General features: G+C 61.8%; 54 protein-coding genes (2 of these 54 cut by a window edge). 32 read left to right on the top strand and 22 right to left on the bottom strand.

The window, feature by feature from the left end:
* From aguA to PSAKL28_RS01490, 3 genes are all read right to left on the bottom strand, one after another.
* Nucleotides 1–542: the 5' end (the start) of an agmatine deiminase gene (aguA, locus tag PSAKL28_RS01500; protein ID WP_038605688.1), read on the bottom strand. 565 nt of this gene lie to the left of the window's left edge; the window shows 542 of its 1,107 coding nt (coding positions 1–542); it begins with the start codon at nt 540–542; the stop codon falls past the left edge of the window.
* 60 nt (nt 543–602) lie between these two features.
* Nucleotides 603–1,481 (bottom strand): N-carbamoylputrescine amidase, encoded by an 879-nt coding sequence (aguB, locus tag PSAKL28_RS01495; protein WP_038605686.1) that lies wholly within the window; start codon nt 1,479–1,481, stop codon nt 603–605.
* 184 nt (nt 1,482–1,665) lie between these two features.
* The gene (locus PSAKL28_RS01490) at nt 1,666–4,572 is read right to left on the bottom strand and encodes an aminotransferase (RefSeq protein WP_038605684.1); all 2,907 of its coding nucleotides are present in this window, start codon (nt 4,570–4,572) and stop codon (nt 1,666–1,668) included.
* A 190-nt stretch (nt 4,573–4,762) separates the two neighbouring features.
* Here PSAKL28_RS01490 and rfbB point away from each other — a divergent pair, with 190 nt between their 5' ends.
* Genes rfbB through PSAKL28_RS01455 form a run of 7 tightly spaced genes read left to right on the top strand, consistent with a single transcriptional unit; the run spans nt 4,763 to nt 11,842 of the window.
* Nucleotides 4,763–5,845: a dTDP-glucose 4,6-dehydratase gene (rfbB, locus tag PSAKL28_RS01485; RefSeq protein WP_038605682.1), complete on the top strand. Its 1,083-nt coding sequence runs from the start codon at nt 4,763–4,765 to the stop codon at nt 5,843–5,845.
* Nucleotides 5,842–6,714 (top strand): glucose-1-phosphate thymidylyltransferase RfbA, encoded by an 873-nt coding sequence (gene rfbA, locus PSAKL28_RS01480; RefSeq protein ID WP_038605679.1) that lies wholly within the window; start codon nt 5,842–5,844, stop codon nt 6,712–6,714. Before rfbB ends, rfbA begins: the two co-directional genes overlap by 4 nt.
* Nucleotides 6,714–7,259 carry a dTDP-4-dehydrorhamnose 3,5-epimerase gene (gene rfbC / locus PSAKL28_RS01475; protein ID WP_038605677.1) on the top strand — a complete coding sequence of 182 codons (546 nt, stop codon included), beginning with the start codon at nt 6,714–6,716 and terminating at the stop codon, nt 7,257–7,259. Before rfbA ends, rfbC begins: the two co-directional genes overlap by 1 nt.
* Complete coding sequence (gene rfbD / locus PSAKL28_RS01470) at nt 7,256–8,131, top strand: dTDP-4-dehydrorhamnose reductase (RefSeq protein WP_038605675.1); 876 nt, start codon at nt 7,256–7,258, stop codon at nt 8,129–8,131. Before rfbC ends, rfbD begins: the two co-directional genes overlap by 4 nt.
* Before the next feature lie 35 nt (nt 8,132–8,166).
* Nucleotides 8,167–9,981, top strand: coding sequence for a sensor histidine kinase (locus PSAKL28_RS01465; RefSeq protein WP_038605672.1), 1,815 nt, complete (start codon nt 8,167–8,169; stop codon nt 9,979–9,981).
* Complete coding sequence (locus PSAKL28_RS01460; protein WP_038605669.1) at nt 9,978–11,390, top strand: sigma-54-dependent transcriptional regulator; 1,413 nt, start codon at nt 9,978–9,980, stop codon at nt 11,388–11,390. The genes PSAKL28_RS01465 and PSAKL28_RS01460 overlap by 4 nt, the downstream gene beginning before the upstream one ends.
* The gene (locus tag PSAKL28_RS01455) at nt 11,387–11,842 is read left to right on the top strand and encodes a YiiD C-terminal domain-containing protein (RefSeq protein WP_038605666.1); all 456 of its coding nucleotides are present in this window, start codon (nt 11,387–11,389) and stop codon (nt 11,840–11,842) included. Before PSAKL28_RS01460 ends, PSAKL28_RS01455 begins: the two co-directional genes overlap by 4 nt.
* Here PSAKL28_RS01455 and cysQ read toward each other — a convergent pair.
* Both cysQ and nudE read right to left on the bottom strand, forming a co-directional pair.
* Nucleotides 11,831–12,658, bottom strand: coding sequence for a 3'(2'),5'-bisphosphate nucleotidase CysQ (gene cysQ, locus PSAKL28_RS01450; protein ID WP_038605663.1), 828 nt, complete (start codon nt 12,656–12,658; stop codon nt 11,831–11,833). The genes PSAKL28_RS01455 and cysQ overlap by 12 nt on opposite strands.
* Entirely contained in the window at nt 12,655–13,221 is a 567-nt protein-coding gene (gene nudE / locus PSAKL28_RS01445) for an ADP compounds hydrolase NudE (protein WP_038605661.1), read from the bottom strand. The genes cysQ and nudE overlap by 4 nt, the downstream gene beginning before the upstream one ends.
* A gap of 80 nt (nt 13,222–13,301) precedes the next feature.
* Between nudE and yrfG the strand changes: the two genes are divergently transcribed.
* On the top strand, nt 13,302–13,964 hold the full coding sequence (gene yrfG, locus PSAKL28_RS01440; protein WP_038605659.1) for a GMP/IMP nucleotidase: 663 nt from the start codon (nt 13,302–13,304) through the stop codon (nt 13,962–13,964).
* On the opposite strand, the gene lysM is transcribed toward yrfG, so the two are convergent.
* On the bottom strand, nt 13,965–14,405 hold the full coding sequence (gene lysM, locus PSAKL28_RS01435; protein ID WP_038605656.1) for a peptidoglycan-binding protein LysM: 441 nt from the start codon (nt 14,403–14,405) through the stop codon (nt 13,965–13,967).
* A gap of 84 nt (nt 14,406–14,489) precedes the next feature.
* On the opposite strand from lysM, the gene PSAKL28_RS01430 reads away from it, so the two are divergent.
* The 6 genes from PSAKL28_RS01430 (at nt 14,490) to PSAKL28_RS01405 (ending at nt 21,207) form a co-directional block, all read left to right on the top strand.
* On the top strand, nt 14,490–15,377 hold the full coding sequence (locus tag PSAKL28_RS01430; protein ID WP_038605654.1) for a LysR family transcriptional regulator: 888 nt from the start codon (nt 14,490–14,492) through the stop codon (nt 15,375–15,377).
* Nucleotides 15,378–15,469: 92 nt separating this feature from the next.
* Complete coding sequence (fdhD, locus tag PSAKL28_RS01425; RefSeq protein ID WP_038605652.1) at nt 15,470–16,300, top strand: formate dehydrogenase accessory sulfurtransferase FdhD; 831 nt, start codon at nt 15,470–15,472, stop codon at nt 16,298–16,300.
* Nucleotides 16,301–16,302: 2 nt separating this feature from the next.
* On the top strand, nt 16,303–18,639 hold the full coding sequence (locus PSAKL28_RS01420; protein ID WP_038605649.1) for an FdhF/YdeP family oxidoreductase: 2,337 nt from the start codon (nt 16,303–16,305) through the stop codon (nt 18,637–18,639).
* 211 nt (nt 18,640–18,850) lie between these two features.
* Nucleotides 18,851–19,327, top strand: coding sequence for a glycine zipper domain-containing protein (locus PSAKL28_RS01415; RefSeq protein WP_174446934.1), 477 nt, complete (start codon nt 18,851–18,853; stop codon nt 19,325–19,327).
* 289 nt (nt 19,328–19,616) lie between these two features.
* Entirely contained in the window at nt 19,617–20,432 is an 816-nt protein-coding gene (locus tag PSAKL28_RS01410) for a CheR family methyltransferase (protein ID WP_038605646.1), read from the top strand.
* Nucleotides 20,433–20,550: 118 nt separating this feature from the next.
* The gene (locus PSAKL28_RS01405; protein WP_038605643.1) at nt 20,551–21,207 is read left to right on the top strand and encodes a response regulator; all 657 of its coding nucleotides are present in this window, start codon (nt 20,551–20,553) and stop codon (nt 21,205–21,207) included.
* 9 nt (nt 21,208–21,216) lie between these two features.
* On the opposite strand, the gene PSAKL28_RS01400 is transcribed toward PSAKL28_RS01405, so the two are convergent.
* The 4 genes from PSAKL28_RS01400 to PSAKL28_RS01385 all read right to left on the bottom strand — a co-directional run bounded on the left by PSAKL28_RS01400 (nt 21,217) and on the right by PSAKL28_RS01385 (nt 24,917).
* On the bottom strand, nt 21,217–21,645 hold the full coding sequence (locus PSAKL28_RS01400) for an acyl-CoA thioesterase (RefSeq protein ID WP_038605640.1): 429 nt from the start codon (nt 21,643–21,645) through the stop codon (nt 21,217–21,219).
* Nucleotides 21,646–21,829: 184 nt separating this feature from the next.
* The gene (locus tag PSAKL28_RS01395) at nt 21,830–23,371 is read right to left on the bottom strand and encodes a phosphoenolpyruvate carboxykinase (protein ID WP_038605637.1); all 1,542 of its coding nucleotides are present in this window, start codon (nt 23,369–23,371) and stop codon (nt 21,830–21,832) included.
* 179 nt (nt 23,372–23,550) lie between these two features.
* Nucleotides 23,551–24,453, bottom strand: a complete 903-nt coding sequence (gene hslO / locus PSAKL28_RS01390) for an Hsp33 family molecular chaperone HslO (protein ID WP_038605634.1) — start codon at nt 24,451–24,453, stop codon at nt 23,551–23,553.
* 62 nt (nt 24,454–24,515) lie between these two features.
* Nucleotides 24,516–24,917, bottom strand: coding sequence for an RNA-binding S4 domain-containing protein (locus PSAKL28_RS01385; RefSeq protein WP_038605631.1), 402 nt, complete (start codon nt 24,915–24,917; stop codon nt 24,516–24,518).
* 141 nt (nt 24,918–25,058) lie between these two features.
* Here PSAKL28_RS01385 and rimB point away from each other — a divergent pair, with 141 nt between their 5' ends.
* Together rimB and rimK are read left to right on the top strand one after the other, a co-directional pair.
* A complete protein-coding gene (gene rimB / locus PSAKL28_RS01380; RefSeq protein WP_038605628.1) occupies nt 25,059–25,541 on the top strand; it encodes a retropepsin-like aspartic endopeptidase RimB in 483 nt (160 codons plus the stop codon).
* On the top strand, nt 25,538–26,443 hold the full coding sequence (rimK, locus tag PSAKL28_RS01375; protein WP_038605625.1) for a 30S ribosomal protein S6--L-glutamate ligase: 906 nt from the start codon (nt 25,538–25,540) through the stop codon (nt 26,441–26,443). The genes rimB and rimK overlap by 4 nt, the downstream gene beginning before the upstream one ends.
* 59 nt (nt 26,444–26,502) lie before the next feature.
* Here rimK and PSAKL28_RS01370 read toward each other — a convergent pair whose 3' ends face one another.
* Nucleotides 26,503–27,816: an ATP-binding protein gene (locus PSAKL28_RS01370; protein ID WP_038605623.1), complete on the bottom strand. Its 1,314-nt coding sequence runs from the start codon at nt 27,814–27,816 to the stop codon at nt 26,503–26,505.
* A 127-nt stretch (nt 27,817–27,943) separates the two neighbouring features.
* Nucleotides 27,944–28,684 carry an osmolarity response regulator transcription factor OmpR gene (gene ompR, locus PSAKL28_RS01365; protein ID WP_038605620.1) on the bottom strand — a complete coding sequence of 247 codons (741 nt, stop codon included), beginning with the start codon at nt 28,682–28,684 and terminating at the stop codon, nt 27,944–27,946.
* Nucleotides 28,685–28,924: 240 nt separating this feature from the next.
* On the opposite strand from ompR, the gene PSAKL28_RS01360 reads away from it, so the two are divergent.
* From PSAKL28_RS01360 to PSAKL28_RS01345, 4 genes are all read left to right on the top strand, one after another.
* Complete coding sequence (locus PSAKL28_RS01360; protein WP_038605617.1) at nt 28,925–31,243, top strand: Tex family protein; 2,319 nt, start codon at nt 28,925–28,927, stop codon at nt 31,241–31,243.
* A complete protein-coding gene (locus tag PSAKL28_RS01355) occupies nt 31,243–31,626 on the top strand; it encodes a PaaI family thioesterase (protein WP_038605614.1) in 384 nt (127 codons plus the stop codon). Before PSAKL28_RS01360 ends, PSAKL28_RS01355 begins: the two co-directional genes overlap by 1 nt.
* Nucleotides 31,627–31,779: 153 nt before the next feature.
* Nucleotides 31,780–33,366, top strand: coding sequence for a glutamate--cysteine ligase (gene gshA, locus PSAKL28_RS01350; RefSeq protein ID WP_038605612.1), 1,587 nt, complete (start codon nt 31,780–31,782; stop codon nt 33,364–33,366).
* A 1-nt stretch (nt 33,367) separates the two neighbouring features.
* Nucleotides 33,368–33,994, top strand: coding sequence for a TetR/AcrR family transcriptional regulator (locus PSAKL28_RS01345; protein ID WP_038605610.1), 627 nt, complete (start codon nt 33,368–33,370; stop codon nt 33,992–33,994).
* 71 nt (nt 33,995–34,065) lie between these two features.
* Here the strand turns inward: PSAKL28_RS01345 and PSAKL28_RS01340 are convergent, their stop codons facing one another.
* The 8 genes from PSAKL28_RS01340 to PSAKL28_RS01305 form a co-directional block, all read right to left on the bottom strand.
* Complete coding sequence (locus PSAKL28_RS01340; protein ID WP_028942316.1) at nt 34,066–34,281, bottom strand: TOBE domain-containing protein; 216 nt, start codon at nt 34,279–34,281, stop codon at nt 34,066–34,068.
* An 18-nt stretch (nt 34,282–34,299) separates the two neighbouring features.
* Nucleotides 34,300–35,112 carry an aliphatic sulfonates ABC transporter ATP-binding protein gene (ssuB, locus tag PSAKL28_RS01335; protein ID WP_038605604.1) on the bottom strand — a complete coding sequence of 271 codons (813 nt, stop codon included), beginning with the start codon at nt 35,110–35,112 and terminating at the stop codon, nt 34,300–34,302.
* Nucleotides 35,109–35,903, bottom strand: a complete 795-nt coding sequence (ssuC, locus tag PSAKL28_RS01330) for an aliphatic sulfonate ABC transporter permease SsuC (RefSeq protein WP_038605601.1) — start codon at nt 35,901–35,903, stop codon at nt 35,109–35,111. The genes ssuB and ssuC overlap by 4 nt, the downstream gene beginning before the upstream one ends.
* A 10-nt stretch (nt 35,904–35,913) precedes the next feature.
* Nucleotides 35,914–37,062, bottom strand: coding sequence for an FMNH2-dependent alkanesulfonate monooxygenase (gene ssuD, locus PSAKL28_RS01325; RefSeq protein ID WP_038605598.1), 1,149 nt, complete (start codon nt 37,060–37,062; stop codon nt 35,914–35,916).
* Nucleotides 37,063–37,120: 58 nt separating this feature from the next.
* Nucleotides 37,121–38,086: a sulfonate ABC transporter substrate-binding protein gene (locus PSAKL28_RS01320; protein ID WP_038605595.1), complete on the bottom strand. Its 966-nt coding sequence runs from the start codon at nt 38,084–38,086 to the stop codon at nt 37,121–37,123.
* 93 nt (nt 38,087–38,179) lie between these two features.
* Nucleotides 38,180–38,773, bottom strand: coding sequence for an NADPH-dependent FMN reductase (gene ssuE, locus PSAKL28_RS01315; protein ID WP_038605593.1), 594 nt, complete (start codon nt 38,771–38,773; stop codon nt 38,180–38,182).
* Nucleotides 38,774–38,973: 200 nt separating this feature from the next.
* Entirely contained in the window at nt 38,974–39,612 is a 639-nt protein-coding gene (locus PSAKL28_RS01310; RefSeq protein ID WP_038605590.1) for a peroxiredoxin, read from the bottom strand.
* 158 nt (nt 39,613–39,770) lie between these two features.
* A complete protein-coding gene (locus PSAKL28_RS01305; RefSeq protein WP_038605588.1) occupies nt 39,771–41,108 on the bottom strand; it encodes an OprD family porin in 1,338 nt (445 codons plus the stop codon).
* A 508-nt stretch (nt 41,109–41,616) separates the two neighbouring features.
* Between PSAKL28_RS01305 and tauA the strand changes: the two genes are divergently transcribed.
* From tauA to tauD, 4 genes are read left to right on the top strand one after another with little or no spacing between them, the layout of a single operon-like run.
* Complete coding sequence (gene tauA, locus PSAKL28_RS01300; protein WP_038605585.1) at nt 41,617–42,594, top strand: taurine ABC transporter substrate-binding protein; 978 nt, start codon at nt 41,617–41,619, stop codon at nt 42,592–42,594.
* A gap of 12 nt (nt 42,595–42,606) precedes the next feature.
* Entirely contained in the window at nt 42,607–43,401 is a 795-nt protein-coding gene (gene tauB, locus PSAKL28_RS01295) for a taurine ABC transporter ATP-binding subunit (protein ID WP_038605582.1), read from the top strand.
* The gene (gene tauC, locus PSAKL28_RS01290) at nt 43,398–44,237 is read left to right on the top strand and encodes a taurine ABC transporter permease TauC (protein WP_038605579.1); all 840 of its coding nucleotides are present in this window, start codon (nt 43,398–43,400) and stop codon (nt 44,235–44,237) included. The genes tauB and tauC overlap by 4 nt, the downstream gene beginning before the upstream one ends.
* Before the next feature lie 19 nt (nt 44,238–44,256).
* Nucleotides 44,257–45,090 (top strand): taurine dioxygenase, encoded by an 834-nt coding sequence (gene tauD, locus PSAKL28_RS01285; protein ID WP_038605577.1) that lies wholly within the window; start codon nt 44,257–44,259, stop codon nt 45,088–45,090.
* A 75-nt stretch (nt 45,091–45,165) separates the two neighbouring features.
* Here tauD and betT read toward each other — a convergent pair whose 3' ends face one another.
* Both betT and epsC read right to left on the bottom strand, forming a co-directional pair.
* Nucleotides 45,166–47,166 carry a choline transporter BetT gene (betT, locus tag PSAKL28_RS01280; protein ID WP_038605575.1) on the bottom strand — a complete coding sequence of 667 codons (2,001 nt, stop codon included), beginning with the start codon at nt 47,164–47,166 and terminating at the stop codon, nt 45,166–45,168.
* Nucleotides 47,167–47,339: 173 nt separating this feature from the next.
* Nucleotides 47,340–48,272, bottom strand: coding sequence for a serine O-acetyltransferase EpsC (epsC, locus tag PSAKL28_RS01275; RefSeq protein WP_038605573.1), 933 nt, complete (start codon nt 48,270–48,272; stop codon nt 47,340–47,342).
* A 294-nt stretch (nt 48,273–48,566) separates the two neighbouring features.
* On the opposite strand from epsC, the gene PSAKL28_RS01270 reads away from it, so the two are divergent.
* The 8 genes from PSAKL28_RS01270 to PSAKL28_RS01235 all read left to right on the top strand — a co-directional run.
* A complete protein-coding gene (locus tag PSAKL28_RS01270) occupies nt 48,567–49,565 on the top strand; it encodes a D-cysteine desulfhydrase (RefSeq protein WP_038605571.1) in 999 nt (332 codons plus the stop codon).
* 107 nt (nt 49,566–49,672) lie between these two features.
* Nucleotides 49,673–50,467 carry a cystine ABC transporter substrate-binding protein gene (gene tcyJ, locus PSAKL28_RS01265; RefSeq protein ID WP_038605568.1) on the top strand — a complete coding sequence of 265 codons (795 nt, stop codon included), beginning with the start codon at nt 49,673–49,675 and terminating at the stop codon, nt 50,465–50,467.
* Nucleotides 50,464–51,129 (top strand): cystine ABC transporter permease, encoded by a 666-nt coding sequence (gene tcyL, locus PSAKL28_RS01260; protein ID WP_051939131.1) that lies wholly within the window; start codon nt 50,464–50,466, stop codon nt 51,127–51,129. The genes tcyJ and tcyL overlap by 4 nt, the downstream gene beginning before the upstream one ends.
* Before the next feature lie 6 nt (nt 51,130–51,135).
* Nucleotides 51,136–51,897, top strand: coding sequence for an L-cystine ABC transporter ATP-binding protein TcyN (tcyN, locus tag PSAKL28_RS01255; RefSeq protein ID WP_038605566.1), 762 nt, complete (start codon nt 51,136–51,138; stop codon nt 51,895–51,897).
* Between the two features lie 169 nt (nt 51,898–52,066).
* The gene (locus PSAKL28_RS01250; protein WP_038605564.1) at nt 52,067–52,789 is read left to right on the top strand and encodes a hypothetical protein; all 723 of its coding nucleotides are present in this window, start codon (nt 52,067–52,069) and stop codon (nt 52,787–52,789) included.
* A 175-nt stretch (nt 52,790–52,964) separates the two neighbouring features.
* Nucleotides 52,965–54,206, top strand: coding sequence for an SfnB family sulfur acquisition oxidoreductase (locus tag PSAKL28_RS01245; RefSeq protein ID WP_038605562.1), 1,242 nt, complete (start codon nt 52,965–52,967; stop codon nt 54,204–54,206).
* Between the two features lie 21 nt (nt 54,207–54,227).
* Nucleotides 54,228–55,433, top strand: a complete 1,206-nt coding sequence (locus tag PSAKL28_RS01240) for an SfnB family sulfur acquisition oxidoreductase (protein WP_038605559.1) — start codon at nt 54,228–54,230, stop codon at nt 55,431–55,433.
* Nucleotides 55,433–56,330: the 5' portion of an LLM class flavin-dependent oxidoreductase gene (locus PSAKL28_RS01235; RefSeq protein WP_038605556.1), read on the top strand. It continues 488 nt past the right edge of the window; only the first 898 of its 1,386 coding nucleotides appear in the window; its start codon is at nt 55,433–55,435; its stop codon lies off the right edge, out of view. The genes PSAKL28_RS01240 and PSAKL28_RS01235 overlap by 1 nt, the downstream gene beginning before the upstream one ends.

Raw genomic sequence — 56,330 nt, 5'->3', positions numbered from 1 at the left:
TTGCGGTTGTGGTTGAGCAGGCATTCTTCGGTGGTGATCAGGGTGCCTTCACCATCGACGTGAATCGAACCGCCCTCAAGCACGAAGCCTTCGGTGTGGTAGCGCTGGCAGCGTTCCATCTCGAGGACTTTACTGGCCACTTGCTCGTCACGGTTCCATGGCGCGTACAGCCCGCCTTCGAAGCCGCCCCAGGCATTGAAGCCCCAGTCAACGCCGCGCACTTCGCCGCTGTTGTTGATGACAAAGGTCGGCCCGGTGTCACGCACCCAGGCATCGTCGTTGCTGATTTCCACCACACGGATGTTCGGCCCGTCCAGACGGGCACGGGCGTTGTCGTACTGGGCGGCAGAAACGGCCACAGTTACTGGCTCGAAACGGGCAATGGCCTGGGCCAGGGTCACGTGTGCGGCCTGTACCGGTTTGCCGCCCAGGCGCCAGTTGTCCGGACGCTCGGGCCAGACCATCCATACCTGGGTTTGCGGCGCCCATTCGGCTGGCATGTAGAAGCCGTCGGCGCGTGGGGTGCTGGTCAGGGTCTTCATGAGTAAACCTTTGAAGTGTCCGACGCAGGCATCGAGGCCTGCGTCGAGGTCATTGAATGATCAGGATTCCAGCGCGCCATCGAGGGTCTTGACCGGGCCGTACAGGTTTGGACGGCGGTCACGGAAGGTGCCCCAGGCGCTGCGGATGTGCTCCAGTCTGTCGAGGTCGAAAGTATGCACCAGCACGCCCTCTTCGGTCTCGTTGAGCTCCTGCACTTTCTCACCAAACTGGTTGGCGATGAACGACGAGCCGTAGAAGGTGATGTCGTAGCCGTCCTGTTCTTCGGTGCCGATACGGTTGCTGGCGATCAGCGGCATCAGGTTGGCACCGGCGTGGCCCTGCTGCACACGCTGCCAGTGGTCACGCGAGGAAATAGTCTTGTCATGCGGCTCGCTGCCGATGGCGGTCGGGTAGAACAGTACTTCGGCGCCGAGCAACGCCATGCTGCGCGCGCACTCCGGGAACCACTGGTCCCAGCAGATGCCGACGCCGATCTTGGCGTAGCGGGTCTGCCAGACCTTGAAGCCGGTGTCGCCCGGGTTGAAGTAGTACTTTTCGTGGTAACCAGGGCCATCCGGGATGTGGGTCTTGCGGTACACACCGAGGTTGCTGCCGTCGGCATCGATGATCGCGATGCTGTTGAAACGTGCACGCCCGGCCAGTTCGAAGAAACTGATCGGCAGCACAACCTGCAGCTCTTTGGCCAATGCCTGGAAATGCTCGATTGCGGCGTTGGTTTCAACCGGGGTCGCCAGCTGCAGGTAGTCCGGGTTCGGCTTCTGGCAGAAGTACGGGGTTTCGAACAGTTCCTGGATCAGGATGATCTGCGCGCCCTTGGCCGCGGCTTCGCGGACCAGCTTTTCGGCGGTGGCCAGGTTGTCCTGGCGATCCCAGGAGCACGCCATCTGGGTGGCGGCGACGGTAACGGTGCGGCTCATGAAAACCTCCTCGAAGGATGACTGGGCCGGCTGACCGTGCAGACGACCGATGACAGATTGCTGGGTGATGGTCGACTTTATATCCGATAAATATCGACTTTAAAAGCCGACAATCAAAATATTCAGTCGTAAAAAAGCCGCTTAAGCCGATAACAATCGACTTAAGCGGCTATCAGCCCGCGGGCTAGAGCTCTTCTGACAGGACCCTGTCGATGCTGTCGACGAAGAAGTCCACGCTTTCACGGGTCGTGCACATCGGCGGCTTGATCTTGAGGATGTTCAGGTAGTCGCCGGTAGGCTGCATGAAGATCCCCAGGTCGCGCAGGCGGTTGCACAGGGTGGTGGTTTCTGCGCTGGCCGGCTCCAGTGTGCTGCGGTCGCGTATCAACTCCAGGCCCAGGTAGAAGCCCGAGCCATGCACGGCACCGGCAAGCGGATGTTTATCGACCAATGCCTGCAGGCGCGCCTTGAAATACCTGCCAACGTCGCGGGCGTTGTCCCACAAGCCCTCTTCCTTCATGACATCGAGTACGGCGATGCCGATCCGGCAACTGACCGGGCTGCCGCCAGCAGAGGAGAAGAAGTAACCCTCGGCTTCCAGCGCTTCGGCAATCTCCCGACGGGTGATCACCGCCCCCAGGGGCTGGCCATTGCCCATGCCCTTGGCCATGGTGATGATGTCCGGCACCACGCCCTGCTGCTCGAAGCCCCAGAAATACTCACCCAGCCGCCCGTAGCCGACCTGTACTTCGTCGGCGATGCATACACCACCCGCGGCCCGGACTTTGGCATACGCCTGCTGCAGGTAACCCGTTGGCAGGGAGATGCCGCCGGCGTTGCCGTACACCGGCTCACAGATGAATCCGGCCAATTGACGCTGCTCGGCAGCCAAAGCCTGCAGCTTGGCATCGACATCGCGCAAATACTCGGCGCTGCTGTCTTCGCCGCGATAGGCGCCGCGGTAAGTGTTCGGTGCAATGACCGGATGCACCCAGTCAGGCCGGGTGCTCAGGGCTTGAGGGTTGTCGGCAATCGAGGTGGAAATCGCATCGGTGGCCACCGACCAGCCATGATAGGCCTCCAGCACACTGAGCATGTCGCGGCCACCGCTGTAGGCCCACGCCAGGCGAATCGCCAGGTCGTTGGCTTCGGTGCCGCTGTTGACCAGGAACACCCGGTCCATGGAGTCAGGCGCCAGCTCCAGCAACCGCTCGGAGAACTCGGCGATGGCCGCGTAATGGAAGCGTGAGTTGGTGTTGACCAGCGACCACTGCCGTGCCGATTCGCTGGCCATGCGTGGATGACCGTGGCCGAGTACCGCGACATTGTTGAGCATGTCCAGGTACGAGCGCCCCTGCATGTCGATCAGGTAGTTGCGCCAGCCGCGTTCGATGTGCGGCGGCTGCTCGTAATAGTGCTTCTGCGAGCGGGCAAAGCTGGCGTCGCGGCGTTCCAGCAATTGTTGCGCATCGACCAGCGGCTCGGCCTCACAGGCGAACCCCAGCAATGCTTGCGGCGACGGACACAGCGCCTGCCAGGCGGCAGCTCGCGACGGCACAACGAAAGATGGCGGATACAGATCCGCGACCCGGCACAGCTGGATCCGCAAGACTCCGTCGGTCTGCCCCAGGCGCTGCCCTGGGTTCAATTGCGTCCCCGAGTCAGGCGCATCCTCCAGGCCACGCAACCACAGGCTGCACTGCTCGCCTTTGAGGCAGCCCTGCCCCTCTGCCGTTTGCACCCAGACCCCCGCCCAAGGCGCTTGCACCTCGGTAGTCGCCGCCACCTGCAGCTCGACATGCAAAGCAAAGGTACGCGGCTCTTGCGGGTTGTCGATATGGGTTTGCGACAGACGATACTGACCGTAGAGCGAACAGGCTGCACCTTGTGTTCCGGCCTGTTCGCGCAACAGCTGCTGATCGATACCGGGCTGTTCCCAGTTGCCAGCCTGGAAGTGACCGCTCAATACACCCAGGTCCACGGGGGTGACGGTGCTGGCCTGCAAGCCAGGCAGTAGTTGGCCTGCTTGCAGCGGCAATGCGGGCAGATCGAAACCGGCAACCTGCACAATCGCCGCTTCCATAAGTTCGAACGGTACGCTGGTGGCGACGTCAAAGATTTCCCATTCGTGACTGAGATTGTCACGAATGTAGCCGTTGCCCGGATCGACGCTCAACTGCTGCTCACTGCTGAGCACCAACACCGCAGCGCGTGCAACGATCAACGGCCAAAGGGCTTTGAGCTCGGCTTCGGTCAGCGGATTGAGCGCATGGTAGGCCTGGACGGCAGGCAGGATGCGCAGCGGATCGCCCTCGGCATGATGGAGCAAGGCCGCGCAGGTTACCGACAGGTCGGCGATTCGCCAGGTGTGCAGCAGATCACCGAAATCGATGACCCCTTGCAACTGCCATTGCCGCTGCTCGTCACGTTGCCAGACAGCGTTGTCATCGGTGATGTCCAGATGCACGGCCTGCATCGGCAGTTGCTCGATCAATGGTTGCAGGCACTGCTCGGCCTTGGCGGTGGCGGCTAGCAGCTGCGCCTTGCGCGGCCCATCGGAGAGTACTGGCGACAGATGAGCGATAAGGGCCGGGGCATGGCGTGGGTCCCATTGCAGCGTGCGCTCAAGTCCTGGATGGGTGAATCCGGCCAGCGCCTGGTCGATGCGCGCGCACAACCTGCCCAACTCAGCGACCAATTGCGGGGCCATGTACTTCAGGCGGGTCAACGACTGCCCTTCGATGTAGTCGAGCAGGCGTACACGCAGGGGCTGACCGTCCAGGTCCAGCGCCAGCAGTTGCTCCCCGGAACCTGCAGCGATTACGGCGGGCACCGGTAAACCACGTTCGAGCAAGTAGCTCAGCGCCGCGTGCTGGGCTTCCAGTTCAGCAACGGTATAATCGCCGTGGCAGATTTTCAGCACATAGCGTCCCTGGGCGCTATCGACACGAAAGTTCAGGTCTTGCTGACTACCTAAAGGTTGCAAAGAACCACTGAGCCCATAGTGCTCCTGCAATACCTGCAGCGCCTGCTGCTCGCTGACGTCGGGACAAGGCTGGCTGGAGCGGTGGAGCAAGGTACTGAGCGGCATGGTGAGACCTCATTTTTTTGTTGCTTATATCGCCACCGCTTTTGCCGATAAGCAAGTACGGCCAGGAAAAAGCGATGAACAACGAGGTGTACCGCAGCACCCTGCCGTAGCGGCGTAACTGCCTTGCACGGGTTTGCCCGCAAGCTAGGCTTGAGCAGATCATCTTAAGATTCATCAAAGGTCACTGGATATGCGCATACTCATAACCGGCGGAGCCGGTTTTATTGGCTCAGCCCTGATTCGCCACCTGATCAGCGCCACCGAGCACGAGGTTCTCAACCTCGACAAACTGACCTATGCCGGCAATCTGGAATCGCTCACCAGCATCGCGACCAATACCCGCTATGAATTCGTCCGCGCCGATATTGCTGATCAGGCAACCGTCAGTACGGTGCTTGAGCGATTCAAGCCCCATGCAATCATGCATCTGGCGGCGGAGTCGCACGTCGACCGCTCGATCGATGGGCCGTCAGACTTCATTCAAACCAACATCGTCGGCACCTACAGCCTGCTGGAAGCGACCCGCGCCTACTGGTTGACACTGCCAGCGCAGGAACGTGCAGCGTTCCGCTTCCATCACATCTCCACCGACGAAGTGTATGGCGACCTGCATGGCGTCGATGACCTGTTCACCGAAACCACGCCTTATGCACCCAGCTCGCCCTATTCTGCGAGCAAGGCGGCATCCGACCATCTGGTCCGCGCCTGGCAACGCACCTATGGCCTGCCTGTACTGATCACCAACTGCTCGAACAATTACGGGCCGTTCCATTTCCCGGAAAAACTGATTCCGCTGGTGATTCTCAATGCGCTGGCCGGCAAGCCCCTGCCTGTTTATGGCAATGGCCTGCAGGTACGCGACTGGTTGTTCGTCGAAGATCATGCCCGTGCCTTGTTCAAGGTGGTTACCGAGGGCAAGGTCGGTGAGACCTATAACATCGGTGGGCACAACGAACAGAAAAACATCGATGTGGTCCGGGGCATCTGCGCCTTGCTCGAAGAGCTCGCGCCACAACGTCCGGCAGGCGTTGCCAACTATGCCGACCTGATTACTTACGTTCAGGATCGCCCTGGCCACGACCAGCGTTACGCCATCGACGCCAGCAAGATCGAGCGCGAACTGGGCTGGGTCCCGGAAGAGACATTCGAAACCGGCCTGCGCAAGACTGTGCAGTGGTACCTGGACAACCTGGAATGGTGCCAGCGGGTTCAAGACGGTAGTTATCAAGGCCAACGCCTGGGCGCCAGCGACTTCAAGGATCTTATTGCATGACCAAAGGTATCGTTCTGGCCGGAGGCTCCGGCACCCGCCTGCACCCCATCACCCTGGGTGTTTCCAAGCAACTGCTGCCGATCTACGACAAGCCGATGATCTACTACCCGATCTCGGTGCTGATGCTCGCCGGTATTCGGGAAATCCTGCTGATTTCCACCCCGTACGACCTGCCCCAATACAAACAACTGCTGGGCGACGGCAGCCAGTTCGGTATCGAACTGAGCTACGCCGAACAGCCTTCTCCGGATGGGCTGGCCCAGGCCTTCCTGATCGGTGAAGAATTCATTGGCAACGATTCGGTCTGCCTGATCCTGGGCGACAACATCTTCCACGGCCAGGGCTTCAGCGAACAACTGTTGCGTGCCATCAAGCAGCCGTCTGGTGCCACGGTGTTCGGCTATCTGGTCAAGGACCCGGAGCGCTTCGGTGTTGTCGACTTCGACCAACACGGCCGCGCGCTGTCGATCGAAGAGAAACCCGCCAAGCCCAAGTCTCCCTATGCGGTGACCGGTCTGTATTTCTACGACAACGATGTGGTGGAAATAGCCAAGAACGTCAAACCGTCGCCACGTGGCGAACTGGAAATCACCGACGTCAACAACGCCTACCTGCAACGCGGCGATCTGCGTGTGGAGCGTTTCGGTCGTGGCTTTGCCTGGCTCGATACCGGTACCCACGACAGCCTGCTGGAAGCCTCGCAGTACGTGCAGACCATCGAACATCGGCAGGGCTTGAAGGTTGCCTGCCTTGAAGAGATCGCGTTCCAGCAAGGCTGGATCGATCGCTCGCATTTGCTGGAACGTGCCAAGGCATTCGGCAAGACCGGCTACGGACAATACCTCTATGCCTTGGCTGAAGAACATTAATGAACGTAATTACTACTGATCTGCCGGGTGTACTGATCCTCGAACCGAAAGTATTCGGCGATGACCGCGGTTTTTTCTACGAGAGTTTCAACGCCGAGGTGTTCAAAGAAAAAACCGGCGTTTGCACAACCTTTGTCCAGGACAACCACTCCAAGTCGCAGAAAGGCGTACTTCGTGGGCTGCACTATCAACTGGAAAATACCCAAGGCAAGCTGGTTCGCGTGACCCACGGTGAAGTGCTGGATGTTGCTGTCGATGTCCGCCGCAGTTCCCCGCACTTCGGGCAGTGGGTCGGAGTAAGGCTGTCTGCCGACAATCGCCGCCAGCTTTGGATACCGGAAGGTTTCGCTCACGGTTTCGTCGTGTTGAGCGACAGCGCCGAATTTCTCTACAAAACCACCGACTACTACAACCCAGCCGCTGAACGCTGCATTCGTTGGGATGATCCAGACCTGGCCATCGACTGGCAACTGACTGAAGCACCGCAGTTGTCCGCCAAGGACCAAGCCGGTAAATCGCTGAAAGAGCTGGACCTGCTCCCATGACCGCACGCCGACTGAATATCCTGATCAGCGGCCAGCACGGCCAGGTATCCCGGGAGCTGCAACAGCACCTGGGCGCCCTTGGCCAGTTGCACGTCCTGGGTCGTAACCAGCTCGACCTGGCCCACCCCGCCTGCATCCGCGAGCGGGTGCAGGCGCTCAAGCCTGACCTGATCATCAATGCTGCCGCTCATACGGCAGTGGATCAAGCCGAGAGCGAGCCGGAACTGGCGTTTGCAATCAATGCCAAGGCACCGGGCATCTTCGCCGAAGAAGCCGCGAAGTTGGGAATTCCGCTGATTCACTATTCCACTGACTACGTGTTCGACGGCAGCAAGGACGCCCCTTACACCGAAGACGATGTGCCCAATCCGCTGGGCGTCTACGGGCGCAGCAAGCTGGCCGGTGAACAGGCCATTGCCGTGGTCGGTGGCGAGCACCTGATCCTGCGGACCAGTTGGGTGTATTCGCGCCATGGGCGTAACTTCCTGCTGACCATGCAGCGCCTGCTGCAGGAAAAGCCGGAGCTGCGCATCGTCGCTGACCAGATCGGCGCACCGACCTGGGCCGGTACCATCGCGCTGAGCACCCGGGCTCTGATCGAACGCTGGCAGGCAGGCCAGGCTGGCGCGTGGGGCACCTACCACCTGACCGCTCAGGGTGAAACCTCCTGGTTTGGCTTTGCCCAGGCCATCGGCGAGCAACTCAAGGCCCAGGGGCTGCCATGCGCCGAGCTGCTCCCGATCTCTTCAAGCGAGTACCCTACCCCGGCCCGTCGTCCGCACAACTCGCGCCTCGATTGCAGCCGCCTGCAACGCGAGTGGCAGGTCAGCCAACCGCACTGGCAGCAAGCGCTGATCGACTGCCTGAAGTAGCGCATAATGCGCCAGATCATTCTGGCGCAGTTACCATGACCAAGATTCCACCTCTTCCCCGCCGCCCTCGATGGCGCAGTCTGGCATTGCTGGCGGTGTGCCTGGCGCCCTTGCTCTGGCCCTTGCAGCACCTGGCCAAACACTATTACCAAGGCGAACTGGCCGGCCAGAACCGCCAGACCCTGGACCTGTACGTCGCCAACCTGCTGGGCACCCTGCATCGCTATGAAACGCTGCCGCAGATCCTTGGCGACCTGCCCGCCCTGCGCGCGGTGCTGGCCGATCCGCTGCGCCTGGAAACTCTGACTAACGCCAACCGTCTGCTCAAGGACATCGCCAGCCAGACCGGCGCCGAAGTCATGTACCTGATGGACGCCCGGGGCAATACCCTGGCGGCGTCTAACTGGGACAAGCACGACAGCTTCGTCGGTCGCAACTTCGCCTTCCGCCCGTACTACACCGAAGCGATTGCCGGCCGCCTGGGGCGCTTCTTCGGCCAGGGCACGACCTCAGCCAAGCGTGGCTATTTCTTCGCCGCCGCGGTACGCGATGGTGAGCAGATCATCGGCGCGCTGGTGGTCAAGGTCGACTTGGATCACACCGAAACCCTGTGGGGCAAAACCCCCGAGCAGTTGCTGCTGACCGACCATAACGGCGTGGTGATCCTCACTTCACGTCCGGACTGGCGCTTTCGAGCCACCCGGCCGCTGAGCGATGCCGAACGCGAAGCGATTACCGCCATCCAGCCCTACCCGACCCAGGCCCCGCAGCCACTGAACCTTGACCAGGCGGCCTGGTTGATCCAGACCCAGGCGATTGAGGAAACCGGCTGGCAGGTCAGCATCCTTGCCCCGCGAACCCTGATCGACCGCTCGGTGAACACCGTGGTCGCCATCGGCGCCGCCGCTCTGCTGGTACTGATGCTGTTGCTGGGCCTGATGATGCAACGCCGACGCCATTACATGGACCGTATCGACTTCGAGGCGCATGCCCGCCAGGAGCTGGAGAAACGCGTGATTGAGCGCACCGCCGACCTCGAAGGGCTCAACAGCCGCCTGAAAGACGAGGTACTGGAGCGCGAGCAAGCCCAGCAGGAACTGGTGCGCGCGCAGGACGAGCTGGTCCAGGCCGGCAAACTGTCGGTGCTGGGGACCATGTCGGCAAGCATCAGCCACGAGCTCAACCAGCCCTTGGCGGCGATCCGCAGCTATGCCGAAAATGCCGAGATCCTGCTCGATCACCAGCGTACCGACGACGCCCGCAGCAACCTCAAACTGATCAGCGAACTGACCGGACGCATGGCTTCGATCATTGCCCACCTGCGCGCCTTCGCCCGCCGCGACAGGCATGCGCCGGAAAGCGTGGCACTGCAACCGGCGCTGGATGACGCCCTGGCCCTGCTGGCCAAGCGCCGCCGTGCCATGGCGGTAGAGCTGGTGCGCGACCTGCCGGATGCGACGCTGTGGGTCCAGGCCGGTGAAACCCGCCTGCGCCAGGTGCTGGGCAACCTGCTGGCCAACGCCCTTGATGCCCTGACCGAAAAAGCCAACCCGCGTAAACTCATGCTCAGTGCCGAACAGCGCGACGGCAACGTCTACCTGTACATTCGCGACAACGGCCCGGGTTTTACCAGCGAAGCGCTGGCCCGTGCGCGCGAACCGTTTTTCACCACCAAGACGCGTACCCAGGGGCTTGGCCTGGGCCTGGCGATCTGCGATACCTTGATGCGCGCGCTGGGCGGCGAGTTGCTGCTCGGCAACCACCCGGAAGGTGGCGCCTTGCTTACCCTGCAGCTGCGCGTCGCCAAGCCCGGTGCCAATCTGCAAACTTCGGAGGACCCATCGGCATGACGACCGAGCCGCTCATCGACAGCCGCGTACAGGTGATTCTGGTCGACGACGACCCACACCTGCGCCAGGCCCTGAGCCAGACCCTGGATCTTGCCGGTCTCAACGTCCTGTCGCTGAGCGATGCGCAGAACCTGGCCGCACGTATCGAACAGGACTGGCCCGGCGTGCTGGTCAGCGATATCCGCATGCCTGGCATTGATGGTCTGCAGCTGTTGCAACAGGTGCACGCTCAGGACCCGGAGCTGCCGGTGCTGCTGATTACCGGGCACGGTGATGTGCCGCTGGCGGTCCAGGCCATGCGTGCGGGCGCCTATGATTTTCTCGAAAAACCCTTCGCCAGCGACGCCCTGCTCGACAGCGTGCGCCGCGCCCTGGCCCTGCGCCGCCTGGTGCTGGACAACCGCAGCCTGCGCCTGGCCCTGAGCGACCGCCAGCAACTGAGTACCCGCCTGGTCGGTCACTCCACCCCCATGCTGCGCCTGCGCGAGCAGATCGGCGCTCTCGCCGGGACCCGCGCCGATGTGCTGATCCTCGGCGAGACCGGTGCCGGCAAGGAAGTGGTCGCCCGCGCCCTGCATGACCTGTCGAGCCGTCGCGACGGCCCGTTCGTGGCGATCAACGCCGGCGCCCTGGCCGAATCGGTGGTCGAAAGCGAACTGTTCGGCCACGAGCCGGGGGCATTCACCGGGGCGCAGAAACGCCGGATCGGCAAATTCGAGTTTGCCAATGGCGGCACGCTGTTCCTCGACGAAATCGAGAGCATGAGCCTGGACGTACAGGTCAAGCTGCTGCGTCTGCTGCAGGAGCGCGTGGTTGAACGTCTGGGCGGTAACCAGCAGATCCCGCTGGACATCCGCATCATCGCCGCCACCAAGGAAGACCTGCGTCAGGCCGCCGACCAGGGGCGTTTCCGCGCCGACCTGTACTACCGCCTGAACGTCGCACCGCTGCGCATTCCGCCGCTGCGTGAACGCGGCGATGACATTCTGGTGTTGTTCCAGCATTTCGCCGATGCCGCGAGCGAACGCCACGGTCTGCCAGCGAACAGCTTGCAGCCGGCACAGCGCGCGCTGTTGCTGCGTCACAACTGGCCAGGCAACGTACGTGAACTGCAGAATGCCGCCGAACGCTTCGCCCTCGGGCTGGAGCTGGCGCTGGACGGTGAGGCGCCTGCGCCGGCCCACGAACAACCGGTCACTGCCACCAGCGGCAACCTCAGCGACCAGGTCGAGCAATTCGAACGCTCGCTGATCGCCGCCGAACTGGCCCAGCCGCACAGCTCCATGCGCAGCCTTGCCGAAGCACTGGGTATTCCACGCAAGACCCTGCACGACAAACTGCGCAAACATGGCCTGAGCTTCGCCGACAGCAATACCAGCCCTGACGAAATGGAGGATAACCGCCCATGACCACGGACAGCCGCTACCTGGAATCTGTGCTGCACGGCGACATTCCGCTGACCCGCGAAATGGGCTTGCAGGTTCTCGACTGGCAGCACCAGCAACTGCGCCTGCAGTTGCCGCTGGCCGCCAATGTCAACCACAAGAGCACCATGTTCGGCGGCAGTCTGTACTGCGCTGCCGTGCTGGTCGGATGGGGCTGGTTGCACCTGCGCTTGCGTGAGGCGGGCATCGACGATGGTCATATCGTCATTCAGGAAGGACAGATCAGCTATCCGCTGCCGGTCACCGGCGCGGCCATCGCCGTGTGCGCAGCGCCGGAGGAGAAAGTCTGGGAACGCTTCGTTGCCACTTACCAGCGTCGCGGCCGGGCGCGCCTTAACCTGCACACCCGGGTCAGCAATGCGGGTAGCGATGAGGCCGCCGTGCTGTTCAGCGGCCAGTACGTGCTACATCGTTGAAGCCAGTTGCAGCAGCTTGCCGCGCCACGGTGCGGCGGCTGGCAAGGCGAGGAAGAAGGGGTTGAGCAGCGACTCGCGCGGCGGGTAGGCAAAGGCCTGGCCATCGAGGTCGAGTACTTCCCCACCAGCCCCCTCCAGCACACCTTGCGCGGCTGCAGTGTCCCACTGGGACGTCGGCGCCAGGCGCGGATAGCAATCGGCAGCCCCTTCAGCCAACAGACAGAACTTCAGCGAGCTGCCGATATTGGCAAGCTCAAGCTCACCGACCGCTGTACTCAAACCGGCCAGCAGGGCTTCCTGCGTTGGGCTGGTATGTCGACGGCTGGCGACCACGGTAAAGCGCTCCCCCGCAGGTGGGCTGGTGCGCACCTTAATGGCTTCAGCCACGCCCTCAGCTTTTTCAAGCCAGGCCCCCATGCCCTGGCCACCGTAGTAGCAACGGCCATTGGTAGGAATCGCCACCACGCCAAACACTACGCGGCCCTGCTCGATCAGGGCGATATTGACGGTGAACTCTTCCGTACCGGCGATGAACTCCTTGGTGCCGTCGAGCGGGTCGACCAGCCACCAGCGCTGCCACTGCTGACGCTCACTCAAGGGGATATTGCAATCTTCCTCAGACAGCACCGGAATCGCCGGGGCCAACGTCTGCAGACCCTTGGCAATCACTTCATGGGCGGCCAGGTCAGCAGCAGTGACTGGCGAATCATCGGCTTTCGCCGTTACCGCGACGTCGGCGCGCCAGAACGGCAGGATGGCCTTGCCCGCCTCGCGTGCCAAGCCGACCACCTGTTGCATCAGTTGCTGGTCGTTCATGCGCTGAACACCCCACGTTGCGTCAGCAGGTCGCGCACCAGGTACAACGCTGCCAGTGCGCGACCTTCGGAGAACTGCGGGTGCTGGGCCAGCGCTGAAAGCTCGCGCAGGTTGATCTTGTCGACGCGCATCGGCTCCGGTTCATCGCCCTCCAGGCGCTCTTCGTACAGGTCAGTGGCCAGTACCACCTGGATCTTCTGGCTCATGTAGCCCGGCGACAACGACAGTTCGGTCAGGTGCTCGAGCTGACGCGCACCAAAGCCCGCTTCTTCCTTGAGTTCACGGTCCGCCGCCGCCAACACATCCTCGCCTGGCTCGATCAGGCCCTTGGGCAAGGACAGCTCGTACTCGTCGGTACCGCCGCAATACTCCTCCACCAGCACCGCGTGCTCGGCATCGAGCATCGCCACAATCATCACCGCACCATAACCGTTGCCGCGCCCCACCAGACGCTCATACGTGCGCTCGTTACCATTGGCAAAACGCAATTGCACAGCTTCGACCCGAAACAGACGGCTGCTGGCGACAATTTCGCGGGAGAGGACGGTGGGTTTCTGGCGCATGGGGCGGCTCCTGGGCGTGAACGGGTTACTATACCGTGGCTTGCCCGGCCACCGCTGCCCTGACTGTCCGAGAATTTCATATGCCCGTTTTAGCCTGGTCCACCATCGACACCGTCCTGCTGGACATGGACGGCACCCTGCTGGACCTGCACTTCGACAACCACTTCTGGCTCGAACACCTGCCCCAGCGCTATGCCGACCTGCACGGTATCAGCCGGGCAATGGCCGAGCTGGAAATGCAGCCCCTGTTCGAGCAGCACGCCGGCTCGCTGAACTGGTACTGCCTGGATTTCTGGAGCCGCGAGCTGAATATTTCAGTGCGCGACCTGAAGCTGGAAACCGCCCACCTGATCGCCCTGCGCCCGGACGCTGACACTTTTCTCCAGGCCATCAAGCAGGCCGGCAAACGGGTGATCCTGATCACCAACGCCCACCGCGACTCGCTGTCGCTGAAACTGGAACGGGTGGAACTTGCGCCCTACTTCGAACGCCTGATCAGCTCTCATGACTACGGTTATCCCAAAGAAAACCCGCAGTTCTGGGAGGCCTTGCAGGCCGATATCAATTTCACGCCTGAGCGCAGCCTGTTTATCGACGACACCTTGTCGATCCTGCGCAGCGCTCGTGATTTCGGCGTGGCACACCTGCTTGCGGTGCGCCAGCCGGATAGCCGCAAAGGGCCACGGAATACCGAGGAGTTCGCCGCGGTCGAAGACTACCGGACGCTACTCGAAGGCTTGTGATTACTCGGGAATGCGCAGCGACTGGCCCGGATAGATCTTGTCCGGGTGCTTGAGCATCGGCTTGTTGGCTTCGAAGATCTTGTTGTACAGATTGGCGTTGCCATACACCGCCAGCGAAATCGCGCTGAGGGTATCGCCCTTCTTCACCACCACAAAGCGCGCAGCGGCGACGACCGGTCCGGTCACGGTGATCTGGTCATCCACGCTAGCCACACCGGCAATGTTGCCCAGCGCCAGAAGAATTTTTTCCTTCTCTTCCTGGCTGGCCACTTCTCCGGTGACGGTCACCTTGTCGCCATCGACCGTGGCCTGGATGTTCGGGTTGCCGAGTCCAACCGCTTCCACGTGCTTCTGCAATTGCTCGCTGGCATTGGCATTACCTGGGGTCAGCAGGTCGATGATTTTCTCACCGGCCTCTTTGATGAAACTGAAAATGCTCATACCGCTCTCCTTGGTGATGAATCTCGGAGCCTGGAGTCTAGGACAGGTTAGAATGCTCCGCCTGCTTTGCGCCACGGAGCGACGATGGACATCAAACAACTCAAATTCCTCATCGCCCTGGATGAAACCCGCCACTTCGGCCAAGCCGCCGCCCGCTGTCATGTAACCCAACCGACCTTGTCCATGCGCCTGCGCAACCTGGAGCAAGAGCTGGACCTGGCCCTGGTCAACCGTGGCCAGCGCTTCGAAGGCTTCACCGCCCAGGGCGAGCGGGTGCTGGCCTGGGCGCGTACAGTGATTGCGGCATACGATGGCCTGCATGCTGAAGCCGCTGCCTGTCGCGGTCACCTGGTCGGTAACCTGCGCCTGGGCGTAGTGCCGCTGTCGAGCTTCGATCCGTTGCCCTTGCTGCAACGCCTGCACCAACACCACCCGGACCTGAACTTCGAACTCAGCGCGCTGAGCTCCGAACAGATTCTTGAGCAGTTGACCAGTAACCGTCTGGATCTGGGGGTGTCCTACCTCGAACGCCTGGACCACGAGCGTTTTCTGTCCCTGCCTCTGGGTGAAACACGCATGGGCCTGTTGTATGACCCAGATCATTTTCGCTTCGACGAGCAGCCCTTAAGCTGGCAGGCATTGACCGAACTGCCGCTGGGCCTGCTGACCGCCGGCATGCACTTTCGCCAGTCGATCGATCACAACTTTCACAGCCGGGGGCTGGAGCCGCGGTTGCTGCTACAGACCGATGCCGTCCATCAGCTGGTCCAGGCGGTCGGCGGCGGTTTGTGTTGCGCGATCATGCCACTGGCAGCGGGCCTGGAAGTCCTCACCGAACGGCTGCGCCTGCAACCGATCGAGCAGGCCAGCACCCTCGCGCCACTGGGCCTGATCATGCGGCGCACGGCGCCACGCTCGGCCCTGGCCGAAGCCTGCCTGGCTGAATTCCAAGCCTTGCAAAGCGGTGCCTGATCGACGCCATCTATCAAGGCATCAGCATTAGCGATTAGACGATACCCGAGCGCAAGCCTAGGCTTAAACCAGACCAGCCGCCGGTATCTCTAATGAGCACAACACCTCCGGCCTGCGCGGCGTCCGCCCCCCTGACTGCGCCCGCGGCCAGCAACCGCTATGACTACAGCCACCTGACCGATGACAGCCAGGCCAGCACACCGCTGGCCGAAGAAGTCGCCCTGGGCATTGCCTACAACGGCATCAACCAGGCGGTAATGCTGGTAAGCCCGACCGACCTTGAAGACTTTATCGTCGGCTTCAGCCTCGGCAGCGGCATTATCACTTCGCCTGACGACATCTATGACCTCAAGCTCACCGGCCGGGGTTCGGCGATCAGCGCGGAAGTGGAAATCGCCAGCCGCGCCTTCTGGAACCTGAAGAACCAACGGCGCCAGTTGGCCGGCACCAGTGGCTGCGGTCTGTGCGGTGTCGAAGCCCTGGAACAAGCGCTGCCGGAACTGAAGGTGTTGCCTGGCGCCCCGCTGCCGCCCGCGCACTGGCTCGATGGCCTGCGCCAGCGCATCGATGCTTTCCAGCCGCTGGGCCAGCACTGCGGTGCGGTACACGCGGCACTGTTCATGAACAACCAGGGTGAACTGCTGCTTGGCCGCGAAGACATTGGCCGGCACAACGCCCTCGACAAGCTGATCGGCGCCCTGTTGCGCCAGCACATCAGCCTCGACGGCGGCCTGGCGATCGTCACCAGCCGCTGCAGCCTGGAGTTGATCCAGAAAGTCCTGCGCGCCGGCATCCAGACCCTGGTCAGCCTGTCGTCGCCGACCGGTCTGGCCCTGCAATGGGCACGTCGCCACAACCTCAACCTGATCCACCTGCCCAAACACAGTGCGCCACGGGTGTTCAGCCCCGTGCTGGAGAATTGACCGTGAGTCTGCACCACCAAGCCGATCAGAAGCCCGTCCCGCGTTACAAGCCCTACCACGGTGCCGCCGGCGGCTGGGGCGCGCTGCGCAGTGTGGCCCAGGCCTGGATCGGCAGCGACAACGCGCTGAAGAATATCCGCGCCCTGCTCAAGACCAACCAGAATGGTGGCTTCGACTGCCCGGGCTGCGCCTGGGGCGACTCGCCGGAAAGCGGCATGGTCAAGTTCTGTGAGAACGGCGCCAAGGCAGTGAACTGGGAAGCCACCAAGCGCCGTGTCGATGCCGCGTTCTTCGCCCGCCACAGTGTCACCTCACTGCTGGCCCAGAGTGATTACTGGCTCGAATACCAGGGGCGGCTGACCGAGCCGATGGTCTATGAGCCGACTACCGATCGCTACCGCCCGATCGACTGGGATGGCGCTTTCGCCCTGATCGCCAGTCACCTGCAAAACCTCGCCAGCCCCGACCAGGCCGAGTTCTACACCTCGGGCCGGGCCAGTAACGAGGCGGCTTATCTGTACCAGCTGTTCGTGCGCGCCTACGGCACCAACAACTTTCCGGATTGCTCGAACATGTGCCACGAAGCCAGTGGCGTGGCGCTGGGCCAGAGTGTCGGGGTCGGCAAAGGCACGGTGACGTTTGACGATTTCGAGCACGCCGATGCAATTTTCGTCTGGGGCCAGAACCCCGGCACCAACCACCCGCGCATGCTCGAACCGCTACGTGAGGCGGTCAAACGCGGCGCCCAGGTGGTGTGTATCAACCCTCTCAAGGAGCGCGGCCTGGAGCGCTTCCAGCACCCGCAGCATCCGCTGGAAATGCTCACCAACGGCGACCGTCCGACCAACACCGCGTACTTCCGTCCGGCGCTGGGCGGCGATATGGCGGTGTTGCGCGGCATGGCCAAGCTCCTGTTGCAGTGGGAGCGCGAAGCGCAGGCCAGCAACGCACCGGCGATCTTCGATCATGACTTCCTCAATCAACACACCCAAGGTGTGTCCGACTATCTGCAAGCGGTGGATAACACCACCTGGGCACAGATCGAGGCCCAGTCCGGCCTGAGCCTGGCCGATATCGAACAAGCCGCGCGGATGTACTGCAAAGCCAGCAAAGTCATCATGTGCTGGGCCATGGGTATCACCCAGCACCGCCACTCGGTGGCGACCATCCAGGAAATCGCCAACCTGATGCTGCTGCGTGGCAATCTCGGCGTTCCCGGTGCCGGCCTGTGCCCGGTGCGTGGCCACAGCAACGTCCAGGGCGACCGGACCATGGGCATCAACGAACGCCCGCCGGTGGCCCTGCTCGATGCCCTGGAGCGTCGTTTCAGCTTCAAGGTGCCGCGCCATAACGGCCACAACACCGTAGAAGCGATCGGCGCCATGCTCGCCGGTCAAGCCAAGGTGTTCATCGGCCTTGGCGGCAACTTTGCCCAGGCAACGCCCGACACCGAACGTACCGCCCAGGCCTTGCGCAGCTGCGAGCTGACCGTGCAGATCAGCACCAAGCTCAACCGCAGCCACCTGATTCACGGTAAACAGGCACTGATCCTGCCCTGCCTGGGCCGCACCGACATCGACCTGCAAAGCGAAGGCCCGCAAGCGGTCACGGTGGAAGACTCGTTCAGCATGGTGCATGCCTCCAACGGCCAGCTGCAGCCACTGTCACGGCAAATGCGTTCGGAGCCTGCGGTGATCGCCGGCATTGCCGCGGCAACGCTCGGCGCCAAACCGGTGGACTGGAACTGGTTGGTGGCCGACTACGGACGTATCCGCGACCTGATTGGCGACACCATCCCCGGCTTCGACAACTTCAACCAGCGCCTGGAGCACCCTGGCGGGTTCTATCTGGGCAACAGCGCCGGGCAGCGGCAGTGGAAGACCGCCAGCGGCCGGGCCAACTTCAAAGCCAACGGACTGCCGGACGACTTGCTGCACGAGTGCATACGCGCGACCGGCCAGGTACCGGACCTGATCATGCAATCGATGCGCTCCCACGATCAGTACAACACCACCATCTATGGGCTCGACGACCGCTACCGGGGGGTCAAGGGCCAGCGCAACGTCCTCTTCGCCAACGAGGCCGACATCATCCGCCTGGGCTTTCACCCAGGGCAGAAGACCGATATCGTGTCGCTCTGGAGCGATGGCCGTGAACGTCGGGTCAAGGGCTTCACTCTGCTGGCTTTCGACATCCCGGCGGGTCAGGCGGCGGCGTATTATCCGGAAGTCAATCCGCTGGTGCCGCTGGAAAGCGTCGGTGACGGCAGCCACACCCCGACCTCGAAGTTCGTCGCGATCAAACTGCTGGCCGCCAGCGACAACGCCCGCATCCTGTGACAGCATTCTCTGTTCGAGAACGAAAAAAAAGGCCCTGGCAGCGATGCCGGGGCCTTGTCTCAAGTAAGCTCAGACAGCGTAAAATCAATAAAGTTTCATAGTTAAAACAGTAACTTAGCGAATTGTGCACAAGTCGTGTTACTCGTCGGATTTCCGTTGCCAGCCCCCTTCGCCAGCCTCAGGATCGCCTCGTCATCCCTATGAGGCTTTCTTGATGAAGTACTCCTCGATTCTGTTGTTGTCTCTCGGCCTGCTCAGTGGCGTTGCCTCGGCAGGTGGCACCACCGAAGCCGGTATTGGCGGCGCATTGGGTGGGGTACTGGGCTCAGTGGTCGGCAACTCGATTGGCGGCAGCACTGGCTCGACAATCGGCGCGGGCCTTGGCGGCGCAGCAGGCAGTGCGGTCGGTGCGAACAAGCACAGCCGTGGTGAAGCGGCCATCGGTGGCGCCTTGGGCGCAGCGGGCGGTAACGCAATCGGCCGCAGCGTGGGCGGCACTACTGGTGGCTACATGGGTGCCGCCGCAGGCGGTGGTGCCGGCGGTGCGCTGGGTAACTACATGGGCAAAGAAGCGGACGAGGACGATTATCGCCATAGCAGACGTGGTTATGACGACCGTCGTTACTACCACGACCGTGGTCACCACTATGGCCATCGCAAGCACAAGAAGCACTGGCGCCACCGCTAAGCGTGCCTGGGCTTAAGCCAATCTCTTAGTCCCTGCCCTCACCGGCAGGGACTTCGAGCGCTCCATCCGCGTTACCGCTCAAGCCGTTCAGGCAAATCCCCCGCTGACTCAGCAAAGCCCTGCAGCGCCCTATTATCCCTACCTTGTTTATGGCCTTAGGGGTCACCCCGATTCTGCCGGTAATAGCCAGTAGCTATCATTGATCATTCCCCAATCAGCCAATGGACGCAGGGAATGCGCATCGATTCTGCAACGCCGACCCGACTGCCCATTGCCCGCAGAGGCTGATATGCCGGCCGGCAAACGCTTACCCGCGCTCAACGAAATACAGTTCCTTGAGCTGCAATCACTGGTCGAACACGCATCGGGCGTGATTCTGCTATCTGACCGCCGTGCGGTCATTGCAGCCCGTCTGGCCAGACGCCTGCGACACTATCAACTAGCGACTTTCGCCGATTACCTGCACCTGCTCACGCTGCCCGAACAGCATGCCGAGCGTCAGCGCGTGGTCGAATTGCTGGTCGCCAAAGAGACCTATTTCTTCCGTGAGCACCGGCATTTCGAGTTCCTTGCCCACTGGCTGGCTGAGCACCCCGGTCCTACACGCCTCTGGAGCGCCGCCTGCGCGTCTGGCGAAGAAGCCTACAGCCTGGCCATGGTCGCCAGCGAACACGCCGTCAACGACAACTGGCGCATCCTCGCCAGCGACATGAGCCCAGGCATGCTCGGACTTGCCCGCGAAGGCATCTACGACATTGCCCAGGCACGTTACTTTCCCCGGGGCTGGTTGCAGCGCTACTGCCAGTGTGGCGTTGGCGAAATGGCCGGGCGCCTGCAAGTACAGCCTGCCCTGCGTGAGCGCGTCAGCTTGCGGCAAATCAATCTGATCCAGGCATTGCCTGATGGTCTCGGCGTATTCGATGCGATATTGCTGCGTAATGTGCTGAGCTGTTTCAGTCAGGATGACAAGCAACGGGTAGTCCAGCGCCTGCTGGCCCGGCTGCGCCCGGGCGGGCTGCTGTTGATCGGCCACAGCGAAAGCATTCACGGGCTTGATCTGCCATTACGGCCGATACTGCCTTCGGTGTTCGAGCGCCTATGTTGACCTGCGCTGCCGACACCGAGAGCAGACCTTCGATACTGATCACGCGCCGTCGCGGCAGCGCTCATACGGACCGAGCAAACCTGCCGCCTCCCAACATTTGCGAAACAGGCTCGAACCCATGCTTTGCCGAATCCTACTTGCCGACGACTCGCCGCTCTTTCGAGCCGGCCTGCGCGCGTTGCTCGAACAAAAAAAACAATACGCCGTAATCGGTGACGCAGGCGATGGCATAACCGCTGTCGCCCTGGCGGAAAGGCTCAAGCCTGATGTCATTGTTCTGGCCATGACTGCCGACACCCTGGACAGTGAGCAGATCCTGCGCGAGTTGTATTTGCGCGCACCGACCTGCCACGTGCTGATGCTCTCGTCACGTTCGGAACTGGACTTCGTCATGCGTTGCCTGCAACTCGGCGCCCATGGCTTTCTGCTCAAAAGTGCCACCGTGCAAGAGCTGGAGCAGGCGTTGCAGGCCTTGAAGAATGGCGGTCAGTACCTGTCCTCGGCGGTTCTGCCAATGGTCATCGGCCAGGCCGTCAAACACAGCCGCAAGCGCACACCCGCAAACAACGCCATGCAGCTGACGACCCGTCAGCTGGAAATCCTGCGGCTCATCGCCCGTGGCGAAAGCACCCGTTCGATTGCCGATGGTCTGGGCCTGAGCGTGAAAACCATCGAGGCGCACCGCTCACAGATCATGCATCGCCTGCAGATTCATGATGTGCCGGGTCTGGTGTTGTTTGCGGTTCGTGAAGGCATCATTTGCCTGAACGACTGAGCGCGCGGCTCAGCTTTGCAAGCTCAGCAGCGCCGCCTGCAACTCGACCGGCAACGGCACAGGCCGTCCCGAGGCACGCTCGACGAACACCTGGACCACCTTGCCCGCCGCGCAGGGTTGCGCCTCGCCGACCCGGAACAGGCCCAACTGGTACTCCACAGAGCTGCCGGCCAGGCGTGCTACCCGCAGACCGACTTCAAGGGTGTCGGGAAATGCCGGCAAGGCGAAAAAGTCCGCCGCCGAGCTGACCACAAAACCGACCACCGCCCCTTCCTGCGGGTCCAGACCGCCCTGCTGCTGGAGGAATGCCTGGATAGTGGTGTCGAAGTAGCTGTACACCGTGGCACCGGCGATATGACCGTTAAGGTCGCTGTCTTGCCAACGGGTGAGGATCGGTTGCAGGTGGGGATAGTCGTGGCGCTGAGGTGATTGCGACATAGCGGGCCCGGGAAGTTGGATGCGATGAAGCTTTCCATAATACCTGTAGGAGCGGGCTCGCCCCGCGATGCGATGTGACTGACACAATACTTCGCGGGGCAAGTCGAGGCGTCGCACCGCCGCTCCCACAGAGACGAAAAAGCCGCCCCTGGGGGCGGCTTTTCGTTTCACACTGGCTTCAGCCTTACAGCTGTGGGCCAGCGGCCTTGATGGCGTCGGACACTTCAAATTTCTTGAAGTTGTCGATGAACAGGTTGGCCAGGGCCTTGGCTGCTTCATCGTAGGCGGCTTGGTCAGCCCAGGTGTTGCGTGGGTTGAGCAGGACGGTATCGACGCCAGGAACGGCTTTTGGCACGTCCAGGTTGATGATGTCCAGGTGCTCGGTCTCGGCACCGACCAGCGCGCCGCTCTGGATCGCTGCGATCACCGCACGGGTGGTCGGGATGTTGAAGCGCTTGCCGACGCCGTAGCCACCACCGGTCCAGCCAGTGTTGACCAGGTAGACCTTGGAGCCGAAGCCCTTGATACGCTTGATCAGCAGTTCAGCGTACTCGCCAGCCGGACGCGGGAAGAACGGCGCGCCGAAGCAGGTGGAGAAGGTCGACTTGATGCCGCTGCCCGAACCCATTTCGGTGGAACCGACCAGCGCGGTGTAACCGGACAGGAAGTGGTAAGCCGCCTGCTCGTTGTTCAGGATCGAAACCGGTGGCAGTACGCCAGTCAGGTCGCAAGTCAGGAAGATAACGGCGTTTGGCTCGCCACCCAGGTTCGCTTCAGAACGCTTGGCAACGTGCTCCAGCGGGTAAGCGGCGCGGCTGTTCTGGGTCAGGCTGACATCGGCGTAGTCGGCGTGTTTGGCGTCGTCGATCACGACGTTTTCCAGCACCGCACCGTGCTTGATGGCTTTCCAGATGACCGGCTCGTTCTTCTCGGACAGGTCGATGCACTTGGCGTAGCAGCCGCCTTCGATGTTGAAGACAACGCCTTCGCCCCAACCGTGCTCGTCGTCACCGATCAGGTAACGGCTTTCGTCAGCCGACAGGGTGGTCTTGCCGGTACCCGACAGACCGAAGAACAGGGTGACGTCACCCTCTTCGCCGATGTTGGCAGCGCAGTGCATTGGCAGCACGTCAGCAGCCGGCAGCAGGAAGTTCTGCACCGAGAACATGGCTTTCTTCATTTCACCGGCATAACGCATGCCAGCGATCAGCACCTTCTTCTGGGCGAAGTTGAGGATCACGCAGCCATCGGAGTTGGTGCCGTCACGCTCTGGCACGCACTCGAAGTTGGCAACGTTGAGGACTTGCCACTCATCACGGCCAGCAGGGTTGTAGTGCTGCGGGTTGATGAACAGGCAACGACCGAACAGGTTCTGCCAGGCAGTCTGGGTGGTCATCTTCACCGGCAGGTAGTGCTCGGCGGCAGCGCCTACGTGAACGTAGGAAACGAAGTGCTCTTGTGCGTTGTTGAACGCCTCAACGCGGTCCCACAGGGCATCGAACTTGTCGGCCGGGAACTTGCGGTTGATCGGACCCCAGGCGATGGCATCCTGAGTGGACGGCTCTTCGACGATGAAACGGTCAACCGGCGAACGACCAGTGCGATGACCAGTTTTCACAACCAGCGCGCCAGTATCGGCCAGCTCGCCTTCACCGCGGTTCAGCGCTTCTTTTACCAGCTCATCGACGCTCAGGTCGGTGTACACGGTGTTGTTGGCTTGCGTCATGAGATTCCCCATCCGGCCTGCGGCCGAGTGCTCCAAACGTTTTGTAGTAGAGCTTTGAAAACTACTACAGCGAAAAAAGTGGCCGGATTATGCCAGAAACGCCCAAAAAAAGTAGGGCCCTCCTGTCAGAACGGCGAGTTTCCGGCGTTAGACAGGAGATTTACCTGTAGTGAAACGTTTTAGTGCCGAGTATCTGACGGCGTGTCTACACCGCCACCGGCGAACAATTGCTCGATATCGGCTGCGTCGAATAGGTAGCTCTGGTTACAGAACTGGCAATCGACTTCGATCTTGCCGCCATGCTCTTCGATCAGCGCCAGCGCATCATGTTTACCGAGGCTGACCAGGGCATTACCGGAGCGCTCGCGCGAGCAGCTGCAGCGGAAATGCAGGGGCTGAATATCGAACAGGCGTACGGCGTCTTCGTGATACAGGCGATGCAGTACGGTCTCGTTGTCCAGACCGAGCAGTTCCTCGGCTTTCACCGTGTTGGCCAGAGCCTTCACGTGGTTCCAGCTTTCCTCACGCTCCTCGATATCCTTCTGGCGATCGGCGGGCAGCTGCTGCACCAGCAGGCCACGGGCACGGATGCCATCGGCGGTAAGGGAAATGCAGGTGTTGATCTGCTGGGACATGACGAAATAGTTGGTAAAACATTCCGACAGGTCCTTGCCGTCCAGCTCCACCGTGCCCTGGTAGCGCTGACCGTTGACCGGAATGATGGTCAGGACCAGATGCCCGCCAGGCATCAGGTCGGCAAGGGTTGCATCATCTTTGATCTGCTCGGCCACATAGCGTGCCAGGCCGCGGATCTCGTGCTCGCTGGTGCATTCGATGGCCAGCAGCGGCACCGGCCCGCTCGACTGTGCCTGAAGGATCAGCAGGCCATCGAACTTCAGCGTGCCAACCAGCAGTGCGGCAGCCGCCATCAGCTCGCCGAGCAACTGCGCGACAGGCTGCGGGTAAGGATGCTTGGCCAGCACTTCGGCGTAGCTGCGCTCCAGCCCGACCATTTCACCGCGTACATCGCGGTCGTCGAAGATGAAGCGTTGGGTGTAATCGGTATCCGGCAATTCAGACATGGGTTCGGGTTTTCGCGTAAATGAGTTAATGGCACCTAGTTTATCAGTGCGCCCCGCGCCCGTTAACCGGCGCTGTCGTGAAGCTGGTGGAGCTGGCGCCGTTGTTTCTTGGTCGGCCGACCATCGGTCGTCACACCCAGTGCGCCAGCCTTGCGCATGGCGGCGGCCTTCTCGCGCCGCTCGATACTTTCGGCGGTTTCTTCATACAGCGCCTGGGCCTCAGGCGCGCCACGACGCACCACTGATAGCGCCTTGACCACCACCGTGCGCTCATCAAAGCCGGTGCGCAAGACGAATTCGTCGCCCACCCGTGGCTCTTTGCCTGGCTTGCATCGTTCACCCCGACAGTGCACCTTGCCACTCTCGATGGCTGCCTTGGCCAGCGCCCGGGTCTTGTAGAAGCGCGCTGCCCATAGCCATTTGTCCAAGCGGACCTTATCGTCCTCTTCCGGCTTTTGTGCCATGACATTTCCCCGCTTAATTTCGTAAACGGAACTGTACTACCGTATCTGGCGGATGCAAAAAAACCGCGGCGTGCTTACAGTTCACCGACCTGTCGCGCACGCCGGTTCCGGCCTTGCGACTTTTTATGCTGGTTGAGCAATTTGAAGACATTTGACCATTTGACTGTGATTGGCCTGCGCGAGTGGGTAGCCTTGCCCGACCTCGGCGTGGCTGGCCTGCGCGCCAAGATCGACACCGGCGCCAGCACCTCGAGCCTGCATGCCACCGAGGTCGAGCCTTTCGAGCGCAACGGCGAGCCCTGGGTGCGCTTCAATGCGCACCTGGGCTCGGTCGTGCAACTACGTCACCGGCGCTGCGAAGCGCCGCTGGTGACGATGAAAACCATCAAGAGCTCCAATGGCCAGACGCAAATCCGCTACGTGATCCGCACACCGCTGGCGCTGGGTGACCGGGTCTGGCAAGTGGAATTCACCCTGGCTTGCCGCAAGGCCATGCGCTATCGCCTGTTGCTCGGTTCCAAAGCCCTGATCCATGGCCAGTTGGTGGTCAATCCGGGCCTTAAGTACGTTCAGGACAAGCCGGCATTTCCGGCCACTATTTCTCCTTCCACAGGTGTTGCATGAAGATCGCCGTGCTGTCGCGAAACCCGCGTCTGTATTCCACTCGTCGTCTGGTTGAAGCCGGTACTGCACGAGGCCATGAAATGGTTGTGATCGATACCCTGCGCGCCTACATGAACATCGCCAGCCACAAGCCGCAGATCCACTACCGCGGCAAGCCCCTGGAAGGCTTTGATGCGGTGATCCCGCGCATCGGGGCCTCGGTGACCTTCTATGGCTGCGCGGTGCTGCGTCAGTTCGAAATGATGGGTGTGTTCCCATTGAACGAATCGGTGGCCATCGCCCGTTCGCGTGACAAACTGCGTTCCCTGCAGCTGTTGTCACGCCGTGGCATCGGCCTGCCGGTCACCGGCTTTGCCCACTCCCCCGACGATATCCCCGACCTGATCCAGATGGTCAACGGCGCACCGCTGGTGATCAAGGTACTCGAAGGCACCCAGGGCATCGGCGTGGTCCTGTGTGAAACCACCAAGGCTGCCGAGTCGGTGATCGAGGCGTTCATGGGCCTGAAGCAGAACATCATGGTCCAGGAATACATCAAGGAGGCCGGCGGCGCCGATATCCGCTGCTTCGTGGTCGGTGACAAGGTCATTGCCTCGATGAAGCGCCAGGCCAAACCCGGCGAGTTCCGTTCCAACCTGCATCGCGGCGGCAGCGCCAGCCTGATCAAGATCACCCCGGAAGAACGCATGACCGCCATCCGTGCGGCCAAGGTCATGGGCTTGAGCGTCGCCGGAGTGGATATCCTGCGCTCCAATCACGGCCCGCTGGTGATGGAGGTGAACTCGTCACCTGGGCTTGAGGGCATCGAGGTCACCACCGCCAAGGACGTTGCCGGGATGATCATCGAGCATCTGGAGAAGAACGGCGGGCCAAACCTGACCCGCACCAAAGGTAAGGGCTAGTGGCCTGTGGGAGCGGGCTTGCCCCGCGATGAATCCACCACCCAGACCACTACACCCCATTACACCGCATCACGCGGCAGCAACAGCCCCAGCGGCAGGCGTACCCGGGCTTCCAGGCCGCCGCCGGAGCGGTTGCGCAGCTCGACATTGCCGCCATGCTGGGCGGCGATTCGCTTGACGATCGCCAGCCCCAGCCCCGTGCCCTTGCCGCTGCGGGCACGGTCACCACGAATGAACGGGTTGAAGATCCCTTCAAGCTCGTTCGGATCGATGCCCGCCCCCCGGTCCAGCACACTGAGCACCACGTAAGGCGCACTGCTGTCACCCGAGACGTAGGCCGCCACCTCAACCCCTTTACCGGCGTGATACAGGGCGTTGCCAATCAGGTTGTTGAGCATGCGCTTGAGCGAAACCCGGCGCAGCGGGAAAGGCGGAATCGGCTCGAGGCACAAACGCACCCGCTCTTCAGGCTGGTTGAACGGCGCGACTACTTCACGCACCAGATCGCTCAGGTCGACCTCCTCCACCGGTTCGTCACGCCCGTCACGAATGAAGGCGAGGAACTGGTCGAGGATGGCGTCCATGTCTTCGATGTCCCGCACCATGTCGTCGGTCAGATCACTTTCGTTGGCCAGCAACGACAAGGACAGGCGCAAGCGGGTCAAGGGCGTACGCAGGTCGTGGGACACACCCGCCAGCATCAACTCCCGCTCGCGTCCGGCCTGTTCGACATCCTCGGCCATCTGATTGAAGGCCCGGTAAACCTCGGTCATCTCGCTCGGCGTATCGCTGACCGGCAAGCGCACACTGCGCCCCTGCCCCAGTTGCCGGGCAGCAAAAACCAGGCGTTTGAGCGGCTGGTTGAGCTGGCGGACAAAGATCCAGGCCGATGCCGTGGACAACAGACCAATAGCCAGGAACCAGCCGAGCACGCTCCAGATTTTCTGGCCGCGTAGCGGATGTGGATACAGCGGCACTTTCAACCAGCCATCGCCCAGGCTCGGCGCCCTTACCCACAGCGCCGGTGGCGCGTGGATGCGCAGGCGTACCTCGGTGTCGGCACCAAGCTCGGCCTGCATCTGACGCTGGTAGATTTCACTGTACGGCCAGTGCTGCTCACCTTCCGGCACACCGGAGCCGACCACCCGGATCAACCCTGCCGCTTCAGCAATCTTGTCGCGGTCGGACTCATCGGCGGCCCAGTAGGCACGCAAGGTCAGGGCCACCCCGTGGCTGTACTGACGATCGACCAGCACGTCTTCGTTCATCAGCAGGTAAACCAGGGTCAGGGCCTTGGAAAACAGCACGACGATCAGCACCAGCCAGAGGGTGCGGGCGAAGAAGCTTTGCGGGAACCACAGGGGCGTTTTCATTAACAACGGCTACACACTTTGCAGGAACGAGCATGGCTCGCAGGCTTTGCGGATCTCGGCACACGCAAAAACAGGGCAACCCGAAGGTCCGCCCTGCTTGCAGTGACTGGCTCCTACACTCGAAACATCACTTGCCGGCATTGCCATCCGGTACAAACACGTAGCCAACGCCCCAGACGGTCTGGATATAGCGCGGCTTCGACGGGTCGGGTTCGATCATGCGGCGCAGGCGGGAAATCTGCACGTCGATGGAACGCTCCAGGGCATCCCATTCACGGCCACGGGCCAGGTTCATCAGCTTGTCGCGGGTCAGCGGCTCGCGAGCATGCATGACCAGCGCCTTGAGCACGGCGAACTCACCGGTGGTGAGCATGTGCACTTCTTCGCCACGCTTGAGTTCACGGGTCGCCAGCGACAACTCATAGTCGCCGAAGGTGACGGTTTCATCTTCGCTGCCCGGTGCACCCGGTACCGCGGGGGCCTGGCGACGCAGCACGGCCTTGACCCGCGCCATCAACTCGTCGGGGTTGAACGGTTTGGCCAGATAATCGTCGGCCCCCAGTTCCAGGCCCTTGATCCGGCTCAGTTCGTCGCCTTTGGCGGTGAGCATGATGATCGGGATCTGGTTGTTGGCGGCGCGCAGGCGACGGCAGGCGGTAAGACCATCCTCGCCAGGCAGCATCAAGTCCAGGACGACAAGGTTGAAAACCTCACGGGCCAGCAGGCGGTCCATCTGTTCGGTGTTGGGTACTGCACGGGCGCGATAGCCCTTACTGGTGAAGAAACGTTCCAGCAGGCTGCTCAAGCCCGGGTCGTCATCGACGATGAGAATTTTTTCGCCTTCAGCGGTTTGTGCAGTGCTGCTCATGAATAACTCCTCTAATCTCGGCACGCATTATGGCTTAGCCGCCATTGGCCGTGCCGTGTGCATTGTTAGCAGATTTTTCCCGGTGCGCCAGTTCTGCCTGGTCGAGAGCTGGCGCGCTGCTATCACCGCAAGTCCGGCGCGCTGGGTATAATGCGCCGCTTTCAGCCAGCGCCGCATTGCTCCGGGTGCCCCATGGCGCCCGCCCGCGGCCTTTGTTTTCACAATTTGTCAGGTGGTTTTATGGACAGCATCAACAGCCGCATCGCCGAGGAACTCGGTGTCCGCCCACAACAGGTCGAAGCGGCCGTGGCCCTGCTGGATGAAGGCTCGACGGTGCCTTTTATCGCCCGTTACCGTAAAGAAGTGACCGGCAGCCTGGATGACACCCAACTGCGCCATCTGGAAGAACGCCTGCGCTACCTGCGTGAACTGGACGACCGCCGCGCCAGCATCCTGGCCAGCATCGAAGAGCAAGGCAAGCTGACCCCGGAACTGGCCCGCGAAATCAAGCTGGCTGACACCAAGACCCGCCTTGAAGACCTCTACCTGCCTTACAAGCAAAAACGCCGCACCAAGGGCCAGATCGCCCTGGAAGCCGGCCTCGGCGAGCTGGCCGATGGTCTGCTGAACGACCCACAACTGAGCCCTGAAGTCGAAGCGGCACGTTTTGTCGACGCCGAAAAAGGCGTGGCCGACGTCAAGGCCGCGCTCGAAGGCGCCAAGTACATCCTCATGGAGCGCTTTGCCGAAGACGCCAGCCTGCTCGACAAGCTGCGCAGCTTCCTCAAGCAGGAAGCCGTGCTCAGCGCCCGCCTGGTGGCCGGCAAGGAAGAGGAAGGGGCCAAGTTCCGCGACTATTTCGAACACGATGAACTGCTCAAGAGCGTGCCGTCTCACCGCGCCCTGGCGATTTTCCGCGGCCGCAACGAGGGCGTCCTGGCCGCTTCGCTGAAGGTCGGCGAAGAGCTGCCGGGCACCCTGCACCCCTGCGAAATGATGATTGCCGAGCGTTTCGGCCTGCAGAACCACAACCGTCCTGCGGACAAGTGGCTCGGCGAAGTGGTGCGCTGGACCTGGAAGGTCAAACTCTACAGCCACCTGGAAACCGACCTGTTCGGCGAGTTGCGCGACAATGCCGAAGGCGAGGCAATCAACGTCTTCGCCCACAACCTGCACGACCTGCTGCTGGCCGCCCCGGCCGGCCCGCGCGCAACCCTGGGCCTTGACCCGGGCCTGCGTACCGGTTGCAAAGTGGCAGTGGTCGATGCCACCGGCAAACTGCTCGATACCGCCACGGTCTACCCGCACGTGCCGAAAAACCAGTGGGACCAGACCATCGCCGTACTCGCCGCCCTGTGCGCCAAGCACTCGGTAGAGCTGATTGCCATCGGCAACGGTACCGCCAGTCGCGAAACCGACAAGCTAGCCGCCGAACTGATCAAAAAATATCCAGCACTGAAAATGACCAAGATCATGGTCTCCGAAGCCGGCGCTTCGGTGTACTCGGCCTCGGAACTGGCAGCCCGCGAATTCCCGGACCTCGACGTGTCGATCCGTGGCGCCGTGTCGATTGCCCGCCGCCTGCAGGACCCGCTGGCGGAACTGGTGAAGATCGATCCGAAATCCATCGGTGTCGGCCAGTACCAGCATGACGTTTCGCAGCTCAAGCTGGCGCGCGGCCTCGACGCCGTGGTCGAGGACTGTGTGAACGCCGTCGGCGTCGACGTCAACACTGCCTCGGTGGCGCTGCTGGCGCGGATTTCCGGCCTCAACAGCACCCTGGCACAGAACATCGTCAGCCACCGCGACGCCAACGGTGCGTTCAAAACCCGTGCAGCATTGAAAAAAGTCAGCCGCCTGGGCGAAAAAACCTTCGAACAGGCCGCCGGCTTCCTGCGCGTAATGAACGGCGACAACCCGCTGGACGCCTCGGCGGTGCACCCTGAGGCCTATCCGCTGGTACAACGCATCGCTGCCGAAACCGACCGCGACATCCGTTCGTTGATCGGCGACAGCGGTTTCCTCAAGCGCCTGGACCCAAAGAAATTCACCGACGAAACCTTCGGCCTGCCCACCGTCACCGACATTCTCCAGGAACTGGACAAACCCGGCCGCGACCCGCGCCCCGAGTTCAAGACCGCTGAGTTCCAGGAAGGCGTCGAGGACCTCAAGGACCTGCAACTGGGGATGATCCTCGAAGGCGTGGTGACCAACGTGACCAACTTCGGTGCCTTCGTCGATATCGGCGTGCACCAGGACGGCCTGGTGCACATCTCGGCGCTGTCGGAGAAGTTCATCAAGGACCCGCGTGAAGCGGTCAAGGCTGGCGACGTGGTCAAGGTCAAGGTCATGGAAGTCGACATCCCGCGCAAACGCGTCGGCCTGTCGATGCGCATGAGCGACACCCCGGGCGAGAAGATCGATGGCGCCCGCGGCAACCGCCCAGGCTCGGCACCACGCCAACAGGGTGCTCAAGCCCGCGCCAAAGAAACCCCGGCGCCGGCCAACAACGCCATGGCGTCGCTGTTTGCCAACGCCAAACAGTTGAAGAAGAAGTGATGGAAACCCCGCAAGAGGTCGTCCTCAGCGCCTTCAGCCAGCTGCTTGGCTGCCGCCTGCAACGTCTGGAAGCGGGGGTTGCAGAAATGACCCTCGCCCTGGAGCCGCATTTACGCAACCGCGGCGCCAAGCTGCATGGCGGGGCGATCTTCAGCCTGGTCGATACCGCCATGGGGCTGGCCTGCTCCAGTTCCCATGGCTTCGACCAGCAGAGCGTGACCCTGGAATGCAAGATCAACTACCTGCGCGCAGTCAGCGAAGGTGAGGTGCTGTGCATCGCCCGGGTGCTGCATGCCGGGCGGCGCACCCTGGTGGTCGACGCTGAAGTACTTCAGGACGACAAGCTGGTGGCAAAAGCGCAGGGAACGTTCGTCGTCCTCTAGCCGCAAACAGCCAAATTGCGATACTTTCGGCAGAGCGCAGGCACTGCCGAAAGCCGGCCAAAACCAGGCGACAACGCCAGTTCCTCTGTCCACCCTTGTAGACCGTCATTTCCACCCCCATATTGGGGCGACTGACGCGTGAAGGAATCCATCTTGAGCGAACTTCTCAACCGCCGCCTGAGCCTGCTCGGCCAAGGCGACAACCTCTCCCTGCTCAAGCAGTGCCTGCACGGCATCGAGCGCGAATGCTTGCGTGTGACCGAGGACGGTCGCCTGGCACAAACCCCGCACCCCGAGGCTCTCGGCGCGGCGTTGACCCACGAGCAGATCACCACGGACTACTCGGAGTCGCTGCTGGAGTTCATCACCCCAGCCCTGGCCGACCCGGCGCAGACCCTCGAAAGCCTGGAGAACATCCACCGCTTCGCCTACTCCAAACTGGGTAGCGAATACCTGTGGAGTCCGTCGATGCCCTGCCCGCTACCGGCCGAGGAAGACATTCCGATTGCCTGGTATGGCGATTCCAACATCGGTCAGCTCAAGTACGTCTACCGCAAGGGCCTGGCCCTGCGTTACGGCCGCACCATGCAGTGCATTGCCGGGATTCACTACAATTTCTCGCTGCCAGAAAAACTCTGGCCGCTGCTGCGCAGCGCTGAAGCCAGCAACCTCGATGACCGCGCGTATCAGTCGGCGGCTTACATCGCCCTGATCCGTAACTTCCGCCGCTACAGCTGGTTGCTGATGTACCTGTTCGGCGCCTCGCCGGCGCTGGATGCCGGTTTCCTGCGCGGCCGCCCGCATCAGCTCGAACAGTTCGACGCCGATACGCTCTACCTGCCGTACGCCACCAGCCTGCGCATGAGCGACCTGGGTTACCAGAGCAACGCCCAGGCCGGCCTGACGCCTTGCTACAACGATCTGAACAGCTACACCGACAGCCTGCGCAAGGCCGTCGCCACCCCGTATGCGCCGTATGTCGAAATCGGTACGCACAAGGATGGTGAATGGGTACAGCTCAATACCAACATCCTGCAGATCGAAAACGAGTACTACTCCAACATCCGCCCCAAACGCGTGACCTACAGCGGTGAGCGGCCGATCCAGGCCCTGATGGCCCGCGGTATCCAGTACGTCGAAGTGCGGTGCCTGGACATCAACCCGTTCCTGCCGACCGGCATCGATTTGCCGGAATCGCGCTTCCTCGACGCCTTCCTGTTGTTCTGCGCTCTGGAAGACAGCCCGCTGCTGGGTTACCTGGAATGCGGCAACTGCACCGGCAACTTCCTCAGTGTGGTCAAGGAAGGTCGCCGCCCGGGCCTGGTGCTGCAACGCCACGGCAAGCCGGTGGAACTCAAGGAATGGGCCAATGAACTGCTTGAGCGGATTGCGCCATTGGCCGCGCTGCTCGACCGCAGCCTGGACAGCGATGAACACGCCAAGGCGCTTGAACTGCAGAAGGCCAAGGTCAGCGACCCGTCTCTGACGCCGTCGGCCCAGGTCCTGGCGAGCATGACTGAACACAAGGAGAGCTTCAGCCGCTTTGCCTTGCGCCAGAGCCAGGCACATGCCGAGTTCTTCCGCGCCCAAGCCCTGCCGGCGGACGAGCAGCAGCGCTTCGAAACAGCGGCGCGCGAATCCCTGGAGGCCCAGGCCAGACTTGAGCGCGAAGAGGACAAGGCCGACTTCGACCTGTTCGTCAGTGCTTATCAGGCCAGCATCCTGGCAATCAGCAACTGACATGAGCCGGACTGTCTCCACACGCAAACCCCGCGCCGCCAGCCAGGCGCGGATCGACTCGATCCTCGAGGCGGCGCGTACCCTGCTGGCCAGCGAGGGCGTGGCCAGCCTGTCGATCTACAGTGTCGCCGAGCGGGCACAAATCCCGCCGTCCTCGGTGTATCACTTTTTCGCCAGTGTCCCGGCCTTGCTCGAGGCCCTGACCGCCGATGTGCATGGCGCGTTCCGGGCGTGCCTGGCCGAGCCGATTGAAGCCAACACGCTGAACACCTGGCACGACCTGTCGCGCCTGGTCGAGCAGCGCATGTTGAGCATCTACAACCAGGATGCCGCAGCCCGTCAGTTGATCCTCGCCCAGCATGGCTTGAGCGAAGTGACCCAGGCCGACCGTCAACACGACATCGAACTGGGCGACCTGATGCACAAGCTGTTCGCCCAGCACTTCCAGCTGCCGGTGCTGCCGGAAGACGTCGATGTGTTTGCCCTGGCCATGGAGCTGGGGGATCGGGTGTATGCCCGCTCGGTGCAGTTGCACGGGCAGATTACGCCGCGTATGGCCGAGGAAGGCATGCGCGTGTTTGATGCGTATCTGGGGTTGTATCTGCCGCCGTATTTACCGAAACGCTGACGGCGCTATCGCGGGGCAAGCCCGCTCCCACCGGTTGATTGCCGGTGGGAGCGGGCTTGCCCCGCGATGCCTCAGAGCTTGGCGATAGACACTTCAGTCGACTTCACAAAAGCAATCACTTCACTGCCGATGGCCAGTTCCAGCTCGCGCACCGAACGGGTGGTGATCACCGAGGTGACGATACCCGACGCCGTCTGCACGTCGATTTCCGAGAGCACCGGGCCTTCGAGGATTTCCTTCACGGTGCCTTTGAACTGGTTACGTACGTTGATCGCTTTGATGGTCATCTGCTTGCTTCCTTCAGGTCAATGAGCCCAACGCAGCTGCGTTGGCAAAGGTGCTACGGGTTCCGGCTCAGGCGGTGCACCCGGCACCGAGAGAACGCGGTTGAGAACTTCGGTTTCCAGCGCCGCCAGGCGATGGGAGCCACGCACACGAGGGCGCGGCAGGTCGACGATCAGGTCCAGGCCCACTTCACCGTCTTCGATGAGAATCACCCGGTCTGCGACGGCAACCGCTTCGCTGACATCGTGGGTCACCAGCAAGACGGTGAAGCCGTGCTGCCGCCAGAGCCGCTCGATCAATTGCTGCATCTCGATACGGGTCAGGGCATCCAGCGCGCCCAACGGTTCATCGAGCAACAACAGACGCGGCTGGTGGATCAAGGCACGGGCCAGGGCCACGCGCTGCTTTTGCCCGCCCGACAGCGCCGCCGGCCACTCGTTGGCACGTTCGGCCAGACCGACTGCCTCCAGGGCTTGCAACGCCTGTGGTCGCCAGTTGCCGGACAAGCCCAGGCCGACGTTGTCGATCACCTTTTTCCACGGCAACAGCCGCGCTTCCTGGAACATCAGCCGGGTGTCTTCGCGTGCCTCGCTCAATGGCGCCGAACCTGCCAGCAGCTCGCCGCCAGTAGGCTGGTCGAGCCCCGCGAGCAAACGCAACAGGGTGCTTTTACCGCAACCGCTACGCCCGACGATCGCGACGAACTGTCCGGCAGGAATATGCAGGTCGATGTCACGCAGTACCTGGCGCTGGCCAAAGGTTTTCTGCAGGTTGTGCGCCGCCAGCGGTATGCCGCGCAATAGCCGTGCGGGTGGTTCTTTGAGGATGGTCATGCGCCCTCTCCCCGGGTCGGTTGATAGGCCGGGTGCCAGCGCAGCCAGACCCGCTCAAGGCCCCGCGCGGCCAGGTCGGCAAGCTTGCCGAGCACGGCATAAAGAACAATCGCCAGCACCACCACGTCGGTCTGCAGAAACTCACGGGCATTCATCGCCAGGTAGCCGATGCCGGCGTTGGCCGAAATGGTTTCGGCAACGATCAGAGTCAGCCACATAAAGCCCAGGGCGAAGCGCACACCAACCAGGATCGAAGGCAAAGCACCGGGCAGAATCACCTGGCGAAACAGTTCGAAGCCGGACAAGCCATAGCTGCGGGCCATCTCCACCAGCGCCGGATCGACGTTGCGGATGCCGTGGTAGGTATTGAGGTAAATCGGGAACAGGGTGCCCAGAGCCACCAGGAAAATCTTCGCCGACTCATCGATGCCGAACCACAGAATCACCAGCGGGATCAGCGCCAGGTGCGGAACGTTACGGATCATCTGCACCGAGCTGTCGAGCAGGCGTTCGCCCCATTTCGACAGACCGGTGATAAAGCCCAGGGCCAGGCCGATTGCGCCACCGATCAGGAAGCCCAGCGCGGCGCGCCAGCCACTGATTGCCAGGTGGGTCCAGATTTCGCCGCTGCGCACCAGTTCGACACCGGCGCTGAACACCGCGCTTGGTGCCGGCAGGATGCGCGTCGACAACCAGCCGACGCTGACTGCCAATTGCCAGACCGACAACAGCAACAGCGGCAGCGCCCAGGGCGCCAGGCGCTGCGGCCAGGGAGTGGATGCTCGACTCATGGCCAGGTCCTCAGCGCTGTGCTGCGGATTTGGGCAGGATGTCGTTGGCAACCATCTCGCCGAAGGGGCTCACGTAACCACCGCTTTTCGGCAGTTCCGGGCGCTCCACATCCAGATGCGGGAACAGCAGCTCCGCCACCCGGTAGGATTCTTCCAGGTGTGGATAACCGGAGAAGATGAAGGTATCGATGCCCAGTGCGGCATATTCCTTGACCCGCTGCGCCACGGTCGGCCCATCGCCCACCAGCGCCGTACCGGCACCGCCACGCACCAGACCGACCCCGGCCCAGAGGTTGGGGCTGACTTCCAGGTTGTCACGGTTGCCGCCGTGCAGTGCGGCCATGCGCTGCTGGCCCACCGAATCAAAGCGCGCCAGTGACGCCTGGGCGCGGGCGATGGTGTCGTCGTCCAGATGGGAAATCAGGCGTTCGGCGGCCTGCCAGGCCTCGGCATTGGTTTCGCGCACAATCACATGCAGACGAATACCGAAGCGCACGCTGCGGCCTTGCTTGGCGGCCTTGGCACGAACTTGCTCGATCTTCTCGGCAACCGCTTCCGGCGGCTCACCCCAGGTCAGGTACAGCTCGACCTGCTCGGCGGCAAGATCCTGTGCTGCCTCCGAAGAGCCACCAAAGTACAGCGGCGGACGTGGCTGCTGGATCGGTGGATAGAGCAGCTTGGCGCCTTTGACCTGGATGTGCTGACCGTCGTAATCGACGGTTTCGCCTTCCAGTACCCGACGCCAGATGCGGGTGAACTCCACCGACGCCTGGTAGCGCTCTTCGTGACTGAGGAACAGGCCGTCACCGGAAAGCTCTTCCGGATCACCACCGGTGACCAGATTGAACAACGCCCGGCCGCCGGAGAGCCGGTCCAGGGTTGCGGCCTGACGTGCCGCCACAGTCGGCGAGATGATGCCCGGACGCAGCGCGACCAGAAACTTCAGACGCTGAGTCACCGGTATCAGCGATGCCGCGACCAGCCAGGAATCCTCGCAGGAACGCCCGGTCGGAATCAGCACGCCGCCAAAGCCCAGGCGGTCGGCAGCCTGGGCAATCTGCTGCAAGTAACCGTGATCGACAGCGCGCGCACCTTCGGCGGTGCCCAGATAGTGGCCGTCGCCGTGGGTGGGAAGAAACCAGAAAACATTGAGGCTCATTGGAGTTGTCTCCTAAGGGGAACGCAAACCGGGACCGCGTCCCGGCATGGGCGAATCGTCAAGGCGCAGTAGCGACCTTGGCCGGGGGAGTCCAGATCACATCCTTGATGCTCAATGGTTTGGGAATCAGCTTGAGCGTGTGGAAGGTGTCGGCGATTTTCTGCTGGGCGCTGACCACGTCCGGGGTCAGGAAGTGAGCGCCGTAGCCCTGGCGTTTGACCGAGGTCAGGGTGATGTCGGCCGGCAGGCCAAGCAACGGTGCGACCTGGTCGGTGACCTCCTGCGGGTTGGCCTTGGACCACTCGCCTACGGCGCGCACTTCCTCGACCAAGGTGTTGATCACTTCAGGGTGCTTCTGCGCGTAGGGTTTGGTCGCCAGGTAGAACTGGTGGTTGTCGACGATGCCTTTGCCGTCACGCAGGGTACGGGCCTGCAACTGCTGCTCGGCAGCGGCCTGATAGGGGTCCCAGATTACCCAGGCATCGACACTGCCACGCTCGAAGGCGGCGCGGGCATCGGCAGGGGGCAGGAACACCGGCTGGATGTCGGTGTATTTGAGGCCGGCATCTTCCAGAGCGCGCACCAGCAGGTAGTGCACGTTGGAGCCTTTGTTCAGCGCAACTTTCTTGCCCTTGAGTTCCTTGACCGACTGGATCGACGAGCCCTTGGGCACCAGGATCGCTTCGCTGTGCGGCGCAGGCGGCTCATAGGCCACGTACAGCAGATCAGCACCGGCAGCCTGGGCGAACACCGGCGGGGTTTCGCCGGTTACACCGAAATCGATGGAGCCGACGTTCAGGCCCTCAAGCAGTTGCGGGCCGCCGGGGAATTCCGTCCATTGCACCTGTATGCCCTGAGCGGCCAGGCGCTTCTCCAGCGAGCCCTTGGCCTTGAGCAGCACCAGGGTGCCGTATTTCTGATAACCGATACGCAGGCTTTCAGCCTGGGCTTGAGTAATGGCGCCGAAGGACACAGCCGCAGCAAACAGAGCGACCAGACCACGACGCAAAATGACAGTGCGCATAGCGCTCTCCTTTTGCTGTTGGGTTCAGGCTGCACCTGCTTGCCCGTTGGCGGGCGAGTAAGGTGGGAATTGCAGAAAATCGGGTGGTGCGGCTCAGATGCTCCAGCGAGCACTGAGCAGACGCTCATTCAGTACACCGGGGGCGACCGGTTTCGGTCGGCGTGCCAGGGCACTGTGAAACAGTTCAAGCGACTCGTTCAGACGTTGTTCCAGAACCGGCGCCAGTTGCGCGGCGGCATTGCCTTCGCCATAAGTGATCTGGCTGTCATCCGCGAAGATCCCTTGCAAAATTTCCTGGGCCTTCAGTGCGGACAACACCGGTTTGAGTGCGTAATCCACCGCCAGCATGTGGGCGATGCTGCCGCCGGTGGCGATGGGCAATACCACCTTGTGGCTCAGCGCGCGCTCAGGCAGCAGGTCGAGCAGGGTTTTCAAGGCCCCGGCAAACGACGCCTTGTAGACCGGCGTCGCCACTACCAGGCCGTCGGCCTGCTCTACCAGTTGCAGAAAATGCTGCACACGGGGGCTGTCGAAACGCGCATGCAGCAGGTCTTCGGCCGGAAAGTCGCGCACCTGGAAAGTCACCACTTCGACGCCCTGGCCTTGCAACCACTGGCGGCTGCGCTCAAGCAGCACACCGGAGCGTGAACGCAGACTGGGACTACCACCGAGAGAAACAACCAGCATTGGAGCGCATCCTTGATCGTGTTCTAAAAGGCCGCGAGTTTGAGTTCTCGCTGGAATGCACTGACCTTAACAGCTCGTCACATATATCAATAAATCATATTTTTTCATTTGTTTATTCCTTTATTACCTATGCAAATTTCACAGACAGCCAATAAAAAAGGGCCGTCGAAACGGCCCAAAATCCCTGCTATGGCTAAAGATCAGCGATTGGGTTGCGGGGTCAGGCGCAGGTACGGCTTGACCGCCCGGTAACCCTTCGGAAAGCGTTGCTTGATTTCGTCTTCATCCTTGAGCGACGGCACGATCACCACCTCGTCACCGTCCTGCCAGTTGGCCGGCGTGGCAACCTTGTGGTTGTCGGTCAGCTGCAACGAGTCAATCACCCGCAGAATCTCGTGGAAATTACGCCCGGTACTGGCCGGGTAGGTAATGGTCAGGCGGATCTTCTTGTTCGGGTCGATAACGAACAGGGAGCGAACCGTCAGGGTGTCACTGGCATTGGGATGAATCAGGTCGTAGAGGTCGGAAACCTTGCGATCGGCATCGGCCAGGATCGGGAAGTTGACGATGGTGTTCTGGGTTTCGTTGATGTCTTCGATCCAGCGGTGATGGGAGTCCACCGGGTCCACCGACAGGGCAATGGCCTTGACCCCGCGTTCGGCGAACTGTTCCTTGAGCTTGGCGGTAAAGCCCAGTTCGGTGGTGCACACCGGGGTGAAGTCGGCCGGGTGCGAGAACAGCACGCCCCAGCTGTTGCCCAGCCATTCATGAAAGCGAATCTTGCCTTCGCTGGATTCCTGTTCGAAGTCGGGGGCGATGTCGCCGAGTCTGAGGCTCATGGTGCGGCTCCTTGGCTGGGTTCGTTATGGGGTTACTGTGCCTGTACTGGGATAAAAACAAAAAGAATAAATATCGATTTATTTATAACTTTTAAACCTATAAACCAGCAGGCATAAAAAAGCCTCGCATCGAGCGAGGCTTCTTGTTTCAACCGGACTTACATGAAGCTGTAAGTGTAGTTGAAGATCAGACGGGTCTGATCCTGGTCAGCACTGGCTTCGTTGCCAGCACCGCGGTACACGCCGTGACGCAGGCTGGCGCCCAGGCCTTTGAGGGTGCCTTCCTGAATGACGTAGTCGATGCGCGCATCGCGTTCCCATTCGTGATAGCTGCTGCCGTTCTTGGCGCTCTTGATGTCATCGCCGCGCAGGTAGGAAACCGAGGTCTTCAGACCCGGTACGCCCAGGCGTGCGAAGTCATAGGAGTATTGACCGAAAGTGGTGTTCTCACCGGCTTTGGCGAACTGGTTGATCATGCTGTCGGTGAACAGGTAGAAGCTGGCGCCAGCGTTACCTTCGGTGCTTGTGTTGCTAGTGCCGTCTTTAGTCACACCGCCTTGGTTCGCCCAGACAAAACCACCGTCATCACCGATCTGCTGGTGACCCAGCAGGAAGGCATGGCCGCCAAGGGTATAGGTGAACATGGCGCTCCAGGTCTTGTTGTCGACCTCGCCCTTGTTCTTGGCAAAACCCTTGTTGTTGTCGAAGGCATAACCGGTCTGACCGTTCTTGCCATCGCTGCTGCTGTCGAAGTAGCGCAGGTCAGTCTTGAACGACTGGTCTTCGGCGATCGGGTAGACGTGAACCAGGCCCAGGAAGTGCTGTTTGTAGAAGTCTTCCAGGTTCGAGTAGTAGTACTGCAAGGTCAGGTCTTTGGTGACCTTCCAGTCGCCACCGGCAAACTGGAACTTGTTGCTGTCCTGAGTTGCGCCGGAGACGGACAGACCAGTACGGTTGCTCGACGCACGACCCATAGCGTGGGTCAGTTGACCGGCATTGAGGGTCAGGTTGTCGATTTCTTTCGACTGAATGGTACCGCCTTCAAACGTTTGCGGCAGCAGACGACCGTCGTTGGACACCAGGATTGGCAGGTTCGGCGCCAGAGCGCTACCGAAGTGTGCTTCAGTCTTGGAGAAGCGTGCCTTGGCGTTGGCACCAAAACGGCCCCACTGGCTCTCAGCCGACTTATCGGTGTCGCTTGGGAAGAAACTGCTGTTATCCGGGTGGTGGCCTTTACCGCCATCCAGGTGAATACCCCACAGCGCTTGGGCATCGACACCGAAACCTACGGTACCTTCAGTGAAACCCGAGATGTAGTCGAGCTTGAAGCCCTGACCGGACTCGCGGTTATCGTTAGCACCGTCACGGTTGTCGTTGTTGAAATACATGGTCCGCGAACTGAGCGACAGCTTGCTGTCCTCAACGAAACCGGCGGCATTCGCTTGCTGGGCCAGAACCCCTACGGCCACGGCGAGTGCCAAGGTCGACTTGTACATGTTTTGCTCCTCTCGTCTCTAATTCTTGTGTGTCGCTTACGGCAGGATCTATTGCCCTGCTCGACGTCGATTGGCGATTAGCACCAAAGCGTGACCGTCAAGTCAATCGTAACTATTAATTTCACGACTTTGGTCTAATGCGCCAGCCCTTGGGGTCAAGGATAATGACAATCCTATAAATCCAAAAAGACTTATTTCGTAATTTTTCAGATTATTACGGAATATGCACCGAAATTTTCTCCGCTGTCGTTATCGACACACAAGCTAATACCTAAAGGTTATTAGCAAATAATTTTTTAGACCGCCTGAGCTGGCGTGTTTGCTGCATCCACCCATCATTTCGTTTTCAGCTGCTGATGACCTTGACCTCCGTCATCGCGAGGCCGCCTGAAAGCTTAAAGCGATTGGCTCCTAAGCTAATGCTAAAAAGTTATTTATTTTAAGTTTCTTAGATCATCTAGTCTTCAGACCATTATCTCCCCACTGCTCGCCTGACTAGGAGTTCACCATGACCCTGCATGCTCCGTTGCGCCTGTTTGCCGCCCTGACCCTGGCTGGCGCCAGCTGGTTCGCTCAGGCGGCTGACCTGACCGTTGCCTACCAGACCACCGTCGATCCGGCGAAAGTCGCTCAGGTCAACGGCGACTATGAAAAAGCCAGCAAGGCCAGCATCGACTGGCGCAAGTTCGACAGTGGTGCCGATGTGATCACCGCGGTAGCCTCGGGCGACGTGCAGATCGGCTACCTCGGTTCCAGCCCCCTGGCCGCCGCCGCGACCCGCAAACTGCCGGTGGAAACCTTTCTGATCGCCACCCAGATCGGCGCCGCTGAAGCCCTGGTGGCCCGCGAAGGTGCCGGGATCAATTCGCCGCAGGACCTGATCGGCAAGAAGATCGCCGTGCCTTTCGTTTCGACCGGTCATTACAGCCTGCTGGCCGCGCTTAAACAGTGGAACATCGACCCGGCCAAGGTGCAGATCCTCAACCTGGCGCCACCGGCGATCATCGCCGCGTGGAAACGCGGTGACATCGACGCCACCTACGTCTGGGACCCGGCCCTGGGTGTGGCCAAGGAAAACGGCAAGGTGCTGATCACCTCCGGCGAACTGGCCGAGAAAGGCGCACCGACCTTCGATGCCTGGATCGTGCGCAAGGACTTTGCCGCCAAGCACCCGGAAATCGTCAAGGCCTTCGCCAAAGTCACCCTGGATGCCTACGCCGACTACCGCAAGGATCCACAAGCCTGGCTGGCCAACCAGAGCAACGTCGACAAACTGGTCAAACTCTCCGGCGCCAAAGCCACAGACATTCCAGCCCTGCTGCAAGGCAACGTGTTCCCGCTGGCGGCCGATCAGATTGCCGCACTCGGTGCGCCGACTACCCAGGCCATCACCGACACCGCCACCTTCCTCAAGGAACAGGGCAAGGTCGAAGCGGTACTGCCGGACTACGCGCCGTACGTCAGCGCCAAGTTCATCGCCAACTGATCGGAGCTTGTCATGGCATTGCTTGAACTGGAGCGCATCAGCGCACAGTACCCCGGCGCAGCCGAACCGGTGCTGGCCGATATCAACCTGAGCCTGGGCCCACAGCAGTTGCTGGTGGCCCTCGGCCCGTCGGGCAGCGGCAAGACCTCGCTGCTCAACCTGATCGCCGGATTCGTAGCGCCCAGCGCCGGGCGCATCACGCTTGACGGTGTGCCGGTGCAAGGCCCGAGTGCCGAGCGCGGCGTGGTGTTCCAGGACGATGCCCTACTGCCCTGGCAGGATGTGCTGGCCAACGTCGCCTTCGGCCTGGAACTGGCGGGTGTGCCGCGCCCCGAGCGTGAACGCAAGGCCCGGGAAATGCTCGCCCTGGTTGACCTGGCCGACTTCGGCACACGGCGCATCTGGCAATTGTCCGGTGGCCAGAAACAACGTGTGGGCCTGGCCCGCGCCTTGGCCGCCGATCCGCGGGTGCTGCTGATGGACGAGCCGTTCGGTGCCCTCGATGCCTTTACCCGTGAACAGATGCAGGAGTTACTCCTGCAGGTCTGGCAACGCACGGCCAAACCGGTGTTCCTGATTACCCACGACATCGAAGAAGCGGTGTTCCTTGCCACCGACCTGATCCTGCTGGCGCCCAATCCCGGGCAGATCGTCGAGCGTCTGCAGTTGGACTTCGGTCAGCGTTATGCCGCTGGTGAGTCGGCACGGGCGATCAAGTCCGACCCGCGCTTTATCGAAACCCGCGAGCACGTGCTGAGCCGGGTGTTTTCGCAACGCAGCGCCGCCGTGCGGCAGGAGTTCGCATGAGTAGCCTGGAAGTGCCGGTCGCGGCCAAACGCAGCAGCCCGTCAACCCCGGCGGTGAAGATCCGCCGCAGCCTGAGCACCCGCTGGATCAGCGGCCTGACTCTGGCCACCCTGCTCCTGCTGTGGTGGGCGGTGACCGCGGCCGAGTGGATCGAGCCGTTGTTCCTGCCCTCCCCCGATGCCGTGCTGGCCAAAGCCTGGTTGCTGCTGACCCAAGGCTATATGGAGTCGACCCTGTGGCAACACCTGGGCGCGAGCCTGGGACGTATCGGCCTGGCGCTGGGTGCGGCGATTGCCACGGCGATTCCGATCGGCATCGCTATCGGCCATAACCGGATTGCCCGCGGCATTCTCGACCCGCTGATCGAGTTCTACCGCCCTATTCCACCCCTGGCCTACCTGCCACTGATCGTAATCTGGTGCGGCATCGGCGAGTTGTCGAAGGTGCTGCTGATCTATCTGGCGATCTTCGCCCCGATTGCCATTGCCACCGCCACCGGCGTGCGCACGGTCGATCCGACCAAACTGCGGGCGGCGCAATCGCTGGGTGCCACGCGGGCCCAGCTGATCCGCCACGTCATTCTGCCCAGTGCCCTGCCCGACATCCTCACCGGTGTACGCATCGGTCTGGGTGTGGGCTGGTCGACCCTGGTCGCTGCCGAGCTGATCGCCGCCACCAGCGGCCTGGGTTTCATGGTCCAGTCGGCGGCGCAGTTCCTGGTTACCGATGTGGTGGTGCTGGGCATCCTGGTGATCGCACTGATTGCCTTCGCCCTGGAAATGGGGCTGCGCGCCCTGCAGCGCAAACTGGTGCCCTGGCACGGCCAGAGTCATTGAAGACGAATCGAGAATAGCCATGAGCCTGACCATTACTCCGCTGAGCACTGCACTCGGCGCACAGATTAGCGGTATCGACCTCAGCCGCGCGATCAACGACGAACAACGCGACACCATCGAGCAGGCCCTGCTCAAGCATCAGGTGCTGTTCTTCCGTGACCAGCCGATCAACCCACAGCAACAGGCTGACTTTGCCGCGCGCTTTGGCGACCTGCATATTCACCCGATCTACCCCAACGTGCCGGAAACCCCGCAGGTGCTGGTACTCGACACCGCTGTGACAGATGTGCGCGACAACGCCATCTGGCACACCGACGTGACCTTCCTGCCGACCCCGGCATTGGGTGCGGTCCTCAGCGCCAAGCAACTGCCGACCTACGGCGGCGATACCTTGTGGGCCAGCGGTATCGCAGCCTTCGAAGCCTTGTCGGCACCGCTCCAGCAATTGCTCGACGGACTGACCGCGACCCATGACTTCACCAAGTCGTTCCCGCTGGAGCGCTTTGGCACCACGCCTGAGGATCTGCAACGCTGGGAAGCGACGCGGCGCAACAATCCGCCGCTGTCACACCCGGTGATCCGCACGCACCCGGTCAGCGGCCGCAAGTCGCTGTTCGTCAATGACGGTTTCACCACGAAGATAAATGAGCTGAACGAGGCGGAAAGCGAGGCGATTCTGAAATTGCTGTTCGCCCATGCCACGCGGCCGGAGTTCACCATCCGCTGGCGCTGGCAGGAGAATGACGTGGCCTTCTGGGACAACCGCGTGACCCAGCATTACGCGGTAGATGACTACCGGCCGCAGCGGCGGGTGATGCACCGGGCGACGATTCTCGGGGATGCGCCATTTTGATGGTTATCGCGGGGCAAGCCCGCTCCCACAGGGGTCATGTTGCCTCTGTGGGAGCGGGCTTGTCCCGCGATGCGCTTAACGCACCAGATGCAAGAACTGCATATGCCGCTCGTACTGATCGAGGATGTCGTTGATGATCTGCTCTTTGCTGTAACCCACCAGGTCATAGTCCTGGCTGCCTTCGCTCAGATGCACCTCGGCCCGATAGTAACGGCGGTTTTTCAACTCCTGGGTACCCAGCCCGCCCAAAGCGAATGACGGTGTGAAATAGCCACGCATCTGAACCTGATAGATGAACGGCTGCTCCTCGCCATGACCAATCTTCAGACTGACGTTGTCATGGCTCGGATCTTCCTGGGTAATGACGTTCAGGCCCTTCTCGACGAACACCTCGGTCACCTCGGCAATCGCCGGACGCACGACGTCATCCATGAACCGGTAGACCTCATCGCGCGACGGGAAATGCACCGCCTGGCTCAGGCGCTGACGCCAGCCACCGCGGCCGCGGCGGGAGTTGGCGAACGGCGCCAGCGAATGCATCTGCGCGATCTGCCGTTGCGACTCCAGGTAAAACGCCTTGTGCAGGCCCCACATCATTGCCAGAAGAATCACCGAGAACGGCAACGAGGTAAGCACTACCGCCGACTTCAATGAGTCGATGCTGCCGGCGAACAACAGGCCGATGGTCACCAGGGCGGTCATCGCCCCCCAGAACACCCGCAACCAGTTCGGCCCGTCTTCATCAGCGTTGCCGCCGCGGGCGGACAAGGTCGACAGCACCACGGTGCCGGAGTCGGCCGAGGTGACGAAAAACACAAAGCTGATGAACACCGTGACGGCAATGACCGCCTTGCTCCATGGATAGGTTTCCAGCAGCAGGTAGAGGGTCATCGAAGGGTTGTCGATGGCCGACTGGCCTAGCGCGGTCATGCCGTGATCGAGCACCTGGGTCATTGCGCTGTTGCCGAAGATCGACATCCACGCCAGGGTGAAACCCAGCGGGATCAGCAGCACACCGAAGACGAACTCACGGATGGTGCGGCCACGCGAAATCCGCGCGATGAACAGCCCGACAAAGGGCGCCCAGGCAATCCACCAGGCCCAGTAGAACACGGTCCAGCCACCCAGCCAGTCGCGGGCTTCGTTATAGGCATAGACGTCGAAGCTCTTCCTCGGCAGTGCGCCAAGGTAGTCGCCCAGGTTCTGGATCAGGGTATTGAACAGGTGCTGAGTAGGCCCGGCGAACAAGACGAACAGCAGCAGCGCGCAGGCGAGGAACATGTTGATGTCGGACATCACCCGCACGCCCTTCTCAACCCCGGCCACGGCAACTGCAACCGCCGCGCCCATCATCAGGGTAATCAGCGCCACCTGCACCCATTGGGTATGCGGAATGCCGAACAGGTAATCCAGGCCCGAGTTCAGGTGCAACACGCCAAAGCCCATGTCCGCACCCAGGCCGAATACCGTGGCGATGATGCCGAAGCCATCCACCGCATAGCCGATCGGTCCGTTGATGCGTTTGCCGATCAGCGGGTACAGCGCGGAACGCAGGGCCAACGGCAGGTTGTGACGATAGGCGAAATAGGCCAGGGCCATGCCGACGAAGGCGAACACGCCCCAGCCGTGCAGGCCCCAATGCAGGAACAGCAACTGCATCGCCTGACGCCCGGCCTCGACCGTTCCGGCTTCACCCTGGGGCGGCTGGAGCATGTGGGTAAGGGGTTCGGAAACGCAAAAGAAGAACAGGGTAATGCTGATACCGGCGGCGAACAGCATGCCGGCCCACGACAGGTAACTGAACTCGGGTTCGTCGTGGTCGGCACCGAGCTTGATCTTGCCGTAGCCGGACAAGGCGGTGACCACCACGAAGACCAGGTACAGCGTCATCGCCAGCATGTAGTACCAGCCGACCGTATTGGCCGCCCAGTTCTGTGCCGCCAGCAACCATTCACCGGCCGCTTGCGGATTGCTGATGACCACCAGTCCGAAAATGAGGATAAAGCTCGCCGCGAAATAGAAAACCGGCGGATTCATGCGGATCTTGCCGCTGGCTGAAGAACTCGGTGCACCCATTAAACGTGCACCTCGAGATGAAGGGAAAGGCTTGGATTGAACGGGTTCAGCAAAGGGTTTCCTCCTGTTGAACGCCGGCAGCGGACCACCGTTTTAACTTGAACAAGCGTTCAAGTTAAACATGGATGGGGTCCGCAATGCGACCCAATGCCGCAATCCAAGCCCTGCTGCGGTTACTTCTGGGTCCCGTCATCGTGCTGCAGATTGGCCTGGGTCAGGTTGCTGCCCGGCGCCACGCTGCGGGTCAACCAGACGTTGCCGCCGATGGTCGAACCCTTGCCGATGGTGATACGCCCCAGAATAGTTGCACCGGCATAAATCACCACGTCGTCCTCGACGATCGGGTGGCGCGGATGGCCTTTTTGCAGTTGCCCGTCTTCGTCCGCCGGGAAGCGTTTGGCCCCCAGGGTCACGGCCTGATAGATGCGTACCCGCTCGCCGATGATCGCCGTTTCGCCAATCACCACACCGGTGCCATGGTCGATGAAGAAGCTCTTGCCGATCTGCGCACCCGGGTGGATGTCGATGCCGGTTGCCGAATGCGCCAGCTCGGAACTGATCCGCGCCAGCAAAGGCAGGCCGGAACGGTAAAGGTGATGGGCCAGACGGTGATGGATCACCGCCAGGATTCCCGGGTAGCACAGCAACACTTCATCGACGCTGCGTGCTGCCGGGTCGCCATGGAAGGCCGCCAGCACGTCAGTGTCGAGCACACTGCGCAGCTCCGGCAACGCGGCAGCGAAGTCCTGGATCAAACGCAGTGCCGTGGCGTCGACGTCGGCCGTGTTGCACTTGCCGTGACGGGCGACATAGCGCAGTTCCAGACGCGCCTGGGCAAGCAAGGCAGTCAGGGCCGAATCGAGGGTATGGCCGACGTAGAAATCTTCGCTTTCCTCGCGCAGGTCCACCGGCCCCAGGCGCATGGGAAACAGCGCCCCGCACAATTGCTCAAGGATGTGACGCATGGCTTCGCGCGAAGGCAGCTCGCGCCCCCCTTGCTCACCACTGCTGCGACCATTGCTGCTGCGCCACTTATCACGGGCGCTACGCAAGCCGGCAACAATGCCCTGCAGTTGCCAATGCCCTGTCTGCGCGTTTTCGCTCACGGTTACGTCTCCTGCCGCGGCGGCGATAATGGAATGAGAAGGCCGCCAGATAGACGCTCACTTTACGGCAAATGCTGGGGGGAGAAAAAATAACCCTTTATTCCAAAACGCAATAAGACCGGCATAAGCCGGTAGGAGCGAGCTTGCCTCGCGATGCGATCGACCTGACAAAACGCTATCGCGGGGCAAGCCCGCTCCCACAGAAGATCGCTCCCACCTTCGCTTACAAGGCCGGGAGTTGCTCGTCGGCCAGTGGCTGCCTATAGTCGGATTTTCCCTTGCAGATGTATTGCCATGATCGACCGACAGCTATCCCGCTTCAATCGTCTGGACCTGCTTGGCGCGCCGACCGCGCTGGAAAAGCTGCACCGCCTCTCGGCCTGGGCTGGCCGTGACATCTACGTCAAACGTGACGACTGCACCCCGCTGGCGCTGGGCGGCAACAAGCTGCGCAAACTCGAATACCTGGCTGCCGATGCCCTGAGCAAGGGCGCCGATACCCTGGTCACCGCCGGGGCAATCCAGTCCAACCATGTGCGCCAGACCGCGGCACTCGCTGCGCAACTGGGCCTGGGTTGTGTCGCGCTGCTGGAAAACCCGATCGGCACCGAATCACCGAACTACCGAGGCAATGGCAACCGCCTGCTACTGGACCTGTTCGATGCCAAGGTCGAGCTTGTGGATAACCTCGACAACGCCGACGAGCAACTGCAATCTCTGGCTGTACGTCTGCACGCCAGCGGGCGCAGACCGTACATCGTGCCGATCGGCGGCTCCAACGCGCTCGGCGCACTGGGCTATGTGCGTGCAGGACTCGAACTTGCCGAACAGATCAAGCACTGCGGCCAGACCTTTGCCGGCGTTGTACTCGCTTCCGGCAGCGCCGGCACCCATAGCGGCCTTGCCATCGCCCTGGCCGAGAAATTGCCAAAGCTGCCGGTGATCGGCGTTACCGTGTCGCGCAACGACGAGGCGCAACGGCCGAAAGTTGAGGGGCTGGCCGAGCGTACCGCCGAACTGCTGGGCATCCACCTGCCGAAGACATTCAAGATCGAACTCTGGGACGAATACTTCGCCCCACGCTATGGCGAACCGAACGCCGGCACCCTCGCCGCCATCCGCCTGCTGGCGAGCCAGGAAGGTTTATTGCTCGACCCGGTGTACACCGGCAAGGCCATGGCCGGCCTGCTCGACGGCATTGCGCGCCAGCGATTCGACGACGGTCCGCTGATTTTCCTGCATACCGGTGGGGCACCGGCATTATTCGCCTACCCTGAGGTCTGGAATAGCTAAATGACATATATGAAAATAATATAAGAAAATGAATTTATATTATTTTTAAGCCTATTAGCGTCACCCTATAGTCGCCAACCACTACACAACAACATTGGGGCTTCGTCATGACAGTAATCGGTAAACAGATTCTCAACGCAGGCGTCGCCCTGCTGCTGGGCGCCAGTCTGCTCGGTCAGGCGGTTGCCGGCGAGCAGCTGAAAACCATCAAGGACAAGGGTGTCATCAACATCGGCCTGGAAGGCACCTACCCGCCGTTCAGCTTCGTCGATGAGAGCGGCAAACTGTCGGGTTTTGAAGTGGAGCTGTCAGAGGCCCTGGCCAAGGAGCTGGGGGTCAAGGCGAAGATCCAGCCAACCAAGTGGGACGGCATCCTGGCTGCCCTGGAGTCCAAACGTCTGGACGCCGTGGTGAACCAGGTGACCATCTCCGAGGAACGCAAGAAGAAGTACGACTTCTCCGAGCCTTACACCGTTTCCGGTATTCAGGCGCTGGTGCTGACGAAAAAGGCCGCCGAGCTGAACATCAAATCCGCTGCCGACCTGGGCGGCAAGAAGGTCGGGGTAGGCCTGGGCACCAACTACGAACAGTGGGTCAAAGCCAATGTACCGACCGCTGACGTGCGCACCTACGAAGACGATCCGACCAAGTTCCAGGAACTGCGTGTCGGCCGTATCGACGCCATCCTGATCGACCGCCTGGCCGCTCTGGAATACGCCAAGAAAGCCAAGGACACTACCGCTGCCGGTGACGCGTTCTCGCGTCAGGAAGCTGGTATCGCCCTGCGCAAGGGCGAGCCTGAACTGCTCGACGCCATCAACAAGGCGCTGGACAAGCTGCGCGCCGACGGCACCCTGGCCAAGCTCTCTGAGAAGTACTTCGGCGCCGATGTGACTAAATGATCGAAGACAGCCTGCAGCTTGCGCTGGACAGCGCGCCCTTTCTGCTCAAGGGCGCGTACTTCACCGTCATTCTCAGCCTCGGCGGAATGTTCTTCGGCTTGCTGCTGGGCTTTGGCCTGGCCCTGATGCGCCTGTCACGCATCAAGCTGGTGAGCTGGATCGCACGGGTCTATGTGTCGTTCTTTCGCGGTACCCCGCTGCTGGTGCAACTGTTCGTGATCTATTACGGCCTGCCCCAGGTAGGCCTGGAACTGGACCCGCTACCGGCGGCGCTGATCGGCTTCTCGCTGAACATGGCCGCCTATGCCTGTGAAATCCTGCGCGCCGCGATCGGCTCCATCGACCGCGGTCAGTGGGAGGCCGCCGCCAGTATCGGCATGACCCGTGGCCAGGCGATGCGCCGGGCCATCCTGCCGCAGGCGGCGCGCACCGCGCTGCCGCCGTTGGGTAACAGTTTCATTTCGCTGGTCAAGGACACCGCCCTGGCCGCGACCATCCAGGTGCCGGAGCTGTTCCGCCAGGCGCAGCTGATCACCGCGCGCACCTTCGAAGTCTTCACTATGTACCTTGCCGCCGCACTGATCTACTGGGTGCTGGCCAGCGTTCTCGCGCACCTGCAGAACCGCCTGGAAGCGCGGGTCAACCGGCACGACCAGGAGTAACGCGGCATGATCGTGGTAGAGCGACTGAGCAAACAGTTCAATGGCCAGACGGTTCTGAACGACATCAGCCTGAAGGTCGAGGCCGGCGAAGTCATCGCCATCATCGGCCCCAGCGGCTCCGGCAAGACGACCTTCCTACGTTGCCTGAACCTGCTGGAAACACCCAGCAGCGGCCGTATCCAGGTCGGTGACGTGACCATCGATGCCAACCTGCCCCTGACCAAACAGCAAGGGCTGATCCGCAAGTTGCGCCAGCAGGTCGGTTTCGTGTTCCAGAACTTCAACCTGTTTCCCCATCGCACGGCGCTGGAGAACGTTATCGAAGGGCCGTTGGTGGTCAAGAAGACCCCGCGTGAGCAAGCCGTTGCCCTGGGTATGAAGCTGTTGGCCAAGGTCGGCCTGGCGGGCAAAGAGGCGTCGTATCCGCGCAAACTGTCCGGCGGCCAGCAGCAACGGGTGGCGATTGCCCGGGCGCTGGCGATGGAGCCTGAAGTGATCCTGTTCGACGAACCGACCTCGGCCCTGGACCCGGAACTGGTCGGCGAAGTACTGGCAACCATCCGCGGCCTGGCCGAAGAAAGACGCACGATGATCATCGTCACCCATGAAATGAGCTTTGCCCGTGATGTCGCCAACCGGGTGATCTTTTTCGACAAGGGCGTGATTGTCGAACAGGGTGAAGCCAGGGCGCTGTTCGCCCACCCCCGGGAAGAGCGAACCCGGCAGTTCCTCGGCAAGTTCCTCGGCGTCCAGAACACCGGGTACTGAGTTCCCCACCAGACCCATCCCCAATCGCGCCCGCAGGTTTTCCCTGTGGGCGTAGTCCTGTTCCGAAGTTTTCCGCCAGCGGCCAAATGGCAGTGTGCGGGCTTGATCCTGCGCGTCTGCTGGCCAATAACCGCCAATCCAGCAGATGCTCATGCCAAGGATGCGCGCCATGTCCAATGTCAGCCAAGGACCCGAACTTTCCCCACCGATTCTCCCCGGCATCAATGCGGCCGGCATTGGCTACCACAGCGCCGCGCGATTACGGGCGCGCGTGCCGATCCAGCCACCCATGGAAGCCGGCGACCTGCTGACCTTGTTCTGGGGCCGGCGCTTTGTCGCCGCCCACAGCCTGCAAGCCCATGAGCCGGATGGCTGCATCGACCTGCGCATACCCGCCAGCTTGCTGCACAACGGTAGCCACCGCCTGCATTACCGCCTGCTCAAACCCGGTCACCACCCGCTGCGCTCACCCGAACTGCAGGTCCTGGTAAAACTCGACTGCCCTGGAGGCAACAGCCCCCACGAGCACTTGCAGCCATTGCAGCTGGCAGGCCGGTTGCGTCGCGAGGGCCTGTTTCTGCACAGCCTGAACAACGACCTGCCCTGCACCCTGGCACCGTACCGGAACATGGCCGAAGGTGACCGGATCACCTTGCGCTGGGGCGACCTGCGCATGGATTTGCCTGGCGTGAGCAAGTGCCAGGTCGGCCAGCCGCTGCAGGCCAGGATCCCTCTGACATTGATCGAGGAAAACGGCCCCGACCCACACCTGGAACTGAGTTACTGCATTCTCGACCGGGTCGGCAACCGCTCGCAGTGGGCGCCCGCCGTGCACCTGCGAGTGTTTGCCGGACGAGCGTCGAGTACTTCTATCTATATTCCAACAAGTTAGTTTATTTAATTTTTATACAGCATTAGGGTATATGAACCGGACCACCGGACCAGCGCATTTCAGTCGGCGCAGCCCGCGCCGACCTTTCCAATACGTGAGGTAAGGTTATGGTCAGGAACACAATCACCCCAGTGCGTAACGCCAGGGCATTGAGTGCAGCCAGGGAGCGGCACTGATGTCCAGTCTGGCAGATACCAACGTCCACAGTGATCTCGACAGCGCCCCGCTGCTGTTGCCGGCCAAGGTCCTGCGCAGTGACGCCGAGGCCCTGCAGGCTGCCCGTGAACTGGCCGAAGTTGCCCGCAGCCAGGCTGCCCGGCGCGACCAGCAACGCAAGCTGCCCTGGGCAGAAATCGAACAGTTCACCCGCAGCGGCCTGGGCAGCATTTCCATTCCCCGCGCCTACGGCGGTGCCCAGGTATCGTTTGTCACCATCGCCGAAGTGTTTCGCATCATCAGCGCCGCCGACCCGGCGCTGGGGCAAATCCCGCAGAACCAGTTCGGCATTCTGCAGTTGCTCAAAGGCACGGCCAGTGAGCGGCAGAAGGACCTGCTGTTCAAATCGGTGCTCGACGGCTGGCGGATCGGTAATGCCGGCCCCGAACGCGGCAGCAAGCACACCTTGGAACTCAAGGCACGGATCACCCGCGAGGGCGACCACTATGTGCTCAGCGGCCAGAAGTTCTATTCCACCGGTGCCCTGTTTGCCCATTGGGTAGCGGTCAAAGCGCTGAACGATGAAGGCCGTCAGGTCATGGCCTTTGTCCGCCGTGGCACACCCGGGCTGCGCATCGTCGATGACTGGTCCGGCTTCGGTCAGCGCACCACCGCCAGCGGCACCGTGCTGCTGGACCGGGTTCAGGTCGACGCGGAACTGGTGATCGACAACTGGCGCCAGAACGAGGTGCCGAATATCCAGGGCGCCGCTTCGCAATTGATCCAGGCTGCCATCGATGCCGGTATTGCTGAAGCCGCGGTCGCCGACGCCATCGCCTTTGTCCGGGAAAAATCACGGCCATGGATCGATGCCAAGGTCGAGCGCGCCAGTGATGACCTCTACGTGATCGCCGATATCGGTCGTCTGCAACTTGAGCTGCATGCGGCCCAGGCCTTGTTGAGCAAGGCGGCGCGCACCCTCGATGAAGTCAACGCCGCGCCTGTGGACGCCGCCTCGGCAGCCCGGGCCTCGATTGCCGTGGCCGAAGCCAAGGTACTGACCACCGAGATCGCCCTGCAAGCCAGCGAGAAGCTCTTCGAGCTGGCCGGCAGCCGCGCCACCCTCGCCGAGTTCAACCTCGACCGGCACTGGCGCAATGCCCGCGTGCACACCCTCCACGACCCGGTGCGCTGGAAATACCACGCCGTCGGCGCCTATCACCTCAACGGTACCTTGCCTGCCCGGCATTCCTGGATCTGACCAGACCACTGGAGCCTATTTATGAGCCTTCTGCCGCAACCGCACGAAAACGTCGCGGTCATCCACACTGACGCCCAGGCTTTGCAGATTGCCGAAGAACTGGCCGGCGAACTGCGCCGCGACAGCATCCTGCGTGATCGCGAACGCCGCCTGCCACACCCGGAACTGGCGCTGTTTTCGCGCTCCGGGCTGTGGGCCATCAGCGTCCCCAAAGCCTTTGGCGGCGCCGGTGTTTCCAACGTTACCCTGGCCAAAGTCATCGCGCGCATCGCCCAGGCCGATGCCTCCCTGGGCCAGATTCCGCAAAACCATTTCTATGCCCTGGAAGTGCTGCGGGTAAACGGCAGTCCGCAGCAACAGCAGCGCCTGTACGCCGAAGTACTGGCCGGCAAACGCTTCGGTAACGCCCTGGCGGAACTTGGGACCAAAACCGCCCATGACCGCACCACGGCCCTGAGCCGGGACGGTGACGGCTACCGCATCAACGGGCGCAAGTTCTACGCCACTGGCGCGCTCTATGCCCAGCGCATTCCCACTTCGGTGGTCGACGAACAGGGCGTGCAGCAGCTGGTGTTTGTCCCCGCCGACAGCGCCGGGCTGCAGGTGATCGACGACTGGAGCGGTTTTGGCCAGCGCACCACCGGCAGCGGCTCGGTGCTGTTCGAGAATGTCTGGGTCGCCGCCGAGGATGTGGTGCCCTTCCAGAGCGCCTTCGAACGGCCGACCACGGTCGGCCCATTGGCGCAGATCCTTCATGCCGCGATCGATACCGGCATCGCCCGCGCCGCCTACGAAGACGCCCTGCAGTTCGTGCGCAGCCGCAGCCGGCCATGGATCGATTCCGGCATCGACAAGGCCAGCGACGATCCGCTGACGCTGAAGTCCTTCGGTCATCTGGCGATCCGTGTGCACGCCGCCGAGGCCCTGCTTGAACGCGCCGGCGAGTACCTCGACCAGGCCCAGGCCGAGCCCAACGCCAGCACCGTGGCCGCTGCCTCCATCGCCGTGGCCGAAGCCCGGGCGATCAGCACCGAAATTTCCCTGGCCGCCGGCAGCACCCTGTTCGAACTGGCCGGCAGCCAGGCCACCCTCGCCGAACATGGCCTCGATCGTCACTGGCGCAACGCCCGCGTACATACCCTGCACGACCCGGTGCGCTGGAAGTACCACGCCATCGGCAACTACTACCTCAACGATGAGAGCCCACCGCTGCGGGGGACCATCTGATGGCCAAGAAGAAAATCCTCCTCAATGCCTTCAACATGAACTGCATTGGCCACATCAATCACGGCCTGTGGACTCACCCACGGGATACGTCCACCCAGTACAAGACGCTGGAGTACTGGACCGAACTGGCCAGGTTGCTTGAGCGCGGGCTGTTCGACGGGCTGTTCATCGCCGACATCGTCGGGGTCTATGACGTTTACCAGAACAACGTCGACGTACCGCTCAAGGAGTCGATCCAGCTGCCGGTCAACGACCCGTTGCTGCTGGTGTCGGCCATGGCCGCGGTGACCCGGCATCTGGGCTTCGGTCTGACCGCCAACCTGACCTACGAGCCGCCCTATCTGTTCGCCCGCAAGCTCTCGACCCTCGATCACCTGAGCCGTGGCCGGGTGGGCTGGAACATCGTCACCGGCTATCTGGACAGTGCCGCCCGGGCCATGGGCCTTGAGCAGCAAGCAGAGCACGACCGCCGCTACGACCAGGCCGACGAATACATGCAGGTGCTGTACAAACTGCTGGAGGGCAGCTGGGAAGACGGCGCGGTAACCAATGACCGCCAGCAGCGGGTCTATGCGCGGCCGGACAAGGTCCACAAGGTGCAGCACCAGGGCGAGTTCTACCGGGTCGAAGGCTATCACCTGTGCGAACCCTCGCCGCAACGTACGCCGGTGCTGTTCCAGGCCGGCAGCTCCGAGCGCGGCCTGGGCTTTGCCGGCAACCATGCCGAATGCGTGTTCATCAGCGGCCAGACCAAGGCCGGTACCCGCGCCCAGGTCGACAAGGTTCGCGCCGCTGCCGTGGCCGCTGGGCGTGATCCCGAGGCGATCAAGGTGTTCATGGGCCTGACCGTGATCGTTGCGCGTACCGAGGAGCAAGCCTGGGCCAAGCACGCCGAAT

This window comes from Pseudomonas alkylphenolica (genome assembly GCF_000746525.1).
Taxonomy (GTDB): Bacteria; Pseudomonadota; Gammaproteobacteria; order Pseudomonadales; family Pseudomonadaceae; genus Aquipseudomonas; species Aquipseudomonas alkylphenolica.
Note: the sequence above shows the minus strand (reverse complement) of the source record. Positions and strands in the feature narration are given on the sequence as shown.

Excerpts from the sequence above, each read along its gene's own strand:
- aguB (WP_038605686.1), bottom strand. The coding sequence starts at position 1,481 with ATGAGCCGCACCGTTACCGTCGCCGCCACCCAGATGGCGTGCTCCTGG.
- PSAKL28_RS01490 (WP_038605684.1), bottom strand. The coding sequence starts at position 4,572 with ATGCCGCTCAGTACCTTGCTCCACCGCTCCAGCCAGCCTTGTCCCGAC.
- rfbB (WP_038605682.1), top strand. The coding sequence starts at position 4,763 with ATGCGCATACTCATAACCGGCGGAGCCGGTTTTATTGGCTCAGCCCTG.
- rfbA (WP_038605679.1), top strand. The coding sequence starts at position 5,842 with ATGACCAAAGGTATCGTTCTGGCCGGAGGCTCCGGCACCCGCCTGCAC.
- rfbC (WP_038605677.1), top strand. The coding sequence starts at position 6,714 with ATGAACGTAATTACTACTGATCTGCCGGGTGTACTGATCCTCGAACCG.
- rfbD (WP_038605675.1), top strand. The coding sequence starts at position 7,256 with ATGACCGCACGCCGACTGAATATCCTGATCAGCGGCCAGCACGGCCAG.
- PSAKL28_RS01465 (WP_038605672.1), top strand. The coding sequence starts at position 8,167 with ATGACCAAGATTCCACCTCTTCCCCGCCGCCCTCGATGGCGCAGTCTG.
- PSAKL28_RS01460 (WP_038605669.1), top strand. The coding sequence starts at position 9,978 with ATGACGACCGAGCCGCTCATCGACAGCCGCGTACAGGTGATTCTGGTC.
- PSAKL28_RS01455 (WP_038605666.1), top strand. The coding sequence starts at position 11,387 with ATGACCACGGACAGCCGCTACCTGGAATCTGTGCTGCACGGCGACATT.
- cysQ (WP_038605663.1), bottom strand. The coding sequence starts at position 12,658 with ATGAACGACCAGCAACTGATGCAACAGGTGGTCGGCTTGGCACGCGAG.
- nudE (WP_038605661.1), bottom strand. The coding sequence starts at position 13,221 with ATGCGCCAGAAACCCACCGTCCTCTCCCGCGAAATTGTCGCCAGCAGC.
- yrfG (WP_038605659.1), top strand. The coding sequence starts at position 13,302 with ATGCCCGTTTTAGCCTGGTCCACCATCGACACCGTCCTGCTGGACATG.
- lysM (WP_038605656.1), bottom strand. The coding sequence starts at position 14,405 with ATGAGCATTTTCAGTTTCATCAAAGAGGCCGGTGAGAAAATCATCGAC.
- PSAKL28_RS01430 (WP_038605654.1), top strand. The coding sequence starts at position 14,490 with ATGGACATCAAACAACTCAAATTCCTCATCGCCCTGGATGAAACCCGC.
- fdhD (WP_038605652.1), top strand. The coding sequence starts at position 15,470 with ATGAGCACAACACCTCCGGCCTGCGCGGCGTCCGCCCCCCTGACTGCG.
- PSAKL28_RS01410 (WP_038605646.1), top strand. The coding sequence starts at position 19,617 with ATGCCGGCCGGCAAACGCTTACCCGCGCTCAACGAAATACAGTTCCTT.
- PSAKL28_RS01405 (WP_038605643.1), top strand. The coding sequence starts at position 20,551 with ATGCTTTGCCGAATCCTACTTGCCGACGACTCGCCGCTCTTTCGAGCC.
- PSAKL28_RS01400 (WP_038605640.1), bottom strand. The coding sequence starts at position 21,645 with ATGTCGCAATCACCTCAGCGCCACGACTATCCCCACCTGCAACCGATC.
- PSAKL28_RS01395 (WP_038605637.1), bottom strand. The coding sequence starts at position 23,371 with ATGACGCAAGCCAACAACACCGTGTACACCGACCTGAGCGTCGATGAG.
- hslO (WP_038605634.1), bottom strand. The coding sequence starts at position 24,453 with ATGTCTGAATTGCCGGATACCGATTACACCCAACGCTTCATCTTCGAC.
- PSAKL28_RS01385 (WP_038605631.1), bottom strand. The coding sequence starts at position 24,917 with ATGGCACAAAAGCCGGAAGAGGACGATAAGGTCCGCTTGGACAAATGG.
- rimK (WP_038605625.1), top strand. The coding sequence starts at position 25,538 with ATGAAGATCGCCGTGCTGTCGCGAAACCCGCGTCTGTATTCCACTCGT.
- PSAKL28_RS01370 (WP_038605623.1), bottom strand. The coding sequence starts at position 27,816 with ATGAAAACGCCCCTGTGGTTCCCGCAAAGCTTCTTCGCCCGCACCCTC.
- ompR (WP_038605620.1), bottom strand. The coding sequence starts at position 28,684 with ATGAGCAGCACTGCACAAACCGCTGAAGGCGAAAAAATTCTCATCGTC.
- PSAKL28_RS01360 (WP_038605617.1), top strand. The coding sequence starts at position 28,925 with ATGGACAGCATCAACAGCCGCATCGCCGAGGAACTCGGTGTCCGCCCA.
- PSAKL28_RS01355 (WP_038605614.1), top strand. The coding sequence starts at position 31,243 with ATGGAAACCCCGCAAGAGGTCGTCCTCAGCGCCTTCAGCCAGCTGCTT.
- PSAKL28_RS01345 (WP_038605610.1), top strand. The coding sequence starts at position 33,368 with ATGAGCCGGACTGTCTCCACACGCAAACCCCGCGCCGCCAGCCAGGCG.
- PSAKL28_RS01340 (WP_028942316.1), bottom strand. The coding sequence starts at position 34,281 with ATGACCATCAAAGCGATCAACGTACGTAACCAGTTCAAAGGCACCGTG.
- ssuB (WP_038605604.1), bottom strand. The coding sequence starts at position 35,112 with ATGACCATCCTCAAAGAACCACCCGCACGGCTATTGCGCGGCATACCG.
- ssuC (WP_038605601.1), bottom strand. The coding sequence starts at position 35,903 with ATGAGTCGAGCATCCACTCCCTGGCCGCAGCGCCTGGCGCCCTGGGCG.
- ssuD (WP_038605598.1), bottom strand. The coding sequence starts at position 37,062 with ATGAGCCTCAATGTTTTCTGGTTTCTTCCCACCCACGGCGACGGCCAC.
- PSAKL28_RS01320 (WP_038605595.1), bottom strand. The coding sequence starts at position 38,086 with ATGCGCACTGTCATTTTGCGTCGTGGTCTGGTCGCTCTGTTTGCTGCG.
- ssuE (WP_038605593.1), bottom strand. The coding sequence starts at position 38,773 with ATGCTGGTTGTTTCTCTCGGTGGTAGTCCCAGTCTGCGTTCACGCTCC.
- PSAKL28_RS01310 (WP_038605590.1), bottom strand. The coding sequence starts at position 39,612 with ATGAGCCTCAGACTCGGCGACATCGCCCCCGACTTCGAACAGGAATCC.
- PSAKL28_RS01305 (WP_038605588.1), bottom strand. The coding sequence starts at position 41,108 with ATGTACAAGTCGACCTTGGCACTCGCCGTGGCCGTAGGGGTTCTGGCC.
- tauA (WP_038605585.1), top strand. The coding sequence starts at position 41,617 with ATGACCCTGCATGCTCCGTTGCGCCTGTTTGCCGCCCTGACCCTGGCT.
- tauB (WP_038605582.1), top strand. The coding sequence starts at position 42,607 with ATGGCATTGCTTGAACTGGAGCGCATCAGCGCACAGTACCCCGGCGCA.
- tauC (WP_038605579.1), top strand. The coding sequence starts at position 43,398 with ATGAGTAGCCTGGAAGTGCCGGTCGCGGCCAAACGCAGCAGCCCGTCA.
- tauD (WP_038605577.1), top strand. The coding sequence starts at position 44,257 with ATGAGCCTGACCATTACTCCGCTGAGCACTGCACTCGGCGCACAGATT.
- betT (WP_038605575.1), bottom strand. The coding sequence starts at position 47,166 with ATGGGTGCACCGAGTTCTTCAGCCAGCGGCAAGATCCGCATGAATCCG.
- PSAKL28_RS01270 (WP_038605571.1), top strand. The coding sequence starts at position 48,567 with ATGATCGACCGACAGCTATCCCGCTTCAATCGTCTGGACCTGCTTGGC.
- tcyJ (WP_038605568.1), top strand. The coding sequence starts at position 49,673 with ATGACAGTAATCGGTAAACAGATTCTCAACGCAGGCGTCGCCCTGCTG.
- tcyL (WP_051939131.1), top strand. The coding sequence starts at position 50,464 with ATGATCGAAGACAGCCTGCAGCTTGCGCTGGACAGCGCGCCCTTTCTG.
- tcyN (WP_038605566.1), top strand. The coding sequence starts at position 51,136 with ATGATCGTGGTAGAGCGACTGAGCAAACAGTTCAATGGCCAGACGGTT.
- PSAKL28_RS01250 (WP_038605564.1), top strand. The coding sequence starts at position 52,067 with ATGTCCAATGTCAGCCAAGGACCCGAACTTTCCCCACCGATTCTCCCC.
- PSAKL28_RS01245 (WP_038605562.1), top strand. The coding sequence starts at position 52,965 with ATGTCCAGTCTGGCAGATACCAACGTCCACAGTGATCTCGACAGCGCC.
- PSAKL28_RS01240 (WP_038605559.1), top strand. The coding sequence starts at position 54,228 with ATGAGCCTTCTGCCGCAACCGCACGAAAACGTCGCGGTCATCCACACT.